Annotated in this window: 54 protein-coding genes (2 of these 54 cut by a window edge); 27 read left to right on the forward strand and 27 right to left on the reverse strand. The window is 61.5% G+C overall.

The features are described from left to right. A protein-coding gene (locus tag P3T40_RS03685; RefSeq protein ID WP_429266603.1) for a Fic family protein crosses the window boundary here: on the reverse strand, window positions 1–847 show its 5' portion. Its footprint begins 221 nt before the window's first position; only the first 847 of its 1068 coding nucleotides appear in the window; its start codon is at window positions 845–847; the stop codon falls past the left edge of the window. A gap of 162 nt (window positions 848–1009) precedes the next feature. On the opposite strand from P3T40_RS03685, the gene istA reads away from it, so the two are divergent. Together istA and istB are read left to right on the forward strand one after the other, a co-directional pair. Beyond that, complete coding sequence (istA, locus tag P3T40_RS03690) at window positions 1010–2533, forward strand: IS21 family transposase (RefSeq protein ID WP_429266604.1); 1524 nt, start codon at window positions 1010–1012, stop codon at window positions 2531–2533. 8 nt (window positions 2534–2541) lie between these two features. Then, window positions 2542–3330, forward strand: a complete 789-nt coding sequence (gene istB / locus P3T40_RS03695; protein WP_429266319.1) for an IS21-like element helper ATPase IstB — start codon at window positions 2542–2544, stop codon at window positions 3328–3330. Here the strand turns inward: istB and P3T40_RS03700 are convergent. From P3T40_RS03700 to dnaA, 4 genes are all read right to left on the reverse strand, one after another. Beyond that, window positions 3255–3524, reverse strand: coding sequence for a DUF4172 domain-containing protein (locus P3T40_RS03700; protein WP_429266320.1), 270 nt, complete (start codon window positions 3522–3524; stop codon window positions 3255–3257). The two genes, istB and P3T40_RS03700, sit on opposite strands and share 76 nt — an antisense overlap. A gap of 631 nt (window positions 3525–4155) precedes the next feature. Continuing rightward, window positions 4156–6627: a DNA topoisomerase (ATP-hydrolyzing) subunit B gene (gene gyrB, locus P3T40_RS03705; protein WP_429266321.1), complete on the reverse strand. Its 2472-nt coding sequence runs from the start codon at window positions 6625–6627 to the stop codon at window positions 4156–4158. 114 nt (window positions 6628–6741) lie between these two features. After that, the gene (dnaN, locus tag P3T40_RS03710) at window positions 6742–7845 is read right to left on the reverse strand and encodes a DNA polymerase III subunit beta (RefSeq protein WP_429266322.1); all 1104 of its coding nucleotides are present in this window, start codon (window positions 7843–7845) and stop codon (window positions 6742–6744) included. A gap of 325 nt (window positions 7846–8170) precedes the next feature. Beyond that, complete coding sequence (gene dnaA / locus P3T40_RS03715) at window positions 8171–9754, reverse strand: chromosomal replication initiator protein DnaA (RefSeq protein ID WP_429266323.1); 1584 nt, start codon at window positions 9752–9754, stop codon at window positions 8171–8173. A 384-nt stretch (window positions 9755–10138) separates the two neighbouring features. On the opposite strand from dnaA, the gene rpmH reads away from it, so the two are divergent. The 4 genes from rpmH to yidC all read left to right on the forward strand — a co-directional run bounded on the left by rpmH (window position 10139) and on the right by yidC (window position 12802). Further along, window positions 10139–10273, forward strand: a complete 135-nt coding sequence (gene rpmH / locus P3T40_RS03720) for a 50S ribosomal protein L34 (protein ID WP_004198824.1) — start codon at window positions 10139–10141, stop codon at window positions 10271–10273. A gap of 23 nt (window positions 10274–10296) precedes the next feature. Then, a complete protein-coding gene (gene rnpA / locus P3T40_RS03725; protein ID WP_074301177.1) occupies window positions 10297–10776 on the forward strand; it encodes a ribonuclease P protein component in 480 nt (159 codons plus the stop codon). A gap of 109 nt (window positions 10777–10885) precedes the next feature. After that, on the forward strand, window positions 10886–11116 hold the full coding sequence (gene yidD, locus P3T40_RS03730) for a membrane protein insertion efficiency factor YidD (protein ID WP_122152985.1): 231 nt from the start codon (window positions 10886–10888) through the stop codon (window positions 11114–11116). 30 nt (window positions 11117–11146) lie between these two features. Next, window positions 11147–12802: a membrane protein insertase YidC gene (yidC, locus tag P3T40_RS03735; protein ID WP_429266324.1), complete on the forward strand. Its 1656-nt coding sequence runs from the start codon at window positions 11147–11149 to the stop codon at window positions 12800–12802. A gap of 134 nt (window positions 12803–12936) precedes the next feature. Here yidC and P3T40_RS03740 read toward each other — a convergent pair whose 3' ends face one another. After that, the gene (locus P3T40_RS03740; RefSeq protein ID WP_429266325.1) at window positions 12937–13344 is read right to left on the reverse strand and encodes an XRE family transcriptional regulator; all 408 of its coding nucleotides are present in this window, start codon (window positions 13342–13344) and stop codon (window positions 12937–12939) included. A 352-nt stretch (window positions 13345–13696) separates the two neighbouring features. On the opposite strand from P3T40_RS03740, the gene mnmE reads away from it, so the two are divergent. Both mnmE and P3T40_RS03750 read left to right on the forward strand, forming a co-directional pair. Further along, complete coding sequence (gene mnmE / locus P3T40_RS03745; RefSeq protein ID WP_429266326.1) at window positions 13697–15097, forward strand: tRNA uridine-5-carboxymethylaminomethyl(34) synthesis GTPase MnmE; 1401 nt, start codon at window positions 13697–13699, stop codon at window positions 15095–15097. A gap of 501 nt (window positions 15098–15598) precedes the next feature. Further along, window positions 15599–16828 carry a tyrosine-type recombinase/integrase gene (locus P3T40_RS03750; protein WP_429266327.1) on the forward strand — a complete coding sequence of 410 codons (1230 nt, stop codon included), beginning with the start codon at window positions 15599–15601 and terminating at the stop codon, window positions 16826–16828. A gap of 242 nt (window positions 16829–17070) precedes the next feature. Here P3T40_RS03750 and P3T40_RS03755 read toward each other — a convergent pair whose 3' ends face one another. Then, window positions 17071–17379, reverse strand: a complete 309-nt coding sequence (locus P3T40_RS03755; RefSeq protein WP_429266328.1) for a DUF4148 domain-containing protein — start codon at window positions 17377–17379, stop codon at window positions 17071–17073. A gap of 474 nt (window positions 17380–17853) precedes the next feature. On the opposite strand from P3T40_RS03755, the gene P3T40_RS03760 reads away from it, so the two are divergent. Beyond that, window positions 17854–17979: a hypothetical protein gene (locus tag P3T40_RS03760; protein ID WP_429266329.1), complete on the forward strand. Its 126-nt coding sequence runs from the start codon at window positions 17854–17856 to the stop codon at window positions 17977–17979. Window positions 17980–18023: 44 nt separating this feature from the next. On the opposite strand, the gene P3T40_RS03765 is transcribed toward P3T40_RS03760, so the two are convergent. Continuing rightward, entirely contained in the window at window positions 18024–18182 is a 159-nt protein-coding gene (locus P3T40_RS03765; protein WP_429266330.1) for a hypothetical protein, read from the reverse strand. Between the two features lie 405 nt (window positions 18183–18587). Between P3T40_RS03765 and P3T40_RS03770 the strand changes: the two genes are divergently transcribed. Next, a complete protein-coding gene (locus P3T40_RS03770; RefSeq protein WP_429266331.1) occupies window positions 18588–18752 on the forward strand; it encodes a hypothetical protein in 165 nt (54 codons plus the stop codon). Window positions 18753–18806: 54 nt separating this feature from the next. On the opposite strand, the gene P3T40_RS03775 is transcribed toward P3T40_RS03770, so the two are convergent. Both P3T40_RS03775 and P3T40_RS03780 read right to left on the reverse strand, forming a co-directional pair. Next, the gene (locus P3T40_RS03775; protein ID WP_429266332.1) at window positions 18807–19007 is read right to left on the reverse strand and encodes a hypothetical protein; all 201 of its coding nucleotides are present in this window, start codon (window positions 19005–19007) and stop codon (window positions 18807–18809) included. Window positions 19008–19121: 114 nt separating this feature from the next. After that, window positions 19122–19481 carry an ecotin precursor gene (locus tag P3T40_RS03780; RefSeq protein WP_429266333.1) on the reverse strand — a complete coding sequence of 120 codons (360 nt, stop codon included), beginning with the start codon at window positions 19479–19481 and terminating at the stop codon, window positions 19122–19124. 261 nt (window positions 19482–19742) lie between these two features. Here P3T40_RS03780 and P3T40_RS03785 point away from each other — a divergent pair, with 261 nt between their 5' ends. After that, the gene (locus P3T40_RS03785; RefSeq protein WP_429266334.1) at window positions 19743–20174 is read left to right on the forward strand and encodes an HIT family protein; all 432 of its coding nucleotides are present in this window, start codon (window positions 19743–19745) and stop codon (window positions 20172–20174) included. 109 nt (window positions 20175–20283) lie between these two features. Here the strand turns inward: P3T40_RS03785 and P3T40_RS03790 are convergent, their stop codons facing one another. Then, window positions 20284–20448 carry a hypothetical protein gene (locus P3T40_RS03790; protein ID WP_429266613.1) on the reverse strand — a complete coding sequence of 55 codons (165 nt, stop codon included), beginning with the start codon at window positions 20446–20448 and terminating at the stop codon, window positions 20284–20286. A 318-nt stretch (window positions 20449–20766) separates the two neighbouring features. Between P3T40_RS03790 and speG the strand changes: the two genes are divergently transcribed. Beyond that, on the forward strand, window positions 20767–21309 hold the full coding sequence (gene speG / locus P3T40_RS03795) for a spermidine N1-acetyltransferase (RefSeq protein WP_429266335.1): 543 nt from the start codon (window positions 20767–20769) through the stop codon (window positions 21307–21309). 82 nt (window positions 21310–21391) lie between these two features. Here speG and P3T40_RS03800 read toward each other — a convergent pair whose 3' ends face one another. Further along, on the reverse strand, window positions 21392–22018 hold the full coding sequence (locus tag P3T40_RS03800) for a LysE family translocator (RefSeq protein WP_429266336.1): 627 nt from the start codon (window positions 22016–22018) through the stop codon (window positions 21392–21394). Between the two features lie 495 nt (window positions 22019–22513). Here P3T40_RS03800 and sap1 point away from each other — a divergent pair, with 495 nt between their 5' ends. The 3 genes from sap1 (at window position 22514) to P3T40_RS03815 (ending at window position 25018) form a co-directional block, all read left to right on the forward strand. Beyond that, window positions 22514–22855, forward strand: coding sequence for a surface attachment protein Sap1 (sap1, locus tag P3T40_RS03805; RefSeq protein WP_429266337.1), 342 nt, complete (start codon window positions 22514–22516; stop codon window positions 22853–22855). 388 nt (window positions 22856–23243) lie between these two features. Next, window positions 23244–24221, forward strand: a complete 978-nt coding sequence (locus P3T40_RS03810) for a LysR family transcriptional regulator (protein WP_429266338.1) — start codon at window positions 23244–23246, stop codon at window positions 24219–24221. A 242-nt stretch (window positions 24222–24463) separates the two neighbouring features. Beyond that, window positions 24464–25018 carry a YaeQ family protein gene (locus P3T40_RS03815; RefSeq protein ID WP_429266605.1) on the forward strand — a complete coding sequence of 185 codons (555 nt, stop codon included), beginning with the start codon at window positions 24464–24466 and terminating at the stop codon, window positions 25016–25018. A gap of 70 nt (window positions 25019–25088) precedes the next feature. Here the strand turns inward: P3T40_RS03815 and P3T40_RS03820 are convergent, their stop codons facing one another. Further along, window positions 25089–25502, reverse strand: a complete 414-nt coding sequence (locus P3T40_RS03820) for a VOC family protein (RefSeq protein ID WP_429266339.1) — start codon at window positions 25500–25502, stop codon at window positions 25089–25091. A gap of 420 nt (window positions 25503–25922) precedes the next feature. Between P3T40_RS03820 and ada the strand changes: the two genes are divergently transcribed. The 4 genes from ada (at window position 25923) to P3T40_RS03840 (ending at window position 30711) form a co-directional block, all read left to right on the forward strand. Continuing rightward, window positions 25923–27116 (forward strand): bifunctional DNA-binding transcriptional regulator/O6-methylguanine-DNA methyltransferase Ada, encoded by a 1194-nt coding sequence (ada, locus tag P3T40_RS03825; protein WP_429266340.1) that lies wholly within the window; start codon window positions 25923–25925, stop codon window positions 27114–27116. Then, the gene (locus tag P3T40_RS03830; protein ID WP_429266341.1) at window positions 27113–28042 is read left to right on the forward strand and encodes a DNA-3-methyladenine glycosylase family protein; all 930 of its coding nucleotides are present in this window, start codon (window positions 27113–27115) and stop codon (window positions 28040–28042) included. Before ada ends, P3T40_RS03830 begins: the two co-directional genes overlap by 4 nt. 245 nt (window positions 28043–28287) lie before the next feature. Next, window positions 28288–29904, forward strand: a complete 1617-nt coding sequence (gene gshA, locus P3T40_RS03835; protein ID WP_429266342.1) for a glutamate--cysteine ligase — start codon at window positions 28288–28290, stop codon at window positions 29902–29904. A 300-nt stretch (window positions 29905–30204) separates the two neighbouring features. Further along, the gene (locus P3T40_RS03840) at window positions 30205–30711 is read left to right on the forward strand and encodes a hypothetical protein (RefSeq protein ID WP_429266343.1); all 507 of its coding nucleotides are present in this window, start codon (window positions 30205–30207) and stop codon (window positions 30709–30711) included. 44 nt (window positions 30712–30755) lie between these two features. On the opposite strand, the gene P3T40_RS03845 is transcribed toward P3T40_RS03840, so the two are convergent. Both P3T40_RS03845 and P3T40_RS03850 read right to left on the reverse strand, forming a co-directional pair. Continuing rightward, window positions 30756–32318: a DHA2 family efflux MFS transporter permease subunit gene (locus tag P3T40_RS03845; protein ID WP_429266344.1), complete on the reverse strand. Its 1563-nt coding sequence runs from the start codon at window positions 32316–32318 to the stop codon at window positions 30756–30758. 138 nt (window positions 32319–32456) lie between these two features. Continuing rightward, window positions 32457–32981 carry a MarR family winged helix-turn-helix transcriptional regulator gene (locus P3T40_RS03850; RefSeq protein ID WP_429266345.1) on the reverse strand — a complete coding sequence of 175 codons (525 nt, stop codon included), beginning with the start codon at window positions 32979–32981 and terminating at the stop codon, window positions 32457–32459. Between the two features lie 284 nt (window positions 32982–33265). Between P3T40_RS03850 and P3T40_RS03855 the strand changes: the two genes are divergently transcribed. Then, window positions 33266–33655, forward strand: coding sequence for a hypothetical protein (locus tag P3T40_RS03855; RefSeq protein ID WP_429266346.1), 390 nt, complete (start codon window positions 33266–33268; stop codon window positions 33653–33655). 348 nt (window positions 33656–34003) lie between these two features. Further along, a complete protein-coding gene (locus P3T40_RS03860) occupies window positions 34004–35593 on the forward strand; it encodes an efflux transporter outer membrane subunit (protein WP_429266347.1) in 1590 nt (529 codons plus the stop codon). Between the two features lie 119 nt (window positions 35594–35712). Here the strand turns inward: P3T40_RS03860 and P3T40_RS03865 are convergent, their stop codons facing one another. The 8 genes from P3T40_RS03865 to gspG all read right to left on the reverse strand — a co-directional run bounded on the left by P3T40_RS03865 (window position 35713) and on the right by gspG (window position 42521). After that, a complete protein-coding gene (locus tag P3T40_RS03865) occupies window positions 35713–36492 on the reverse strand; it encodes a type II secretion system protein N (protein ID WP_429266348.1) in 780 nt (259 codons plus the stop codon). Window positions 36493–36514: 22 nt separating this feature from the next. Next, the gene (gene gspM, locus P3T40_RS03870; protein ID WP_429266349.1) at window positions 36515–37018 is read right to left on the reverse strand and encodes a type II secretion system protein GspM; all 504 of its coding nucleotides are present in this window, start codon (window positions 37016–37018) and stop codon (window positions 36515–36517) included. Beyond that, the gene (gene gspL, locus P3T40_RS03875; protein ID WP_429266350.1) at window positions 37015–38394 is read right to left on the reverse strand and encodes a type II secretion system protein GspL; all 1380 of its coding nucleotides are present in this window, start codon (window positions 38392–38394) and stop codon (window positions 37015–37017) included. Before gspL ends, gspM begins: the two co-directional genes overlap by 4 nt. Window positions 38395–38422: 28 nt before the next feature. Further along, a complete protein-coding gene (gene gspK, locus P3T40_RS03880; protein WP_429266606.1) occupies window positions 38423–39457 on the reverse strand; it encodes a type II secretion system minor pseudopilin GspK in 1035 nt (344 codons plus the stop codon). Window positions 39458–40361: 904 nt separating this feature from the next. Beyond that, window positions 40362–41039: a PulJ/GspJ family protein gene (locus tag P3T40_RS03885; protein WP_429266351.1), complete on the reverse strand. Its 678-nt coding sequence runs from the start codon at window positions 41037–41039 to the stop codon at window positions 40362–40364. Next, window positions 41017–41424 carry a type II secretion system minor pseudopilin GspI gene (gene gspI, locus P3T40_RS03890; RefSeq protein ID WP_429266607.1) on the reverse strand — a complete coding sequence of 136 codons (408 nt, stop codon included), beginning with the start codon at window positions 41422–41424 and terminating at the stop codon, window positions 41017–41019. Before gspI ends, P3T40_RS03885 begins: the two co-directional genes overlap by 23 nt. A 13-nt stretch (window positions 41425–41437) precedes the next feature. Further along, window positions 41438–42013 carry a GspH/FimT family pseudopilin gene (locus P3T40_RS03895; RefSeq protein WP_429266352.1) on the reverse strand — a complete coding sequence of 192 codons (576 nt, stop codon included), beginning with the start codon at window positions 42011–42013 and terminating at the stop codon, window positions 41438–41440. Window positions 42014–42056: 43 nt separating this feature from the next. Beyond that, window positions 42057–42521, reverse strand: a complete 465-nt coding sequence (gene gspG / locus P3T40_RS03900; protein WP_429266353.1) for a type II secretion system major pseudopilin GspG — start codon at window positions 42519–42521, stop codon at window positions 42057–42059. A 254-nt stretch (window positions 42522–42775) separates the two neighbouring features. On the opposite strand from gspG, the gene P3T40_RS03905 reads away from it, so the two are divergent. Beyond that, window positions 42776–43198, forward strand: a complete 423-nt coding sequence (locus P3T40_RS03905) for a type II secretion system protein N (RefSeq protein WP_429266354.1) — start codon at window positions 42776–42778, stop codon at window positions 43196–43198. A gap of 96 nt (window positions 43199–43294) precedes the next feature. On the opposite strand, the gene gspF is transcribed toward P3T40_RS03905, so the two are convergent. The 3 genes from gspF to gspD are packed head-to-tail and all read right to left on the reverse strand — an operon-like array spanning window position 43295 to window position 48424. Beyond that, window positions 43295–44512: a type II secretion system inner membrane protein GspF gene (gspF, locus tag P3T40_RS03910; protein WP_429266355.1), complete on the reverse strand. Its 1218-nt coding sequence runs from the start codon at window positions 44510–44512 to the stop codon at window positions 43295–43297. Between the two features lie 4 nt (window positions 44513–44516). Beyond that, a complete protein-coding gene (gspE, locus tag P3T40_RS03915) occupies window positions 44517–46073 on the reverse strand; it encodes a type II secretion system ATPase GspE (protein WP_429266356.1) in 1557 nt (518 codons plus the stop codon). Next, window positions 46070–48424, reverse strand: coding sequence for a type II secretion system secretin GspD (gspD, locus tag P3T40_RS03920; protein WP_429266357.1), 2355 nt, complete (start codon window positions 48422–48424; stop codon window positions 46070–46072). Before gspD ends, gspE begins: the two co-directional genes overlap by 4 nt. A gap of 519 nt (window positions 48425–48943) precedes the next feature. Here gspD and P3T40_RS03925 point away from each other — a divergent pair. Both P3T40_RS03925 and P3T40_RS03930 read left to right on the forward strand, forming a co-directional pair. Beyond that, window positions 48944–49390 carry a lytic transglycosylase domain-containing protein gene (locus tag P3T40_RS03925; protein ID WP_429266358.1) on the forward strand — a complete coding sequence of 149 codons (447 nt, stop codon included), beginning with the start codon at window positions 48944–48946 and terminating at the stop codon, window positions 49388–49390. 116 nt (window positions 49391–49506) lie between these two features. Continuing rightward, window positions 49507–50796: a GTP-binding protein gene (locus P3T40_RS03930; protein WP_429266359.1), complete on the forward strand. Its 1290-nt coding sequence runs from the start codon at window positions 49507–49509 to the stop codon at window positions 50794–50796. A 144-nt stretch (window positions 50797–50940) separates the two neighbouring features. On the opposite strand, the gene P3T40_RS03935 is transcribed toward P3T40_RS03930, so the two are convergent. Next, the gene (locus P3T40_RS03935) at window positions 50941–51219 is read right to left on the reverse strand and encodes an HU family DNA-binding protein (RefSeq protein WP_074262967.1); all 279 of its coding nucleotides are present in this window, start codon (window positions 51217–51219) and stop codon (window positions 50941–50943) included. A 425-nt stretch (window positions 51220–51644) separates the two neighbouring features. Here P3T40_RS03935 and mnmC point away from each other — a divergent pair, with 425 nt between their 5' ends. The 3 genes from mnmC to P3T40_RS03950 form a co-directional block, all read left to right on the forward strand. After that, window positions 51645–53612, forward strand: a complete 1968-nt coding sequence (mnmC, locus tag P3T40_RS03940; protein WP_429266360.1) for a bifunctional tRNA (5-methylaminomethyl-2-thiouridine)(34)-methyltransferase MnmD/FAD-dependent 5-carboxymethylaminomethyl-2-thiouridine(34) oxidoreductase MnmC — start codon at window positions 51645–51647, stop codon at window positions 53610–53612. A gap of 920 nt (window positions 53613–54532) precedes the next feature. Beyond that, window positions 54533–55735 carry a cation:proton antiporter gene (locus P3T40_RS03945; protein ID WP_429266361.1) on the forward strand — a complete coding sequence of 401 codons (1203 nt, stop codon included), beginning with the start codon at window positions 54533–54535 and terminating at the stop codon, window positions 55733–55735. A 105-nt stretch (window positions 55736–55840) separates the two neighbouring features. Then, window positions 55841–56284 carry the 5' portion of a YbdK family carboxylate-amine ligase gene (locus P3T40_RS03950; RefSeq protein ID WP_429266362.1) on the forward strand. It continues 672 nt past the right edge of the window, so 444 of the gene's 1116 nt are visible here — the first part of the coding sequence; the start codon lies at window positions 55841–55843; its stop codon lies beyond the right edge, outside the window.

Below are 56284 nucleotides of genomic sequence, written 5' to 3' on the forward strand. Positions count from 1 at the left end.
AGAAACGCGTCTTGGCGAGCACGGCGTCGAGGGTATGTTGGGCACTGTCCACTGCGCGGTGGAGCGCGTCGAGGAACCAGGCGAGCCAGGACGTCACGTCGAGCGTCCCTTTCTGCGTCTTTTCGAGGATGTCGTAGTAGGCGTTGCGCTCTCGCTGAATCTGCGCCGACAGGCTGTAGAAGCGGTGCGGACCTCCATCTGCGCGTGCGAGCAGCAAGTCGCCTAAGGCCCGGGCGATTCGGCCGTTGCCGTCGGCGAAGGGATGCAACGTCACAAACCATAGATGGGCGAGCCCTGCCTTAAGGACTGGAGGTTCTCCGGAATCGCTGTTGACCCAGTCTATAAGCCTCGCTGTCTCAGCGTCGAGGCGATCCGCGGGCGGCGCCTCGAAATGGACACGCTGGCGGCCGATAGGACCGGAAACGACCTGCATGGGGCCATTCGCATCGTCGCGCCAAGTACCGACCTGAACTCGTGACATGCCGCTGAATCCGGTTGGAAACAGTGCCGCGTGCCAGGCGAATAGCCGATCGCTCGTCACCGCGGCATCACAACGAGTGGTGGCATCGAGCACCATCTCGACCACACCCTCGACATGCCGGTCAACGGGCGCGAGTGCGCCAATATCCACGCCAAGTCTACGGGCGATGGAAGATCGTACTGATGCGACGTTGAGCCGCTCGCCTTCGATCTCGCTGGTTTTGAGGACGTCCTCGGTGAGCGCGGCGAGGCTGGCCTGATCGCGCAAGGCTAGGCCCACGTCGGCTAGGCGCCCTAGGAGTAGGCCTTGTGTGAATTTCCGGCATATAGGCGCCATTTCGTTTTCGGCGTAATGGCGCCACCGGATTTCCGGCGTAATGGAGCCAGGGCGTTTTCGGCGTAAAGGCGCCAGTAGTTTTTCGGCGTAATGGCGCCACCCAGATGACGAGCAGCGAGGGTTCGAACTTCATTGATCGGCTAGACTCCCGGCCTTTTGCCGGGAGAGGCCGTGGCCAATCGGAGGTTCGAGATGTACCAATACCGACAGATCCTGGTGCGCATGCGCCGAGGCGACTCTGACCGGGATATCGCACGATCGAAGACCATGGGGCGCAAGAAGATCGCGCAGGTGCGGGAGATTGCCGCCAGGAACGGATGGTTGGCGCGTGAAGCGGTTTTGCCCGACGAACACGTAATGGCCGCTTTCCTGGATCGCAAAGAGGCGCCGCTACCATCGAGCTGCGTCTCAACGTTGGAACCGTGGCGGGAGCAGATCACCAAGTGGCGGGCAACCGGAGTTCAATGCACGACGATCCACTCCACGCTCGTTCGCAACCACGGGTACGGCGGCAGCTATTCGTCGGTCTATCGTTTCCTTCTGCATATAGATGCATCGCACACGCCCGACGTGCCGCTGCGCCTGGAATTCAAGCCGGCCGAAGCGGCCCAGGTTGATTTCGGCGCCGGTCCGATGATGACCGACGCGCTCACCGGCGAGATCCACAAGACATGGTTCTTCGTCATGACCCTAGCCTGGTCGCGCCACCAATATGTTGAGTTTGTCCGAGACCAGACGGTAGCAACCTGGCTGGGATGTCACCGGCGCGCGTTCGAGGCATTTGGTGGTGTGCCGGCTCGGGTCATCATCGACAATTGCAAGTGTGCGATCACGCGCGCGTGCTATTACGAGCCCGAGGTGCAACGCGCGTACGGCGAGTGCGCAGAAGGATACGGTTTCAAGATTGATGCTTGTCCGCCAAGGGATCCGCAAAAAAAGGGAATCGTGGAATCGGGCGTCAAATTTGTGAAGCGAGGCTTCTTGCCCTTACGCGAGTTTCGTGGCGTGGCTGACGCCAATCGCCAGGTACACGCGTGGGTGATGAACGAAGCCGGCAACCGCATTCACGGTACGACTCGCGACATGCCGCTCAAGCGCTTCGCGGAAGTTGAACGAAGCCTGCTGATCAGCTTGCCGGACGTGCCGCCGGAGCTTGCCGTGTGGGCGAAGGCCAAGGTGCACCGCGACGCTCATGTCCAGTTCGAGCAGAGCTTTTACTCGGTCCCGTATAGGCTGGTCGGCCAGGAACTGTGGCTCAAGGCGACCGACACCATGGTGACGCTGTATCGCGGGCAGGAATCGGTCGCAGCCCACGCCCGCCTTACTCGCGCAGGCGGCCGTCGCACGGTAGACGATCATCTGCCATCCGCTGCCCAGGCGTGGCAACTGCAGGACACCCAGTGGTGTTTGGCAGCTGCTGAGCAGATCGGGCCTGCCTGCTATGCCCTGGTTCAGGCGCTCTTCGGCGACAAAGTCTTAATCAAGATGCGCTCGGTGCAAGGCGTTTTGCGGCTCAAACAGAAATACGGAGCAGTCCGCCTTGAAGCTGCCTGCTCGCGCGCCAACCACTACGGCACGCCGCACTACACGGCCGTTAAAACCATTCTGCAAAAGGGATTGGATCAGCTGACGCTGTTAAACGCCTTTGATGCGCTGGCGAGCACCTACACCGAAGGCGGCCGTTTCTGCCGCAACACACAAACCATTCTCCAATAAGGCCGGCCATGCATCCCATTCCTGAATTGACTCCACTGCTTAAGCAGTTGCGCTTGTCCGGCATCCTCGATTCGCTGGAAGCGCGAAACCGCGAGGCCATCGATCGCAAGCTCGCCTTCACCGAATTCCTTTCGCTGCTCATTCACGACGAAGTAGCCCGGCGCGATAACAAGAAGCTCAGCCTGCGCATGCGACGCGCCAACTTCCGTAGCCAGAAGACGCTCGAGGGATTCGACTTCGACCGGCTACCAGGGCTGAATCGATCCGCTATCCATGATCTCGCCACGTGCCGATTTATTGACGAGAAGGTGGCGGTCCTGATTGCCGGGCCTTGCGGAACGGGGAAAAGCCATCTTGCGCAAGCCCTCGGACACGCTGCAGCTCGGCAAGGACACGATGTGCTGTTCTCAACACAAAGCCAATTATTAGCAAGCCTGCGCAGCGCGGCAGCCGTGGGCACTTACGACCGTCGTTTCCAGTATCTCGCCAAGCTTCCACTTCTGATCATTGACGACTTTGGCCTTAAGCCACTGCGTTCGCCAGACGATGAAGACTTCCACGACCTGATCGCCGAGCGTTATGAGCGCGCAGCAACGATTTTAACGTCGAATTTGGACTTCCCAGAATGGGGGGAAGCATTCCCAGGTAACAAGATGATCGGCGTTGCAACCCTCGACCGCTTGCGTCATGGCGCTCACAAAATCGTCCTCGACGGCGAGAGCTATCGCGGACTAAAACCGGGCGTCGAAACATTCAGAACCGAGCTTGCAAAAGGAGGCAAAATCAAGCAACCTTGATCCCCGTTCGAGCCCTCGAATTGCTCGTTTCCAGTGGCGTCATTACGGCGAAAATGCCCGGCTCCATTACGCCGAAAGGTGACACCTTGGGAGCGAGAGACGTCAGCGAGCGGGCCGGCTAGACGCGACAGGTCGTAGCGCCAACTGGGCCAGTCAGGGGCTTGCCAGATGTAGGTCCAATCTCCGCTGTTCATGCGGTGATTATCCGGTGTAATCGCCGCAACGGCAGGTTATTCTCCGCAAAAACTGCGGAGAAAGCGTGGAATATTCGCCGCATGCGGGCGCGAGTCGCGGCTGCGGGAAGCCACGCAAATACCGTACGCATCGGACCCTCCCTCCTATATCATCACGTTTTATTGAGATAAGAGCGACCCGGCTCATTCATACATGGAGGCCGACAGTGCCTGTCTCGTGCCGCAAGGCCATCCAAAGTCCGATACGTTTTCGCTCTGACTGCGGCGCGGCGAACTTCCGGGTCAGTAAGGAACATGGGGCATGTCCAGTCCGTGCGGGCATAAAATTCTGACCAAGGCAAAAAATGGCCCGATGCCCGCCTAACGTGCTCCGAAATGCCCCCGGCTGTCAACGGAACCCATGATCCCGAAATGGAAACAAAAACCCCGCGCGCCTTACGGCACGCGGGGTTTGCGGAATACTATGGAAACGCTTGGAATACCTGATGGTGGGAGGAGGGGGATCGAACTCCCGATGTCCGCATCGCGAGCGCAACCTTAGGGTATTCGCGATTTCTAGCGCTTGCCAGTCTTAAAACTGTGGCGCCAGTCGCACTTACTCTGGCACTCTACGACGGCCTCGACGACAACCTCAAACATCAATATTCCCCGCCCTCAACGCATTCGACTCAATGAACGCCCTACGCGGCTCCACGTCATCCCCCATGAGCGTCGTGAAAATGCCATCAGCCGCAATAGCATCCTCAATCTGCACACGAAGCAAGCGGCGCACAGCCGGATCCATCGTAGTCTCCCAAAGCTGCCCAGGATTCATCTCGCCCAGGCCTTTATAGCGTTGCTTGGAGACGTTGCGTTCAGCATCAGCAATCAACCACTTCATAGCACTCTTGAAGTCATTGACAGCCATACTCCGCTCACCGCGCTTGATCACAGCCCCGGGCCCAATCAACCCCTTAAACGTCAGCGCCGTATTCAGCAGCTGCTGATAGTCAGCGGTCAACTGAAACTCTTCATCCAGCACAGAAACCTTCTGATTCCCATGATGCGTCCGCGACACCTTCAATGACCGAAGCTCCCGCACCTGGTCATACATAGTCGTAACCCGCACTTCAGGCTTCAGCGGATCGTCCCTGAGCTTAGCCTCGAACGCCTTAGCCGACGCCTCAGCAGCCTCTTCACTAGACAGATCGAGCACAACCCCATCCATCACAGCCTCGAGCGCCCCAGCGTCATACAACCGGCTCAACCGATCGACAACACCCTGCGCGAGCAGATACGACCGAGCGAGCTCACCCAAAGCATCCCCAGCGATCGGCGTAGCACCCTCGGCCGTCACAAGCTCCGACCCATTAAGCGCGAGCTTCAGCATATGAGCATTCAACTCAGCCGCATCCTTCAGATACCGCTCATCCTTCCCAGCCTTGATCTTGTAAAGCGGCGGCTGCGCGATATAAATAAACCCACGCTCGATCATGTCCGGCATTTGCCGATAGAAGAACGTCAGCAGCAGCGTCCGGATGTGCGCACCGTCGACGTCAGCATCGGTCATGATGATGATGCGGTGATAACGCAGCTTCTCGAGGTTGTAGTCTTCCTTGCCAATGCCACAGCCTAAAGCAGTAATCAACGTAACAATCTGCTCCGAAGAAAGCAGCTTGTCATACCTTGCCTTCTCGACATTAAGCACCTTCCCACGCAGCGGCAAGATAGCCTGAAACTTCCGATCGCGGCCCTGCTTGGCCGACCCACCTGCCGAGTCACCCTCGACGATATAGATCTCAGACTTGGCCGGATCCTTCTCCTGGCAATCCGCCAGCTTCCCAGGCAAGCCCACACCATCAAGCACACCCTTCCGCCGCGTCATCTCCCGAGCCTTCCGCGCCGCATCCCGCGCCCGCGCCGCATCCACCACCTTGCCGCAAATAATTTTCGCGTCGTTCGGCGTCTCCTGCAGAAACTCTTCAAGCGCCTTCGCCACCACTTCCTCAACCGGCGCGCGCACTTCAGAAGACACCAGCTTGTCCTTGGTCTGCGCGGAGAACTTCGGCTCCGGCACCTTCACGGACAACACGCACGACAACCCTTCGCGCATGTCATCGCCCGAGGTCTCAACCTTCGCCTTCTTGGCAATCTCGTGATCGGCAATGTACTTGTTCATCACGCGCGTCATCGCCGCACGCAAACCGGTCAAGTGCGTCCCACCATCGCGCTGCGGAATGTTGTTCGTGAAGCACAGCACATTCTCGTTGTAGCTATCGTTCCACTGCATCGCCACTTCAACGCCCACGCCGTCCTTCTCGCCGCTCACGTGGAAAATGTTCGGGTGCAGCACGGCCTTGTTCTTGTTGATGTACTCAACAAAACCCTTCACGCCGCCCACAAACGCGAAATCTTCTTCCTTGCCGGTGCGCTGATCCGTCAAACGAATCCGCACGCCGTTATTCAGGAACGACAGTTCGCGAATCCGCTTGGCCAGAATGTCGTAGTGATATTCGATGTCGCCAAAAATCGTTTGATCGGCGAGGAAGTGCACTTCGGTGCCGCGGTTTTCGGTGTCGCCGGTCACGAGGATCGGCGAGACGGCCACGCCGTCAATGTGTTCGATGATGCGGTTCTGCGGCACGCCACGGTGGAATTCCATGAAGTGCTTCTTGCCGTCGCGGCGAATGGTCAGACGCAGCCATGCCGAAAGCGCGTTCACGCACGACACGCCCACGCCGTGCAGGCCGCCCGACACCTTGTAGCTGTTCTGGTCGAACTTGCCGCCGGCGTGCAGCTCGGTCATCACGATTTCAGCGGCGCTGCGCTTCGGGTCGTGCTTGTCGTCCATCTTCAGACCGGTCGGCACACCACGGCCGTTGTCGGTGATGGAGATGGAGTTATCCGCGTGGATGATCACCTGGATATCGTTGCAGTGCCCGGCCAACGCTTCGTCGATCGAGTTGTCCAGCACTTCGAATACGAGGTGGTGCAAACCGGTGCCGTCCGATGTATCCCCGATGTACATACCCGGCCGCTTGCGCACTGCTTCCAGACCTTCGAGGATCTGAATCGAAGAGGCGCCGTAGCTGTTATCGGGTTGCGAATTGTTCGTGTCAGTCATGGATTTTTTCCGGTTCTGCGTTGCTGCTTGGTTGCTGCTCGGGACTTTTCAAAACACCATAAAAACGCCAAAGGGGCGCTGCGCCCCTTGGTGTTCTTCTTGATGTTGGACGCGTTAGATGCGCATCGGCATCACGACGTATTTGAATTCGTCGTTCTCAGGAATGGTGATCAACGCGCTGGAGCTGGCATCACCCAGGCTCACTTGCAACATGTCGACCTTCAGGTTTGCCAGCACGTCGAGCAGATACGTGACGTTAAACCCGATATCGACGCTGTCGCCGGTATACGCAATTTCCAGTTCTTCTTGCGCTTCTTCCTGGTCCGCGTTGGTGGACATGATCTTCAGCTGGCCCGGCTCGATAATGCAGCGCACGCCCTTGAATTTGTCCGAGGTCAGAATGGCCGCGCGTTGCAGCGAACGCTGCAGTTCTTCCCGGCCAATCAGGAACTGGTTCTTGTGCGACTTCGGAATCACGCGCTGGAAGTCCGGGAATTTCCCTTCCACCAACTTCGACACCAGTTCCACCTGACCGAAGGTGAACTTAACCTGGTTCGGCGCAATGTCGATCTTCAGCGTGTCGTCGATGTCTTCCAGCAGACGCTGCAGTTCCAGAATCGTCTTGCGCGGGATGATCACTTCCTGGCGCGCAAACGAACCTTCAATCTTCATGGACGAGAACGCCAGACGGTGACCGTCCGTTGCGACCGCCATCAACTGGTCGCCGTCCACCACCAGCAGCATGCCGTTCAGGTAGTAGCGAATGTCCTGCTGGGCCATCGAGAAATGGACCATGCCGAGCAGCTGGCGGAACGTCTTCTGGGGAACCACCAGGTTCGCACCGAAGTCTTTAGCTTGAGCGACCGTGGGGAATTCGTCCGCGGCCAGCGTCTGCAGCGCAAAGCGGCTCTTGCCGGATTGCACGGTGAGGCGCTTGTCGTTCAAAGTCAGCGTGACCTGGCCGTCGGGCATGGCACGCAGGATGTCCAGCAGCTTACGCGCCGCTACCGTTGTCGCAACCGAATCGCCGCCCACGCCGAAGTCGCCGTGCGTGGTGATCTGAAGCTCGAGGTCGGTGGACAGGAACGACACGTCGGGGCCGTTCTTGGTAATCAGCAAGTTGGCGAGGATCGGCAACGTATGGCGGCGTTCGACGATGCCGCTCACGGTTTGCAGCGGCCTGAGGAGGTTATCGCGTTCGGTCTTGACCAGTTGCATAGAGTTCCTTCGTTGATGTGACGGCCTGCGCGCCCACTCGGCAATTCCTGCACGCGGCCCCGGCCCCCGCCGGCGCTACGCTGCGCCAGTCACGGCGTACACCCGCCCCAAGCCGCCGGGCGGTTAAACCTGTATTGTGCCTGAAAACGGAACCGCTCCCCTAAAATGGGGGTGAGTTCCGAAATAAACAGGTCGATTTTTCCTTCTTTTTGCCCAAACTTTAGGCAATACCGCCGCGGTCGCGCGTTCAGGCCTCGCTTACCTCATACCTACCCCACGGTTACCGCGAATTTGCCTTGGGAGTTACCGCCAGATCAGCCCTGCATCAGCCCTTCAAGGTCTGCTCGAGAACGTGCAGTTCGTGGTTCAACTGCGCATCCGTGCCACGCTCGGCGGCAATCTTACGCACCGCATGCAGCACGGTGGTGTGGTCGCGCCCCCCGAACAGCTCGCCAATTTCCGGCAAACTTTTCTGCGTCAATTCCTTCGCCAGATACATCGCAATCTGACGCGGCCGCGCAATGTTAGCCGGACGCTTCTTCGAATACATGTCAGCGACCTTGATGCTGTAGAAGTCAGCAACCGTCTTCTGGATGTTTTCCACCGAAATCTGCCGGTTCTGCACCGTCAGCAGGTCTTTCAGCGCTTCTTTCGTCAGCTCGATGGAAATTTCGCGGCCGTGGAACTTCGAATACGCGAGAATCTTGCGCAGCGCACCTTCCAGTTCGCGCACGTTCGAGCGCAGGTGCTTGGCTACGAAGAACGCCACGTCCTCATTCAGGCTCACGCCTTCGGACTGCGCCTTGCGCATCAGAATCGCGACGCGCATTTCCAGCTCGGGCGGCTCGATCGCCACCGTCAGGCCGGAGTCGAAGCGCGAGATCAGCCGGTCGTCGATGCCCGAAATTTCCTTCGGGTACGTATCGCTCGTGATGATCACCTGCGCCTTGTTCGCCACCAGCGCTTCGAACGCGTAGAAGAACTCTTCCTGCGTCCGCGACTTGCCGGAGAAGAACTGAATATCGTCGATCAGCAGCAGGTCGAGCGAGTGGTAGTAGCGCTTGAAGTCGTCGAACGCCTTGCGCTGGTAAGCCTTCACCACGTCGGACACATATTGTTCCGCATGGATGTAGCGAATCCGCGCGCCGGCCTTGTCCATCAAAAGCTGATTGCCGATTGCATGAATCAGGTGGGTCTTGCCGAGACCCACGCCGCCGTACAGAAACAGCGGGTTGTACGAGATGCCGGGGTTGTCCGCCACCTGGATCGCAGCAGCGCGCGCCAGCTGGTTGGCCTTACCGGTCACGAAATTGTCGAAGGTCAGCACCGGGTTGAGCTTCGAGCGCTCGTACATTGAATCGCTCTCGGCGTTGCCCTGCTGCGCGGCGCTCTGGCCCGGCCGCCAGGTGCGGCGCGCCGCGGCGGCTTCGTTCGCGTCGAGGCTGGGCAGATCGAGATCGGCGCCGTCGTCACTATGGTGCTGTTGCGCGCCATGGCCGGCGTTCGCACCGTTCCCGGCACCATTGGCGCCGTTGGTACGCGCAGCCTGGGCCGCCTGAACCGCGCCGACCGCCGCATCCACGGCAGCCGTATTGGCGTTGCCGGCGAATTGCGACGGACGTTGCGGCGCCGGCGCAGAAGCCGCCGCGCCGCGCATGCCGGCCTTGGGGTCGAGGACAAACTGGACGTCGACAGGCGCGTGCCAAAAATCACGTGCCATATCGGAAATGCGGCCGGAAAACTGGCTCTTGACCCAGTCAAGCTTGAAGCGGTTGGGCGCGGCGATGCTCAGCGTGTTCGCCGCCGCGTCGAAGGCAACCGGGGCCAACGGTTTGATCCACGTCACGTACTGCTGGGGCGTAAGCTCACGCTCTAGCAGTGCGGAACAGTGTTGCCAGAATTCGTTCATCGAGTTGCTGTCGTTATGGTTGCACGGCGGACCGCCGACGCGCCTGTTGCAGATACACAACAAGGCCCTGAGCGGCCAGGCGGAACGGCCCCAGGCGCTTGTGCCACAAGGGTTTGCGGGGCAAGCGGGCCGGAGCGGCGTGCATGATTTTTGGGAAGTAGGACGAGATTCTACCGCCAAAACAACCAGGAAAGGGGAGTTATCCACAGGGACCGACCAAACCTCCGCCACGGGCTCAGCCTGTGGAAGACGTCGCTAAACTATTGACGACCAAAAGAAAACCGGTTTAAATAGCGGGTTCCGCGAAAACCAATTTTTTGAACCACCGGCCATTGCACTTTCCGCGATGCTCGCGCGGTTATTTCTCTGCCAAGTGAGAGCAACATGAAACGTACTTACCAACCTTCCGTTACCCGTCGCAAGCGCACCCACGGCTTCCGCGTTCGCATGAAGACCGCTGGTGGCCGCAAGGTCATCAACGCACGTCGCGCGAAGGGCCGCAAGCGCCTCGCCATCTAAGGCTGGCGAGTGGATTGCGCGCTATGTCCGATGCCCGCGGCAGCGCGGGAACGGCAGGAGCGCCGCAACAGGGCTCGGTTCCGTTGCGAGCGCAAGCCGCCTTCCCCAAAGCCGCAAGGCTGCTAAAAACGGATGAATTTTCATCCGTTTTTCGTTTGCGCCCGTGGCGCCGCACCGCACACTTCGTTGTGTACGCCCGGCCCACCGGCAATGACGCGCGCTTGGGCCTCGTGATCGGCAAGAAGTATGCGCCGCGCGCGGTCACGCGTAATCTGGTACGCCGTCTCGCGCGTGAAGCCTTCCGGCTGCGCCGCGCGGAGTTCGGCGGTTGGGACGTGCTGCTGCGTTTGCACACGCGCTTCGACAAGAAGGCTATGCCGGGCGCCTCGTCGCCGCCGTTAAAGGCGTTGTGTCGTAGCGAAATAGAGGAGCTGCTCAACAAGGCAGCGCGCGAAATTGCCCGTCGTGAGGCGCCACCCGCGGATGCGCCTGCGACCCAATGACGCTCATGGAGAGGCTCGTGCGACCGCTCATGTTGCTGATTAAGCGGTCTGGTCGCGCTGGCCTCCCCCGGTATCCCTTCTTGGGCGGCGCCGGTTGGCCGCACTAGTCATGCAAACGGTACTTTTCGCTTTATTGCGTTTCTACAAGGTTGCCGTGAGTCCCCTGCTCGGCAGCCGGTGCCGTTTTTACCCTTCCTGCTCTGATTACGCGCGCGAAGCAATCCAGTATCATGGCGCCGCGCGCGGGACTTATCTCGCCGCCAGGCGTATTTGCCGCTGTCACCCGTTTTCGGCGGGCGGCATCGATCTTGTCCCGCCTCCCACTTCTGAAAAGCGCTGACGCGCCGTTCCATCGACACTGAGACAACGCATGGATATCAAACGCACCGTCCTATGGGTCATATTTTTCATGTCAGCGGTCATGCTGTTCGACAACTGGCAACGCGACCACGGACGCCCGTCGATGTTCTTCCCGAGCGCCACGCCGACGCAAACCGCGGCCAGCGCAGCACCGGGAACGACGACGCCGGGAACCCAGCCTGCCGATTTGCCGCAGACCGACACCTCCGCTCCGGGCGCTGCGCCCGCTGCCCAAGCCCAACTGATCCCGTTCTCGACTGACGTCTACAGCGGCGAGATCGACACACGCGGCGGTACGCTGTCGAAGCTGTCGCTGATCAACAAGGGCAACGGCAAGCAGCCGGATCTCGTCATCACCCTGTTCGACCACACCGCCGATCACACGTATCTGGCGCGCACCGGTCTGCTGGGCGGCGATTTCCCGAACCACACGGACATCTACACGCCGGTTCCGAACGAGCCGCACGATCTGACGGGCGACGCCAAGTCGTTCTCGCTCAGCTTCGAGTCGCCGGTCAAGGGTGGCGTGAAGGTCGTGAAGACGTACACGTTCACGCGCGGTAGCTACGTGATCGGCGTCAATACGAAGATCGTCAACGTGGGTTCGACCCCGGTCACGCCGACCGTCTACATGGAACTGGTGCGCGATAGCCAGCCGGTGGAAACGCCGCGCTTCTCGCACACGTTCATCGGACCGGCTGTCTACACGGATCAGCACCACTTCCAGAAGATGACGTTCAGCGACATCGACAAGAACAAGGAAGACTATGCGACCCAGGCCGATAACGGCTGGATCGCGATGGTGCAGCATTACTTCGCGACGGCGTGGATTCCGCAGCAAGGCGTCAAGCGCGATATCTATGTCAACAAGATCGATCCGTCGCTGTACCGCGTTGGGGTGAAGGAAGCGGTGCCGACCATTGCGCCGGGCCAATCGGCCGACGTGTCCGCGAAGCTGTTCGCCGGTCCGGAAGAAGAGCGCATGCTGGAAGGCATCGCGCCGGGTCTGGAGCTGGTGAAGGACTATGGCTGGGTGACGATCATCGCCAAGCCGCTGTTCTGGCTGCTTGAGAAGATCCACAGCTATGTCGGCAACTGGGGCTGGTCGATCGTGCTACTCACGCTGCTGATCAAGGCCGTGTTCTTCCCGCTGTCGGCGGCCAGCTACAAGTCGATGGCTCGCATGAAGGCGATCACGCCGCGCATGCAAGCCCTGCGCGAGCGCTTCAAGGGCGACCCGCAGAAGATGAACGCGGCGCTGATGGAGCTGTACAAGACCGAGAAGGTCAATCCGTTCGGGGGCTGTCTGCCGGTCGTGATCCAGATCCCGGTGTTCATCTCGCTGTACTGGGTGCTGCTGTCGTCGGTGGAAATGCGCGGCGCGCCGTGGATTCTGTGGATTCACGATCTGTCCCAACAAGACCCGTTCTTCATCCTGCCGGTACTGATGGCTGTCTCGATGTTCCTGCAGACGCGTCTGAACCCGACGCCGCCGGACCCGGTTCAAGCCAAGATGATGATGTTCATGCCGATCGCGTTCTCGGTCATGTTCTTCTTCTTCCCGGCCGGTCTGGTGCTGTACTACGTGGTCAACAACGTGCTGTCGATCGCCCAGCAGTACTACATCACGCGGATGATGGGGCAGTCGAAGACCAAGGCGGCCTGATGAGGCGGGCGGGCGGGTTTCGAGTCACCGGCCCGCCCAAGTCTCTTCACCGCAGCAAGCTGCAAAAAAGCCGCCCGGTTTGCGCCGGGCGGCTTTTTTAATGTACAGTTGAAATCGAAGTCGATGCGCGGGATTCACTCCTTGCCGGCGTCGTACAAGCGCTCGACAAACTCCTCGAGAAAGTGACGATCCTTCGGATCCAGTGCCTCGATCTTGGAAGCGAGTTCGAGAGTTTCCGGTGCGAGCGGGTATTTCTCGCCCGGCGCCAGAGGCTTGGCTTTGATACCCACCGGCGGCGGCGGTCCATAATGAAGCCAGTGCATACCTACGCCCAGCCAATCGGCGAGTGTCTGCAATTTGTCCGGCGTGGGAATGGTTCGGCCCGTCAGCCATTTGTGCGCGGTCTGCGGCGAAACGGGCGCTTCACCCCGATGCAGCAGATTGAATTCCTTGGCGAGTTGAGTCCCGCCCTTGACGTTCTTCCGGGCAATCTGGTCCTGCAGCCTTTTGGCGAACGCTAGTTTTTCTTTGGATGTCGGCATGGGCCAAATTGTGCAATCCGGCGCCCGAACAGTGGACAACCATTTAGGCGATAATTTGGCGCATTTAAGCTACTTTTAGCCCAAAATGAGCGCCGGATAAAGCGCCGGACAATTTCATCGATCTGCGCTTTTTTCCTTTTGGAGCGGGCATCTCGCGCCTTAGGTCCGCGCTAGCAATCGTATTCATCTAAAGAGTTATCTTATCGTAATTGAGATAAATCTCTATTTGTCTGATAAAACTTTGGGGAGTCCGATTCTCCGGCCACGCGCAGAGTCACTCTGATCGCTCGCGTTACAATGCCTCGCGCCCCTATCAGGGCCTTCCGTTCTCTCAGTTCTCGCGCCCAATCCCATGCTCGCCACCGATTCCGATCCCATCGTCGCCATTGCTACTGCGCCCGGTCGAGGCGGAATCGGCGTGGTCCGGATTTCGTTCGGGCAGGCCGGCGCAGCTGCGGCCGAGCCGCTGATGCAAGCGCTCATCGGTCAGGCGCTGACGCCGCGTCACGCGAGCTACGTGCCCTTCCTCGATGCGGCCGGCAACGCGCTCGACCGCGGCATCGCGTTGTACTTTCCGGCGCCGAATTCCTACACCGGCGAGCACGTGCTCGAGCTGCAAGGCCACGGCGGCCCGATCGTGCTGCAGCTGGTTCTGCAGCGCTGCATCGACGCCGGTCGAGCGGTTGGGTTAAGGCTCGCGGAGCCCGGTGAATTCACCCGCCGCGCCTTTCTCAACGACAAGCTCGATCTCGCTCAGGCGGAGGCGGTTGCCGATCTGATCGAGGCGAGCACCGAGGCCGCCGCCCGCTCGGCGGGCCGTTCGCTGGAGGGCGCGTTTTCGCGCGATATCCACGCCATGGTCGAAGAGGTCATCACCTTGCGGATGCTGGTCGAAGCCACGCTCGACTTCCCCGAGGAAGAAATCGACTTCCTCGAAGCCGCCGATGCGCACGGCAAGCTCGCACGGATCCGCCAGCAGCTCGCTCACGTGCTCAACGAGGCGCGTCAGGGTGCGCTGCTGCGCGAGGGGCTGTCGGTGGTGCTGGCGGGGCAGCCGAACGTCGGCAAGTCGTCGCTGCTGAATGCGCTCGCGGGTGCCGAGCTGGCCATCGTCACGCCGATCGCCGGCACGACGCGCGACAAGGTCGCGCAGACCATCCAGATCGAAGGCATTCCGCTGCATGTGATCGATACCGCCGGCCTGCGCGAAACCGAGGACGAGGTGGAAAAGATCGGCATCGAGCGCACGTGGAACGAGATCGAACGCGCGGACGTGGTGCTGCATCTGCTCGACGCCCGCACTGGAATGAACCTCGAGGACGACGCGATTGCCGCGCGTTTCCCAGCCGGCGTGCCGGTGCTGCGCGTGATGAACAAGACCGATTTGACGGATATCGCGCCTGCCGTGCGTGCGTTGGATGTGGCGGAAGATGTCGATCTGCGCGAAGTGCGGCTGTCTGCGAAAAAAGGCGATGGCATCGCGCTGCTGCGTGCCGAATTGCTGCGCATCGCCGGATGGCAAGCCGGTGCGGAAAGCGTATATCTCGCGCGCGAGCGGCATTTGATTGCTCTGCGCGCAGCGCAGGAACATCTTGCGACCGCCGCACAACATGCGGATCAGAATGCCCAGGCGCTCGATCTGTTCGCGGAAGAATTGCGGCTTGCCCAGGAGCAACTGAACTCGATCACGGGTGAGTTCACCTCGGACGATCTTTTGGGCGTGATTTTTAGTCGTTTCTGTATTGGTAAGTGATTGAGTACGATGGGCTTGCACTTCGGATCGATAAAATCCCTTGATTTACGGCGTCAAACCTTGAGTAGTCGCTGTTGATTCGACAATTGGTGAGACGGCGAGATTTGGTACACAGAACGGGAATTTCACGATCTGGCAGATCCTGTGTACCAAAGATTCCAGCATTCCTCGATCACCGGGGGCGGCGCAGCTTCCCGCACGCGATTCAGAAAGCGGAGACCGTTTTTCACGATTGCGTGATGCAAATCGATCGCAAACCCCTGCTAAGCCGTTTCCGAGAGATTCCCGACTGTTAAATATTTGGGAGTGATTTTTAGTGTTTTCTGTCTAGCTAGGCAACTGGGCACAATGCATCCACGGACCAGATAGACAATATGCCTTTTTCCATGACACCAAACGGCAGACGGCCGCTATACTTCGAGTCCTGATCAAACCGCATTGTTGGTACACAGAGTGGCATTTCCACCATTCATAATGCTCTGTGTACCAATAACCCCCAGCATGCCCAAAACCGTCCCTCCACTCAGCGAAGCACAAATCCGCGCGATGGAGCCCCGCGCAACCCGCTACTCCGTAGCCGACGGCAACGGTCTGGTGCTGGAGGTCATGCCGACCGGCAACAAGGTTTGGCGCTTTCGCTATACCCTCGACGGCAAACGGCAACCGCTCACCACCATCGGCGACTACAAACGTATTTCGCTGCGCGTCGCGCGCGAGCGGGCACGGAAATACGCCGAGATGGTCGAGGCCGGCGTATCGCCGGCGGCGACCGCACGGCGCGATCGCGGCGCCGAAAAACGCGTCGACCTTCTGCGCGACGCTGCTGAGCTCTACATGACGACGGCGATGGCGAGCAAGTCCGAGGAATATCAACGGACGACGCGGCGCGCACTCGACAAGGACGTGCTACAGGCAGTCGGTAACAAGCCGATCGTCGCAGTGACCTCGGAAGATATCGTCGCGATCTGCGAGCGGATCAAGAAGCGCGGCTCCCCGAAAATGGCGCTGCACACGCGCAACGTCATCAAGCGACTGTACGAATTCCTGATCGCACGGCAGCTCGCCACCAGCAACCCAGCGGTGGTGGTACCGGCGCGCTTCATCGCGACGCAGGACAGCCGTACCCGCGTGCTCACACCCGGCGAAATTGGCGCCACGCTGCGTGCGATTAGCGCATCGAGCATCCGTCGACCGCTCAAGCTCGCCTTGCATCTGCTCGTGCTGACGATGGTCCGCAAGTCCGAGCTGATTGAAGCGACATGGGCCGAATTCGACCTCAAGGCGGCGCTGTGGAAAATCCCTGCAACGCGGATGAAAAGCGGCCGTGAACATTGGGTGTATTTGCCGCAGCAGGCGCTCGCGATGCTGCGAGAGCTGCGCGAGGCGAGGAGTAGCCGGACCTATGTGTTTCCGACAGTCAGGGGCGAGGATCGTCCCATCGCGAAGAGCACGCTGAATCAGGCGGTCAAAGCGCTTGGGCTCGAAGTCGAGCACTTCGTCCTGCACGACTTTCGTCGTACCGCCGCAACCCATCTGCTGGAAATGGGGCAAACGGCCGAGGCAATTGAAATGGCCCTGGCGCGCGCCAGCAGAGAAATCACCAGCGCAACTGAGCAAGCGGGCTATGCCGACGAGCAGCGCGGCGTATTGCAGCGATGGGCGGATTTTGTCGAAGCGCAGATTGAAGCGGTCCCGCGGGGCGTAACCAGTAAGGCCAAGTCGGCGTCGTAGCGTTTGAAAACGCGACGCGACGCGTCGCGTCTCTTCGCACGATCTTGAGCGCATCACCGCTGAGTGCGCCATGCCTTTTTGGTACACAGACCTTTCGCGTATTCCCAGCAACCCTTTCCAACCAAGCAAACAAGACATTTTTACTAGGTTACGGAATGGACTGATATCGCGCTAGACGTCACTCCGGGTGCTCGACCGAAATACACTTCCCGCATCCCGCCCGAGCACCCCGACAAAACAGCTTACGGACGGTTGTACATCGCATTCCAGTCCGCAGCCGACACCCGGCGCCCACCCGACTGCGACACACCGCTTGCGACGCCACCGTAACCGCTCGTCGCACCATTCTGCGCGGCCACACGCGCTTCTGCGGCCTGCACGGCAACCGGGTAATGGGTTTCATCGTCGCCCGGGCGATAGCCGGCCTTTTCGATCTGGACGAGATCGGAGCGTACCTGTGCACGCGTGACAGGCGCATTCGATTGGGCGAACGACAGGGCCGGAGCGGCCAAAGCGGCAGCAACGACAACAGCTTGGATGAGCGATTTCATGATGGCTTACCTCGAGATTCTGTTCTTGTCCTGCTACGAACACCCTTGTTCGTAACCAGTAATCACAGTCTAGGTAAGTAGGCGTTTAAGATTAAGTATCCGGTTTGGGAAGGATTCTTATCAAATTAGGGGTAAACCCTAGGCTCTTGATGGTGCCCATAATCGCGCGTCAGCCACCCGCACGTCGCTTTGTCAGTGTCAGGGTGCGATATGGAAAACCAATGCAGTCGAAATCCGACAAATCTCAGACCAATGCCGCGCACAGGCCGCCACCTGATCAGGTATGGCTTAGAGTCTGTCCCGTGCGTGCCCCCCCGCGCACGAAGTACCATTTGCGGGCCGCCTATCTGGCGGCCTTTTTGTTTGCTGTTCGTTGACACTCACAACAGCACCGACTTCGACGGCCTACGGCTCTCTCATCGCTTTCTGGACGCCTAAACTGCAAGCAAGGTTACATGCTTCTGGGAGGCGGCGATGACCGAGTCAATGCTAGCCATTTCGATGGCGGCCATCCTGATCGTCTTCGGTACTGCGATTCGGGCGACCCATCTCAACCGCGATCGGCTCATCAGGTGGTTCGAGAAGCACAACATCCGGTGATGCGGTTAGCTCCGCTGCTCGGCACGCTTACGCCGACAAAGCCGTCACCGCCTCGGTCGAGTGAAATCGTGCAGACGGTGCCCATGCATCGCACGAATCATGCGTTGCCGAAGATGCTCGCGCCGGTAGTGCCCGACGACCAGCAACGTTGCGATCAGCAGCACTGAGAAACCCATTGCGACGCCCACCATTGTCTCGTCCATGGCTGCTCCTCGTCGGGTATGCCCTGAGATTCATCTTAGATTGCTGCCGACGCTTTTAACAGGCTAACGTCCAATTACCAGGAACAAGATCCTGCTCCATAAGGAGAGGCCTAGTCCTCGCTCGTCACCGCACGAAAGAAAGCCCGCAACGAGGCGGGCTAAGGGTTCAGCGTATCACTCACACGCGCTATCCGGGGACCGGCGTCGCGCAGAAGCATCCTCCCGCAGTCCAGCAAATGGGAATGTGCGAAGGCAGACCAAGAATCCGCTTAACTTTGGCGGCTCAATGCTGGAGGCCGGTCACGCAAGCGCGAATGCCTCCCTACTTTAAGCAACCGCCTTCGCTCAGCTATCGCCTAAAATACATATTCTGTGATGGCGGTCGCGACCTCGACGGAGGATCTCATGACTGAATCGATAATGGCTTATTTGCTGGGGCCGTTCGTAATGGCGGTGGTGGGAGTGGCGCTGTGGGCCGTCTCTCACTACCATCGTGACGGCGATCGTGGAGGGCGTCGTGAGCGCTGGCTCGATACGCATCACGTGGACTGGATGCGCCACCGGCACTGACGGAAGCGCAAAGCGGACGCCTGAGCGCCCCGCTATGCGACTACGGTACGCGGCTTATTGGCCGCCGAGTATGCGCAAAATATCGCGCGCGAAGTCTTGGTCCGCGGTCTCCCAGTCCGGCGAGCCGACCGCATAATCGACCGGATTCCTCTTGCCCTGAGCCTTGCGAATTGCCGCGATGCTCAGTGCGAGGGCTCGTGCCTCGAGATACTGCGGATGGTCCGGCCCGAAGGGGATGAAATATTCGTCGTTCATTGCCAGGATGTCGGCCTGTTCCGCGCAAACTTTAGTGACCGAAGCGTGACATCCGGGCATACCCCATAGAGTGACCCTACTAGCGCGGACGCCTCCGCGGCTCGTCATTGTCATTCACCAACCCGGTTGCGGCGGCGGTGCATAGCCGTACGGGCCAGCCGGCGCCGGGCCGCAAGCAACATAGCCCCCTTGATACTGGTCATAGCAATATCCCGGCGGCGGCCCTGCATACACAGGTGCCTGTTGATACGCGGGCGCATAAGCCGGCACATAAGCCGGCGCCTGATACATGGGCGCGTAGGCCGGTGCCTGATACACGACAGGCGGCACCGGGTTCAACGCCGAACCAACCACCGCACCAATCACCGCCCCGCCGAGCAACGCGCCGACGACGGCCGCGCCGTCATGAGCTGAAGCCTGACCCGCGACGGCAAGGCCGCCGACCATCAACACTGCTGCCGCAATTTTTCGCATTTTATTTTTCCGCCATCGGGTCATGTAAGTACATGCGGCGGATTGTGAGCGCGAAGCGCGGAAACAGATGCTGCAAGTGGTAACCAGGTATTACCGGCGTAAGCGGCCGCGAACGGGTACGCGGAACACGGCGCGTCTGCCGTGCCCGGCGGCTTGCGCCTCGCGAGGACTCGCCTCATGATGCGGCAGTGAAAAAAACCTGTTTGCGCTGATACAAACGCCACAAAGATCGACAAACAAGAACCGATTTCAAGGAGCGCCATGAAGTACGACGAGAGCAACCCCTTCGCAAGAATTTTGCGCGGCGAACTACCGTGTATCAAAGTCGCTGAGACGGACGCCACGCTGGCCTTCATGGATCTGATGCCGCAGGCGGACGGGCATGTGCTGGTGGTACCGAAAGAGTCCGCCGCGGAGATCTTCGAACTCTCCGATGCGGCGACGGTGGCGTGCATGCGGATGACGCAGAAAATCGCCGTCGCGCTACGCGCGGCACTTCAGCCGGATGGCATGTTTATCGGTCAGTTCAACGGTGCCGCAGCGGGTCAGACCGTCGCGCATGTGCATTTCCACGTCATTCCGCGTTGGGAAGGCGAGCCGCTACGCATGCACGCGCGCGAGATGGCCGAACAGACAACGCTCGAAGCGCTCGCACGACGCATCCGTGCCCAACTTGATGAGCAGGTGGGTTAAGCAGGTAGGCACACCGAAACGTGCGCCTGACGGCGCACATCAACCTGAACGGCAGTGGCGAGCGGCCCGCGAGAGTCGCCACACTTCCTCGCCGTTATGCCGAAGGGCCTCAATGACGATGCAGCAGACTGCGCAGCGGATGATGCCAATCGATATGCCGCGGGTGGTCCTTTTGCGCGCGCTGGAGATGTTCCTGCCACAGTTCATCGGAGAACAGGAATGCAACTATCAGCAGCGGCACGACCAGAAACGCGCCTAGTATCACGTGCTCCATCACAGCACCTCCTTTCGCCCAATCCGTAATTGCATTGTATCCGCACTCCGTGTGCCCGGTGTGTGGGCGCGCGCTCACACTTATCCGGCCCCATCTGCGACAACGCGACGCCCTGCCCTTGCAAAACCCTTGCCACGTCTCGTCCGGCGGGCGTTACGCCACCGCCTCGCACACCCTCACTAAGAACTCCTAACGCTGCGCCGGGACTAACCCTAACTCGCCGGACATCATTGGCCACTTAGCGGCACCTGCCGCTTTTGACACAACACGGGTCATTCCGGCGCAATCTAAAAACCAACAGTTCTCAAGGGGAATCTCATGACGATTGAACGCGATACCAGGCTCACCTTAAGGCCGCTGGAGCGTCACGACCTGCGCTTCGTGCATGAAGTGAACAACGACGCAAAAATCATGCGTTATTGGTTTGAAGAACCCTATGAAACGTTCTCGGAGTTGTCGCAGCTCTACGACCAGCACGTGCACGATCAGCGCGAACGTCGTTTTGTCGCGGTCGATAACGACGGCGAAACCGTGGGCCTGGCCGAGTTGATCGAGCTCGACTACATTCACCGGCGCGGCGAGTTCCAGATCATCATCGCCCCTCAGGCGCAGGGCCGCGGCTATGCGACCGTCGCAACACGGCTCGCGATCGATTACGCATTTTCGGTGCTCAATCTGCGCAAGATTTACCTGATCGTCGACACGTCGAACGCCGCCGCGATTCACGTGTACGAGAAGTGCGGCTTCAGGCACGAAGCGGAATTGATCGAGGAGTTCTTCGGCAACGGCAAGTATCACAACGCCTTGCGCATGTGCATGTTCCAGCAAGAGTTCTTCGCCACCTACAAGCGTGGCGACTGACGCACGACCGCCGGGTCGCGGGCGTCCACGCCATGCGCAGCCACGTCTGTCTAAAAACCTCCGCGAAACTGTCGGCGCGCGATCAGGCTGACGCCTTCTTCCAGGTTGCGGCGAAGATGCCCGCACCGATCAGCAAGGTTCCACCGGTCCGATTGATGACGCGCTGCACGCGCGGGCTCCGTATTGCACGCCGCGCAGCCGAGGCAAGCATGGCGTAGCAAAATGCGTTCAAGGTGCCGAGCAGCACGAACGTCGCCTCGAAAACGACGATCTGCGATGCGGCCGCAACGTGCGGATCGATGAACTGCGGCACGAACGCCACGAAGAAGATGATGCTTTTCGGGTTGAGCGCAGTCACCGCGAAGGCGTGCGCGAAGATCCGGCTGGTACGCGTCTCTGCCGTATCAGGCGTATCCGGCGCCTGCGCGCGCGCGCGCCATAGGTTGATGCCAAGATAGATCAGATAGGCCGCGCCGACCCATTTAAGCGTCGTAAACAGCGCAGCCGATGCCGCGAGGATCACGCCTAACCCGAGCATCGACGCCGTCATCGAGGTGAGGTCGCCAAGCGCCACGCCGGCGGTCGTAACCAGCGCAAAGCGGCGGCCGTGGCCCAGCGCGTACGAGATAACCAGCAACACGGTCGGGCCAGGAATCGCAACCAGAATCGCCGAAGCGATCGCAAAGGGAAGCCAATGGGCAAGCGTCATGAGGAATTCTCCAAAAGTTGTCCGATTTATCCACGAACTTCAGGCGACTGCAAGCACCTTGTAGTGCAACGCGGCGGCCTCGTCGCAACCCTCCGTTTAAGACCTGGCACCGTTTTTATTCTGCAACTAACCCCATATGTGTTGCGTTTTCAATTATCTGCAGAATGACTTTGTGTGCACTGCATCAAACAGCTTTCATTTCATATTAATTCGCTTAATTAGCTGTACTCGTTTACTCGCATGTATGCCGCTAAGCTTTGACAGTTAAAGCGCAACGCCCTGTCGGACTTTAAGGAATCCGTCATATGTCGGCTCTTTTACGTCGTGCGCCGGCCTTTAGAGCCCCTAATCGCAGGTGCGACAATTCGCCACTGTTGCGAGCGCACACAAGATGTGCTTGTCGTCGGCATAACTTCTTCTAAAGTGCAAGATGCGGGTATGACCTTGAAGTTAAATACATAGCTAACCTGAGTAATAACCCGCACGGAGGCAAATATGCAAAAGCAAGTCGCTCTTCTTTTCGCCGTGGCGGGATTGCTCGCCGCATCGGTGGTGCAGGCTCAAGACAGTGTCATCAAGCCCGCGCAAACCATCCAGTTCAAGCCGAACGCTTATGGGTGTTTGTCGAAGGATAAACTCGACGCCGCCGATCAGCATGCGCAGGCTGGCGAACAGCAGCAGATGCAGGAATTCTTCTCGGGCTATCAGTGCCTCTCGACGCCTGAGAATTCGAGTTTCCGCGTCGTGCGCGTGGTCGGACATGACGTCGAATTCGTCAATGCCGGCAATAGCGACACGCAAGGCCTTTGGGCTAACGACCGGTTCATCAAGCAGTAGCCAGGCAACGGCGAGGTTTTAAAACGTCGTCTGATTGGCGCCCGCACCGGGCTTATTAAAGAGGTCCGGTGATGAATGCGCGTGGTTAAAAACCTACGTGGACAGTCGAGGTAAATGAAAGCGGCTGGGCAAATGCCCAGCCGCTTTATTTTTATTCGATTCTTTAAGCGAAACTGCAGGTACGGACTGCTTCACCGTCTTCCTCATCTGCAGGAAAAATCCCTCCTCGATGCAAACTGCACCGGGCGCTGCCATGCGCCCGCGCTTCCATTCGGCCGTCGAGATAACACTTCAACGCGTTTTCCTCTATTCCGAATATCAATTTCGGTATGGCATCATCGAATCATTTATACACAGACGGCGTCGAGCCGCGATATCGGGACACCCCATGACACGCAGCTACTCGAACTGGTTCGTGCGCGCGCGGCTCAAGACGCGCCAGTTGCTGTTGCTGGCGGCGATGGAGGAGGAAGGCAACGTCCGGCGCGCCGCGGATTCGCTCGGCATCACCCAGCCCGCCGCGTCACGCCTCCTGAAAGAGCTTGAAGACATGCTGGGAGTGAGTCTGTTCGACCGCACCCCGCACGGCATGCGCGCGACCCTCTACGGCGAAGTGATGATTCGTCACGCGCGCATGGTGCTGTCAAACCTCAGTCACGCGCATGATGAAATATCGGCGCTGCGGGCAGGCTTGACCGGCCAGGTGCGCATCGGCGTGATCGCCGCGGCGGCCGCGACCATGGTCCCCCGTGCCATTGCCAGCGTGAAGGAACGTTACCCGCAATTGCAGATCTGGCTGCAGGTCGAGACGTCCGACGTGATGTTGGCGCAGGTCGCGGAAGGCGAACTCGATATCATGATTGGGCGCGTGCTCGAGCGGAAGGATCCGTTGAAGACCGAAGTCCGCTACGAACCACTCGCCGACGAACCGTTATGCGTGGTCGCCCGGACCGGTCATCCTCTCGAAAATGAGACAGGTTTGACGCTCGCCGATGTGGTGGGCGCAAGCTGGGTGCTGCATCCGCCGGGCAGTGTGCTGCGCCACCGTTTTGATCTGATGTTTTCGCAGATTGGACTCAATCCGCCGCAAAATGTCGTCAATACGAACAATTTTCTGGCCATTTCAAGCCTTTTGCTCCATAGCGACATGCTCGCCGTCCTCCCGGACGAAGTCGCGCGGCAGTACCACCAGTACGGCATGTTGAAGCAAATGCCGGTCACTCTACCGTGCAGAATGGATACATTCGGTATCATCACGCGCCAGTCGCAATTGCTGTCGCCGGCGGCGTCGGTAGTGCTGGAAGCCTTGCGCTTAGCGGCTGTCGACGTGTATGGTGCGGCCTTCGACCCAGCGATGGCACGTTAAATGCTCGTACGTGGCTGCAGAAAGCAGCCAAGGTAGGGAAATCCATCGCGCAAGATCCGATCTCGCCACCTCACGCTGCAGTCCGGCCGGCGTCGTCTCGCTGCCATTTTTCTTTGGTAGCGTCACGCCGCCCCCGCAGTCCAGTGCAGGAGCGAGCAATGTACAAACAACATGGTAAGCGGCAGCGAGCTGCCGACGATTCCTTCTCTGTCCGGTCCGCAGGCGCGGGCCCCTGGATTGGCATGGCTCTCAAATCGACGATTTACAAGGCAGAACTGCAGATTGCGGACATGGACCGGCACTACTACGCCGACCATGCGCTGACGATCGCGCGCCATCCGTCGGAAACCGACGAACGCATGATGGTGCGCGTGGCGGCGTTCGCACTGTTCGCTCAGGAACGACTGGAGTTCTGCAAAGGTTTGTCAGATACCGACGAACCTGATCTCTGGCAAAAGGATCTGACCGGCGCGATCGAAACCTGGATCGAAGTCGGCCAGCCGGACGAACGGCGCATCGCAAAGGCGAGTGGCCGCTCCAACGAGGTCGTGGTGATCGCCTACGGCGGCCGCACCTCGGAGATCTGGTGGCAGGGGATTCGCAACAAGGTAGACCGGCTACGCAACGTCACAGTCTGGACGCTCGGCGAAGATGTCGGCGCCGCGCTTGGCAAGCTGGCGGAACGGACCATGCGCCTGCAATGCACGGTGCAGGACGGCGCAGCCTGGCTGGGCAGTGCCGACGCAGACCCGGTACCGATTGAATGGACCGTGCTGAAGGCGCCCGCGAACGCCTAGTGAGGGAAGGGCGAAACTACCGCGACATCCCCCGCGCCGCTGCTGCCGGTAATTCCAGCAGGCAAGGCATTCACACGGCCCCTTCCGGTGGCCCCTTCAGTTCGACCATATTGCCCTCGGGGTCGAACAGATACAGCGATGGCCCAAAACCATCCGCGCCGTAACGCACACCCAGTTCGCCGATGCGCACGCCGCGCTCCTGCAGATGCGCCTTGAGCGCCTCGCCGTCGAAGCCTTCGACGCGCAAACACAGATGGTCCATATTTCGACCTTCGCCGGGCGTGCCGTTCTCCGGCCGGTCGATTTTTGCGCCCACCTTCAGCAAATCGATCAGTGAACGACCCGCGCGCAGCTGGATCAGCCCAATGTCGCGCTGCTCTTTTTCGACGCTGCAGCCGAGCACGTCGCAATAGAAGCGGGTAATGGATTCGAGATCGGCAACCCGAATGACAACATGGTCGATCTCGCGAATATGGATCTTCATGGAAGGCGCCCCTTGGACGGTTCTCTACCGGTCAATGGCAGTGTAGAAGAAAGGCAGGGCATCCGGAGGGCCCAAAGCGAGGCGGGCGGCGGAAGAAATACGGGGCCAGATTGACGGACGCCAGGCAAAAAAAAGCCCGCTCTCAGGGAGCAGGCTGAATCCATATCAGGAGGAGACATGGAGGAGACAGGAACTACTATACACACGGGGTTGGTGCGACGCAATAACTTTTTAAGGGAAAACCCGATAGGGTGGCGTTTTGTCGCAGCCCGGCCTGAACTGACCCTAAACTGGCCCCCAACTGGCCCCTAAGCCCCCGTCGCCGCAAGGGCCACGCAATGACAGAGCAAGAACCGGAGCGTAGTGTGTCGGCATGCAAACTACATTGGTGACCATCGAAACCGTCTTTTCGGGGACATCATGAACCGTACCGTGACACCTGCCTGGTCTACAGACGCCGAACGCTGGGAAGCCTTGACCCAGCGCGACCCGCACGCCGATGGCGCATTTTTCTACGGCGTCAAAACCACCGGCGTGTTCTGCCGTCCATCGTGCGCATCGCGCCAGCCGCGTCGTGAAAACGTCGATTTCTTCGCTACGACAGACGCCGCCCGCGCCGCGGGCTATCGCGATTGCAAACGCTGCCAGCCCGGCGGCCTGCCGCGCGAACTCGAGATCGTGAATCGCGCCTGCGCTGCGCTCGACGCCGACCCGCAAGAGCGGCTCACGCTCGCGCAATTGAGCGACGCCGTGCACGTCAGCCCGTTTCACCTGCAGCGGCTGTTCAAACGCGTGGTGGGCGTGTCGCCGCGCCAGTATCAGGCGGCCCAGCGCGGAGCGGCGCTGCGCGAGGCGCTCCACCGCGGCACGGATGTAACGCGCGCCACCGTCGACGCCGGCTTCGGCTCGCCGTCGCGTATGTACGAAACCGCGCCGACCGAACTGGGCATGGCGCCGTCGGCCTATCGGCGCAAGGGCGCGGGGCTGACCGTGCATTACGCCAGCGCGCCGACCTCGCTCGGCTTCGTGCTGGTGGCGGCCACCGCCAAGGGCATCTGCAAGATCGGCTTCGGTGACGACGCTAGCGCGCTCGCCACTGAGTTGCGCGGCGAGTTCGCCAACGCCCAGCTGGTCGAGGATGCCGCCCGGCTCGCACCGTTCATCGCGCAAGTGGACGCCTACCTGCACGGCACCCGTCAGCGTTTCGACCTGCCGCTCGATATCGACGCAACGGCGTTCCGCCAGCGCGTCTGGGACGCACTGCGTCGCATTCCCTACGGCGAGACGCGAAGCTATTCGGACATCGCCGAAGCCGTCGGTTCGCCGCGTGCGGTGCGCGCCGTCGCGAGCGCCTGCGCGACGAACCCGGTCGCGCTGGCGATTCCGTGTCATCGCGTCGTACACAAGGGCGGGGCGCTCGCCGGCTATCGCTGGGGACTGCCGCGCAAGGCCGCGCTACTCGATGCCGAAGCCCACCATACGGGCGTAAACGCGGGCGTCGTGAATACCGCACCGGTGGTTAAGGCCGACGGCGCAGCAGTCGCCGCCGGAGCCGGCAAACGTAAAGCGAAGCCGTCAATCACACCCACCCCCAATCTGGATCACGCCGCTTGAGCACCGCCACCGACCTCGCCATCCTTGAACTGCCGTTCAAAGCCCCGTTCGACTGGCCGCGCATCCTGCGTTTCTTCGCCGGACGCGCCACGCCCGGCGTCGAAGCGGTCGAGGATGGCGCGTACCGCCGCGTCATCGACTGGGCCGGCGACAGCGGTACGCTGACGGTCCGCCCGCACCCGCGCAAGCGCTGCATCGTCGCCAGCATCGAAGGCCCCGCCGGCCGGCACGCCGAGGCGCTCGCCGCGCCGATCGCGCGGATGTTCGACCTGCACGTGGATCCGAAGGCCATCGCCGCGCATTTCGCCGCCGATCCCTGGCTGGCGCCGCTGATCGACGCAGCACCGGGCCTGCGTGTACCGGGGGCCTGGTCAGCCTTCGAGCTGGTGGTGCGGGCGATTGTCGGCCAGCAGGTCAGCGTGAAAGCGGCCACCACGATCATCGGCCGACTGGTGCAGCGCGCTGGCCAACGCATCGAGGACCACCCGCACGAACGCACCGCCTGGCGCTTTCCGACCCCGGCCGCCCTGGCCGCCGCGGACATGGCGCAGATCGGCATGCCGGGCAAGCGCGTAGCGGCACTACAAGGCATGGCGGCAGCGGTCGCGAGTGGCGCGGTGCCGCTCGACAGCCATGCCGCTGCCGACACCGTCGACACCGACGCCTTGCGTGCCGCGCTACTGGCGCTGCCGGGCATCGGCCCGTGGACCGTCGAATACGTGGCAATGCGCGCATGGCGCGACGCCGACGCCTGGCCCGCCTGGGATCTGGTGCTGATGCAGTCGATCGCCGCCCGCGACCCAACACTGTTGCGGCCGACCCAACAGCGCTCGCGTACTGACGCGTGGCGTCCATGGCGTGCATATGCGGCCATGCACTTGTGGAACGAAGTGGCGGACCGCGCGGGCACGGCTCGCGGCGGCTAGCACAAAGGCGCTAGCGGGGAGAGCACGGATCGTGCGTGAAGCGCTGGCGGCGTAGAGTAGGCGTGGCCTGCAACATCCCGAAGCATCTCGATAAAAGCCGGCCGGGAGGCGGCCGAGGTAGCCTCAAGCAGGGGTTGTGGGTAGATGTTAAAGTGCCCGCTACTGAAAATTCCGCCGGATGTTGTCGACCGCACATAGCTTCACTTGAGCGGCACATGGCGGCCGACAACGTCCGACTCGCATCAATGCCAAACACAACACCTTCCCACACGGCCGACCTGCTTTCGCACCGCCTGTCCGTGCTCGCCTCCGGTCCGCAGCGCGACGTGCTTATGACCGGCCTGCGCGGCATCGAGAGGGAAAGCCTGCGCGTCACGCCCGACGGCCAACTCGCGTTAACACCGCATCCGCACTCGCTGGGCTCGGCGCTCACGCACCCGTCGCTGACCACCGACTATTCGGAGGCGCTGATCGAACTGATCACGCCGGCGGAACACGACGCCGCCATCACGCTCGAGAAGCTCGATGAGCTACATCGTTTCGTCTATGCAGAGCTCGACGGCGAGATCCTGTGGAACAACTCCATGCCGGGTCTGTTGCCCGACATCGACGACGGGATTCCGATCGCGCAATACGGCTCGTCGAACATCGGCAAGCTGAAGTACGTGTACCGAGTGGGCCTCGCGCTGCGTTACGGTCGCACGATGCAAACCATCGCCGGCATCCACTACAACTATTCGCTGAACGAAGAAGTGTGGCGCTTGCTGCATGCGGACCAGCAATCCACGGCGAGCGCGGTGGACTACCAGTCCGAGCGCTATCTGGCGCTGATCCGCAATTTTCGCCGCACCAACTGGCTGTTGATGTACCTGTTCGGCGCATCGCCGGCGCTGGATCGCCGTTTCCTGCGCGGGCGCAAACATACGCTGGAAACCTTCGACGCCGACACGCTGTATCGCCCATACGCGACCAGCTTGCGGATGAGCGATCTCGGCTATTCGAACACCACCGGGCAGGCCGCGCTGCACGCGGATTACGACACGCTGCACGGCTACCTCGATGCGCTGGCCAAAGCGGTCAGCCAGCCCTATCCGCCGTACGAGAAAATCGGCACGCAACGCGACGGCGAGTGGGTGCAGATCAACACCAACGTGCTGCAGATCGAAAACGAGTTCTACTCGACGATTCGCCCCAAGCGCATCACTTATCCGGGCGAGCGTCCGCTGCATGCGCTGGCCGCGCGCGGCGTGCAATACGTCGAAGTGCGCTGCATGGATATCGATCCTTTTGAGCCGACCGGCATTGCGCTGGAAACCGCGCGCTTTCTCGATGCGTACCTGCTGGTCTGCGCTCTGGAAGACAGTCCGTCGCTGCCGCCGGAGGCGTATTGCGAGGCGAACCAGAACTTCGGGCGCGTCACCCAGGAAGGGCGCAAGCCCGGCCTCGAACTCACGCGAGACGGTCAACCGATCGCGATGCGCGAGTGGGCCGATGAACTGTTCGCAAAGATCGAGATTGCTGCGAAAGCGCTCGACGCACTGCGCGGCGACGACGCGCATGTGCGCTCGCTCGCCGCACAACGCGCGAAGCTTGCCGACCCATCGCTGACGCCTTCGGCACGCGTGCTGCAGACCATGCGCGACAAGCAGCAGAGTTTTCTCGCTTTCGGACTCGAACAGAGCGAAGCGCACGCCGCGTACTTCCGCGCGTGGCCGCTCGACGCTGACGCTACAAAAGAGTTCGCTGATCTCGCTGCGCAATCGCTCGAACAGCAGGCGAAACTCGAGCGCGAAGAGGTCGGTTCGTTCGACGCATTCGTCGCCGCTTACCGCGCTTATACGTTGAATCGCTTTAGCGTGTAGACGGCGCAGCGTCAATGCGAGCGTCGTGGCGAAAGTCACCGAGCAGAGAAGGGCGGCCAGTCAGGCTGCCCTTTTTGCTTCTGGCGGCGCTTGTTCAAACGAGCCGGTAACGGCTACGTATCCGACCAGCGCGAGGTCTGCCGTTTCGGCAAGAAGTGCCCAACAAGTGTCCGTCGCCAGGCTTTCGGCGAGGCGTATGAAACGTCACCGCATTGCCGTGGTCCAACCCTTACACCGAATGACCTTCCGCGCGCCGGTTGCGCGCGTCCGGTCGTCTCCACGCAGGGAGGATGCAAGGCGATGAAGAAAGCTCTGTTGGCAACATTGTGTGTGCTGGCTGCGGGTTGCTCGACGCGTGGGCAGGTAAATCCCGACGTCATGCAGATCGCCACCACGCCGCTGACGTGTTCGAACGCAACCGAATGCAGTCTCTGGTGGCAACGCGCCCAGACCTGGGTGGCAAACAATTCGACCTACAAGATCGAGGCCGCCAACGATTCGCTGATCCAGACCGCGGGCCCGCTTGGCGGCAAACGCGCGCTGGCCTATCAGATCACGAAGACGCCGAACAACGACGGCACTGCCACGATCGGCTTCGCGGCGCATTGCGACAGTTCGCTTGGTTGCAAACCGAATCCGTGGGAAGCCGGCGCCGATTTCAAGGAGTTCGTGCGCAGCGGCGTGGCCGGTAGCCCAGCGCCGCAAAACAACGGTGCAACCGCGCCGGCCACGGCAACGCCGCCGTCGCTCGAGGCCGCTCCGGCGCAATCAGTGGGTACGCCGGGTGACGTGCCTGTGAGTCAATAAGCGAAAAATAAGCGAAAGCGCCGCCGTGCGGCAGGCGGCGCCTCTCAATGCCCCATTGAAGGTCCCGCGCCCTTGCGCGGTTTCGTGATCCAGACCAGCGCGGCCAGCACGATAAAGCTCGCGCACGAGATCCGGAAGAAATCGTTGGTGGCCATCATGTACGCCTGCTGCGTGACGATCTGGTTCAACTGCGCCGTCAGGCTTTGGCCGGCAAACCCGAGACCCGTGAGGGAATCGCTATAGGCGGTGGTGTTGGGCGCATAGGTGCTGACCGATTCCGTCAGCACCGCGTGATGGTAGATCGTGTCGTTTTCCCAGTAGGTCGTGCTGATCGCGGTACCGATCGCGCCCGACAAGGTACGGAAGAAGTTCGACAGACCCGAGGCGCTCGCGAGCCGCTCGTCGGACACGCTGGACAGCGTGATGGTGGTCATCGGCACGAAGAAGCACGCCACGCCGATCCCCTGCACGATACGTGGCCAGATCACGTGATTGAACGGCACGTCGAGCGTGAAGGTCGAGTTCCAGAACGACACGAACGCAAACACGATGAACGCGAAGCTCGCCACCATCCGCAGATTGAGCCGGTGCATGTTGCGCCCGATCATCGGCGAGAGCACCAGCGCGAGCAGTCCGACAGGCGCGGTCGCCAGCCCGGCGAGCCCGGCCGTATAGCCCATCACCGTCTGCAGCCAGAGCGGGAAGATCACCACCGAGCCGAAGAAGGCCATGAAGCCGAACGAGATGATCAGCACGCCGAGCGCGAAGTTGCGATCCTTGAAGAGAGTCAGGTCGATCACCGGCTCCTTCTCGGTCATCTCCCAGACCAGCAGGAACGCAATCGAGATCACGGCAATGATCGCCAGCGCGACGATGAACTTCGAGTTGAACCAGTCGCGGTCCTTGCCGAGGTCGAGCATCATCTGCAGGCACGATACGCCGGTCACCAGCAGCGCGAGACCGATCGCGTCGATACGTTGCTGCGTCGTTTTCGTTTCGCGGCCGCGCAACAGCACGAACGCGCACGCCGCGGAAAACAGGCCGATCGGCACGTTGATGTAGAAGATCCACGGCCACGTGTAGTTGTCGGTGATCCAGCCGCCCATCACCGGCCCGAAGATCGGCGCGACGATCACCGTCATCGCCCATAGGCCGAGTGCAAGACCGCGCTTTTCGGGCGGATATGAGCGCATCAGGATGGTCTGCGAGAGCGGCACCATCGGCCCGGACACAAGCCCCTGCAGCAACCGGAACGCAATCAGCGACTCGAAATTCTGCGCGAAGCCGCAGAGGGCGGACGCGATCGTGAAGAGCAGTACGGACAGCGTGAACAGACGCACCTCGCCGACGCGGCGCGCGAGCCAGCCTGTCAACGGCACCGCAATCGCCGAGGCGACCGAATACGACGAGATCACCCACGTACCCTGGCTGGTGGCGACACCGAGGCTGCCGGAAATGGTCGGCACGGCGACGTTTGCAATCGACGTATCCAGCACTTCCATGAACGTGCCGAGCGCGAGTCCAACGGTGAGTAACGCCAGCGTGCCGCCGGCTAATGGGGCTGGTTCAGCGGCGGGTGCGGCAACTGCAGGAGCCGTAGCGGCCATGATCGAATCTCCTCAGTCGGCAGAAACTTGACCCAGCATGCATATCTCGCCATTCGGCGGGATGTCTTACATGTCCCGTCATCTTCTGCCCAGACAGATATTTCTTTAAACGTCGACGCGTTGGCAGGCGTCTCGTGGCTACGACTTGCCGCCTTCCGGCGACGCTGAGTTTTCTTCTGCTGCGCAGGGTTGGAACCCGCAATCCAGCCCGTTGCCCGAGCCGTTCGCGATCACGCGGCCCAACAGGCTCGTCAGCGTCGCGACATCCGCAGGCGTGAAACCCTGCAGCTGCTCGTTGAGCACCGCCGCGCCCAGACGGGGCAACTGCTGGGCGACTTCGCGCCCATGCGGCGTCAGTTCCAGTTTGACCATACGGCGGTCGGCATCGCTACGCGTACGGACGATAAAGCCTTTCTTTTCAAGACGATCGAGCATGCGCGTCATCGAGCCGCTGTCATACGACATGGCGCGGGACAGCTCATACGGCGTATGCGCCCGGTTGCACGACAACGTCAGGATCACGCCAATCTGCTGCGCCGTAAGGCCCAACGGCTTGACCGCACGGTCCATCCGCTCGACCAGCACATTGCGCGCTTTCGACAGGTAATAGCCAAGACTCGATTCGAGATGAATCTCGTCGGCGTTATAGGGACCGTCAGTCATCGAAATTCGCTTGGAACGTCCGCATTTGGCACCGCATCGCGTTTGAAACATTGAGCAGAGGGGATTTTAGCTGCCTAAGCAGACAAGTCAACGTTAGCGGCCCCTGGTGACGCTCGCGAAAAAACAACACAGCAGCAGATGCGGCGTCGCAGCATCTTGAAATTTAATTGCATAGGCAATATTATGATAGACAACGAGTCACGCGCGATCCGCGCCACCCGAGACCATGTTCTGACCGCTTTGCCGCGCACCCAACCTAGGTGGTGCGTAGAGGATTCCCCGTCATGCTGTACCTGAAAAACACCTTGGGCGGCCTAAGCCGCTCCCTTCACGATTCCGCACTGCAAACCTTCCAGGGGCCGTATCGCTGGTTGAAACTGGCGCTGTACGTGGTCATGTTTGTGCTGCCGGGGGGATCGCTAGGGGTGATGTTCTTTGCGTGGCTCGATCACCGCCGCAATGGCCGTGCTACGAAGGCGGCAACGGCCGCCGCCGTTGCACCGGTGGCGCTTCCGGGCAGCGCGAGCGCAACAAAGTCCGCCGCGAAACCCGTTGCACCGGGTACGGCACTGGCCGTTGCCACGGCCTGCCAGCCGCGCGCCGAAGCGCCGGCTTGCCGGGCAGCAGCCGGCAAACAGGCCCGTCAAACGACTGCGGCCGAACTGCGCTGTTAAGGCGAGGGCGCGCCTCCCGGCCGCTCGCTTAGGTTTTCTCCCGCAGTTTTTTTTGTCCCATAGGGACCCTGCCGCCGCTCACTCGAGCGTCGCCAGCGCGCCGCCGTAACCGCACGTAACCGTCACCGCCGCGCAAGTTACACACCCACGGCGCGCCCTGCATTAACCTTTCGGTTTTCTGCCCCATCGGCATCGCGTGCGCTACCATTCCGGATCGTCGCGACGTCCCGTCTCCGATTGCCCTATCGGCGGTCAAAGGGGCGGTGGCCCGCCGATCTTCCCAAGCCCCGCGAACACCATGGACGTTCGGGAAAACTTGCCTCGGCCGAATCGACAGGAATCCATAGCATGCAGTTTGACCGAAGCTCGCACGCGCGGGCCGTTGCGCCGCGCGCCCTCACCCTCGCTGTAGCCGCAGCGCTCGGCGCCCTGCTGGCCGGCTGCGCGGTCGGCCCGGACTATAAGACGCCCACGACCCAGGTGCCAGCCTCCTATAAGGAAGCTGCACCGGGCTGGAAGGTCGCACAGCCAGCCGATCAGCACGACCGCGGCCAGTGGTGGACCATCTACGACGACGCGCAGCTCAACGCGCTCGAAGACAAGCTGAACACCTCGAACCAGACCGTCGCACAATATGCCGCCGCTTACCGGCAGGCCCGCGCGCTGGTCGGCGAGGCGCGTGCCGCATACTTCCCGGTGATCAGCGGCTCGGCGGGCATGACCCGGTCGGGCAACGGTGCATCGGCAACCGCGAGCAGCATGTCGGGCGCACGCGCCAACGTCAATAACAGCTACAACGTGTCACTCGACGCAAGCTGGGAGCCTGACCTGTGGGGCAAGGTCAGCCGCACGGTCAGTGCGCAGGAGGCCAGCCAGCAAGGCGCTGCGGCCACCCTCGCCAACGCCCGGCTGTCCGCGCAAGGCACGCTCGCCCAAACCTACTTCTCGCTGCGCTCGCTCGATGCGATGCAGAAGCTGCTCGACGACACGGTGCTTGCCTACGAGAAGTCGCTCAAGCTCACGCAGAACCAGTATGCGCAAGGCGTGGCCGCCCGATCCGACGTGATTCAGGCGCAGGCGCAATTGCAATCGGCGCAGGCCGCCGCCATCGATAACGGCATCGCCCGCGCCCAGGACGAGCACGCAATTGCCGTGCTGGTCGGCGAGCCCGCCTCGACGTTCTCGATTCCGCCGTCGCCGCTCACCGCGACGCCGCCCGCCGTGCCGGCGCAGATGCCGTCCGCGCTGCTCGAGCGCCGCCCCGACATCGCAGCGGCCGAGCGTGCCGCCAAGGCGGCCAATGAGCAGATCGGCGTCGCCATCGCGGCCTTCTTCCCAACGCTGACGCTGTCGGCGGGCGGCGGCTACCAGAGTTCCGTGCTGTCGCAATTGCTCACGACGCCGGCGCGCTTCTGGACCCTCGGCCCGCAACTGGCCGGCACGATCTTCGACGGCGGCTTGCGCGCGGCGCAGACCGCGGCGGCCCGCGCAACCTACGATCAGGACGTGGCGGTCTACCGTCAAACAGTGCTGGCGGCATTTCAGGACGTCGAGGACAACCTCGCGTCGCAGCGCATTCTCGAGCAGGAAATCGGCGTGCAACAGCAGGCCGTCGCTTCGGCCCAACAGGCGCTGGATATCGTCACGAACCAGTACAAGTCGGGCACGGTCGCCTACCTGAGTGTGCTGACTGCGCAGACCACCGCGTTCACGGCCGAGCAGAAGCTCGCCAGTCTGGCAGGCGAGCGGATGGTGTCGTCCGCGGGTCTGGTGAAGGCGCTAGGCGGCGGCTGGGATGTCTCGCAGATGGCGCGTGAAACCGGCACCGTGGCCGCGCCAGCGCCTGCGGCATCGGGTACGCCTACGGGGATGGCGCCGGCCGCAGCCGACGCGCAAAAAGCCGCGGCCGTCGGCCAGCCGCACGCTCAAAGCGATTGAGCATCCGACCCGCCAGCGGAACGGAACGAACCGCAGGCAAAGAAAAGGACAAAGGGGCATGGCCGCGACGCGGTCATGCCCCTTTGTCGTTGAATCGCCCTACGACCCGCGTGGCGCAGTTAGCGCACGAAGGTAAGTGCCACGGTGTCCGGCCCTGTCGGCCGTCCAAGCAGATTCAGCAGGCCGGCGAGGTTGTCGCGCGCTTCCGGTGCCGCGCTCGCCGTTCCGTTGAACGACGTCGAGCCCGCGCCCAAGACGCCGTGACCGTCCAGCTTCAACGCCCCTTTCAGCGTCGAGAGGTCGATCGTGGAATCGGCGCCCTGCGCCTGAATCACTACCCGGTAAGACCCCAGCGGCTTGACGAGCGAGACCCGCGAACTTGCATCGTTGAACGTAATCGTCAGTTGTCCGAATGCTTCGTCACCGAAGCTGCGCCAGTCGCTCCACGCGAGCCGCACGTCGCCTTGCAGATCGAGCGTGTTGAACGGCGCACCCAGACCTGAGAGCAACGACGCCGGCACCGCGATCGCGCCCTGCGACAGGATCGCGCCACGCCGGGTGGCGTCGACGGTGATCGGGTCAGGCATCGCTTCGCTTTGCAGCATCGTCATCCGTATGCGGCCGGTGAAGAGCGGCCAGAAGGCGGTATGCCAAACGATGCGCCCCGGCAGCAACGTCGCAGCACTGATGTCCGATCCGGCCGCCAGCATCAGCGTGGCCGAGCCATGCCACAGCGAGCCTGTGGGATCCACAAGGTTGACGTGGCCGGCGCTTGCCTTCGTGAACTGCGGCGTGATCCACGCCGCGGGTAACAGCACCAGCAACACGGTACCACTCGATAACACCGCGACCAGCAGCCACGGCAGGGCAGCGCGCAGGCGCCGCGTCCAGAAATTCATGCGAGATCCTGTGGCTGCACCGTCATTTAGCGGTCGACGGCTGCAGCGAAGCCGTCAGGTCGACCTGTCCATCGTCTTTAAGCGCCGTCACATGCGCTTCGGCGACCTGCACCTTGAACTGATGCCGCGCATCGTCGACCCACGTGGTCCACACGGGGAACGACGCGTTCTTCAACTGGATCTGCACCGCATTGCCGAGCAACTGAACCTGAACAGGCACGATGCCGTGGTCTGTGAGCGACGCGGTGAGCGCATCCTTGAGCGCGCCGCCCGTGGGCGCCACACCCTGGGCCGCCGCCGACAGACGGCGCGCCTCATCGGCCTGCGCGTTCATCTGCGCGAGCTGACGCTGCATGGCCGGCAACGTATCACGCAGATGCGCGCGGCCGTCCTGGGCCGGGGCCCACAGGATCGACCACGCAATCACCACACCCAATACAGCGCCGCCCCATAGCAGCAGAGTTTTCTCGCGCTCGGTGCGCCCGTCCCAGAATCCGGCCCATGCTTCAGCAAGTTCAGTTTTCATTGTCCGCTCCTGATGGTCCACTTGCCGGTATTGCTATCGATCCCGCCGCTCAGCCCGTTGACCGACAGACGTTGCGAGAGGCCGGAGTCGACCTTGATCTCAGGCTTGAACGTGACGTCGAGACGGCGGTCGTGATAGTCGAGCGCCGCGATACCGTTGACCGGCACCGGGCCCAGCGAGCGTGCGAGTCCGGATGCCAGCGAGAGGAAATCGTCCGGCGACAATTCACCCGCGGCCACGCGCAACTGCTGCGTCTGGCGCGACATCTGATCGGGCGCGTCGAGCACGACGGTGGTCTTCGGGAACGTGTTGAGCAACAACTCGGTCATCTGAGTGTTGATCGCATCGCGCTGGTGGGCGAGCATCATCCACTGCACATTCGCGCCAATGATGGCGACCACCAGTGCACCCACGGCCAGCAGCGCGGGCAGACGCAGACGCCGCAACGTTGCGCGATCGAGGCGCCACGGCTGGGCGGCAAATTCGAACTGACACAGGTCGAAACGGCACTCCAGCGCCCGGCGCGCCAGTTGTTCGAACGGCAACGGCCGCGTGCCCGTCACCTGGGCAGCGAGCTTCGCCTGCGCGCTCAAACCCATGCCGGGCTCGTTGCCCGGCACCTCGGTGAGCAGATAGAGCGAGACCGGGGCGTCGCCCGCGAGCGCCGCGAGGGTCGCATTCACCGCCGTCGCGGGCACGGCGAGGCCTTCACCCTGGCTGCCGCGCGCAATCGCGAGTTCCACCCGGGTAGTGCTGGAGTCCGGCGCGATCTCGGCGAGCAGCGCGGGGGCAGTGGACACCACGGTGCCCAGCACGGCTGCGACGACCGGCGCCGGCGGCGCGATCGGCAGGCCGGCTGCCAGTTTCGCCGCCACGGCAGGCTGTAGCTCGGCGGACGCCAGTTCGACGTCCTCGAGGGGGGTAGCCACCACGGGAGCCGGCGGTAGACAACGCGTCACCGGCACTGCGCGGACACTGCGATGACCGGCCGCAGCGAAGGCTTCGCAAATAAAGCGGAACCAGCCGCGATCGACGATCGCGAGCAGGCGCCGGCCTTTGCTGAGCGGCTGCGGATCGAGCGCGATATGGCAGGTCTGCGGATCCTGAATCAGTTGATCCTCGACGATGTTCGGCAAGGCCTGACGTAGGCGCGGGCCTTTCAGCGGAGGCAGCGTCGCGGGCATCATCAGGAGGTCGCGCGCGGCGACCATCAGGACCGTCGACGACGCGCGCGGCAGCAGCGCGAGTGCCGAGCGACCGGCGCGCTGCGTGCGGCCCGACTTGTCGAGCAGCACAAACGGCAACTCCGGCAGTTGCCATTCCTGCGATGGCACCGCCGGGTCACGCGGCGGCAATAGGACGATCAGCGTGCTCAAAGGCCACTCTCTCCGGGAAAAGCGTTATTCATGGTTGATCTTGTATGCGCACGACGCGGGTGGTGTGTGTCAGCGGATCGCGATAGACGAGGGTCGTGCGGTCCACTTGCGCGCGTTCATGAATGACGCGGCCGTGGATAAAAAAGTAACTGGTCGTGACATCGAGGAGGCTGGGGTCGATCGCCACTTGCGTCACACCAGCACCCTGCAAGGCCAACTGTACATCGCCAACGTTATGAAAGAACACTGTCTGGCGACGCGCGACGAACGCCTGGGCATTCGACAGGCTCATGCCGGGCACGACGGCGGCGATCACTTCGGCGGTTGCGGTGTTCATGTTGACTGCCGTATTGGTAGGCAGATAGGTCACGAACGGCCGCAGCCGGGTGATCATCTCGGGGGTGAAGCCGGGCACGTCGAGGAGCGAATCGACGCTGGTCATCTGCAGCGGCGCGACGCCGGTGTTGTCGTCGTCTTCGATGCCGGGTTTATTGGTGAAGGTGTTGCCGCCCGTTGCACCGCCTTCGGGGGTAACGGAACCGCCGGCCGTGGTGGTTTGGCTCTGGAAACGCGTGGCGGAATGACCGAGGCCATTGCGGAGTTGCACAGCGGTGCTCTGCGCCAGCTGGCCGCTGAGGCCAAGCTCGACGAGCAGGCGCTGGAATGCCGCGATCTGTTCCACGTTCAATTGCAGGATGCCCGGCACGGGGCTTGAAACCAGGTTACGCAGGTTGAATTTGCTTTCTGCGTCTTCTATTGAGCCTGATAGATACGTAGCTGCGCCTTCTGACGCTCTTACTTCGCCTATTTGGCCGAGGAAATCGGATAGGCGCGTTTTGGCGATGGGGACGCCCCAAACCCCCCCCAGGTAGGTGATGCCTGCCGAGGTGTCGCCTTCAGATCTTAGGATTAGGCGAGTCCAGTCTAAGGCGCCTCGCGAGATCCATTGGGCTTGGGATAGGAGGCGTTGGTTTTCGATCCTTCGGATTTGCACTTGCTGGCGCCACAGGATGCCGGATACCAGGATTGCTGATAGGGCTACAACCAGTAACGCGCTGATTATGGCTACGCCGGTTTGCTTTTTTGGTGTGGCTACGGCGGTTGGCTGTTTTTCTGCGGCGTTGGCCTTTCCTTGCTTTCTTGTCGGTCTATTAGCTTCGCCCCTGTGCGGGGCAGCACTTACTTTCTTTGCCGCCGCAAAGAAAGTAAGCAAAGAAAGCGGGCTCACACCGCCAGCCCGTAGGTGTCCACCACGCAAACCATCGCGGAGCGGTCCGAAGACAAGACCCGCCCTCGCATTTCCCCCGTTCGTGACAAAGCACTCATTCATCCCGTCCACGCACTGCGTGCGTGACGGTTCGGCATAACCTTCGGTGGGGTACTTGGATCCTAGGGTATGAACAATACCGGCGGCTTGCCGCGCGACTAATGCACTGGCCAAACCTGTCGATGCCGTCCGAATGGCTGGCGGCATCGAAAAACTCACGCCAGCTCGCTGCATACGTGGGAGCAGCGCAGAGCCTGCCTTCGCTTGCTGTGGCTGTTGTGCCCGTCGGCGGGGCGCGAAGCGCGACGCTGGAGCGGATGAATGCTTTGTCACCGGGTGAAGGTGGGGCGAGGGCGCATCTCGTCTCGCACCACTACCGGTTACATACAGAGGTGGACACCTACGGGCTGGCGGTTGCAGCCCGCTTTCTTTGCTTACTTTCTTTGCGGCGGCAGAGAAAGTAAGTGCCGCCCCGCACAGGGGCGAAGCTAATAGACCGATAACAAAGCAAGGAAAGGCCAACACCGTACGAACACAACCAAAGACAAACCTAATCAGACCGATAACAATACAAAGAAAGGCCAACACCCCAAGAACAACAACCAAAAACCAAGGCGCCGCAGGCAAACGCCCCCCCGCCTGCGCAGCAGAAAAGAAAAGAGACAACCCCGGCGGTAGCAACAAAAAAAACCCCACGCCATCACTCTCCGACGAGAAAAACCCTCGTAACAGGCCGCGCCAACGAAGTAGCTCCAATCACAACCTCAAGCCCCGTAACAGACCGCGGCAGCGGCGCCCCGCCCAGCTGGGGAACCTTCAAGTTGTTATCAGCCTCCGTAATCGCCGCCTGCACATCCTTCATCTGCGTGGTCCAACCCACCTTGGGCACAAAAAGCCGCGCAGAAATAGAACCTACACCACCCATCAAAGGCACCGCACTCCATCCCTCTCCCTCGCCACCCCGCAACGCCCCCTGCAACTCGCCCACATTGCCCAGCGGCGGCGAGGCATACCGGGTCACCCGCCCATCGGCCACCCGGTATCGCACCACCTGCAAGCGCGGCGCCGTCTCCGGCAAGTCGAGCTCGCGCACAATCTGCAGCGCATTGCTGCTCACCGATACCGCCGCTTGCCCAGACTCGTCATCCGTCGCCGCGTGGCGCGCATCAATGCGCATCTGGTCGAACAACTGCGCAAACACCCGCTCGTCTTCCATCGCGTTCGTAATCGCCTGCCGTCCGCGGATGATCTGGTCCAGACCTCGCCACGACAACACCGCGATCACCGCCAGAATCGCTATCGCGACCAGCAACTCAATCAGCGTAAAACCACGCGACGGCCGTTGGCCGCGGCGCTCAGAGCGAACGATTCGTTTCATTCGCCACCACCGTCACCATCTGGGCAAGATTGCCGGTGCGGCCCGGTGTCGTCACCAACACTTCGACGCGACGGAACACCGGGTTCGGCGTCGCCGTTACGCGCTCCGTACAAAGCATCTGCAAATTCCCCTGCGAACAGTCGAAACTGCTCGATCCGACCTCCGGCCAGCTATGTGCAAGCTTCAACTGCGCCAGCGTATTGTCGGCACTCCAACCCGCCAGCAGCCGCTGATGCAGCTCGACCTCGCTGCTCGCCAGATTGCCCACTGCCCGCATCGACGCAGCCAGCGCCACCGCGATAATCGCCAGTGCCACCAGCACTTCGATCATCGTGAAGCCGCGCTGCGAACGCCCGCGTACCGGCGCGCACTGACCATCCCTCATCCGGCCGCCCATCTCAATGCACCTCATAGCGGCCATTACCCATCCCAACGATCCGCACCGAGCCCCCGGCCGAAAACAGTGTGACTTCCACCGGCGCATCGATGCTCTCAGTGCCGAACACCACCCGCGACGGATGCACGTCCGAACCCGGATAGTCGATCGTCACGCTCGTCACGCCGCCTTCCCAGCGACGCGGCCCAAGCAGGTCGTCGCGCAGCGGACGCCAGCCGTCATCGGTATGCATGTCGAAGCGAAAACCGCCCTCGTACGGCTGCCACGCGATAGGCCGCGCCCGCACCTGCGCTTCATCACCAGCCGATTCGAACAGGAGCGCCAAACGTTGTGCCTCTTCATTGAGGTCCGTGCGCGGATTGCGCGTCAGCGCCAACGATGCCACCGACACCAGAATCCCGGCGATCACCAGCACCACCAGCATCTCCAGCAACGTGAAACCCGCCTGTCGTCCGGCACGCCGGCCGCCGTCGTGCGTCAGCGCGACGGGTTGCCGGCACTCGCGGCACTCCTCGGCGCGCGGCACCATCGCCGCACGGGCAGTGGCCACATGAGACGTGCAATCGGACGGAGCCATGGTGCTGGTGTTAAGCGAGAGTGCGCGTAAAAAACTCAACAGATCATTCCCACGAGCCTATGTCGGCGTCGTTGCCTTCGCCGCCCGGTTTGCCGTCGGCGCCGTAGCTGAATATATCGATCTCACCGTGCACGCCCGGGTTCAGGTACTGATACGCATTGCCCCACGGATCGTTCGGCAGACGCTCGAGATACCCGCCGTCCTTCCAGTTGTTCGGCACCGGATCCGTGGTGGGCTTTTCAACCAGCGCGCGCAATCCCTGGTCCTGGGTCGGATAGCGGCCGTTGTCGAGGCGGTACAGCTTCATGGCCTGCATGATCGTGCCGATGTCCTGCTTCGCAGCGACACGCCGCGCCTCATCAGGACGGCTCATGATCTTCGGTACGATCAGCGCGGCCAGAATGCCGAGAATCGCGATCACCACCATGATTTCGATCAGCGTAAAGCCGCGTTGGCGACGATTACCCGGACCCGCGATTTCTGTGCGGCGAGTGGTCCACATTTGCATAGCTTGCTACCTCTTTTCAGGAAGATTTTTCGACTGGCGGGCGTCGCGCGGGCTCTAGCCAGTGCGCGATTTAACACACCCGGTTTGTCATTTTAATGTCATGCACTTGAAGGGTTGCGAGAAAACGCCGGGCCGCCCCAAGTTTCCGCTCCGCAGGAAGTCCCTTGGGGGATCGCCCCCCTCGGGGGAACCTGGCGCGAAGCGTCAGGTTAGGGGCATTTTCCCCCAACGCAAATTTCACAATACTCCGTACAATGTTGCGCATGAACGCCATCCAAATCCGCCTTCTGTCGCTCGCGCTGTTCGCCGTGTTCTGCGCGACGCTTACCTACTGGGTCGTCTCGCTCACCGCGCTACGCGGCGAACCGTTGCCGGCAGCGGCTGTACGCGCACCGGTCTCGGTCGAACAGGCCGCCACGCTGTTCGGCGGCCAGCTCCAGCGCACCGCCAACCAGGACGTGCACCTGTTCGGCATTCTCTCGCTCCAGGAAGGCGGCGCGGCCATCATCAGCGCCGGCGGCGAACCACCGCGGGCCGTGTCGCTCGGCAGCGCCATCATGCAAGGCGCCAAGCTCTACGAAATACGCCCCCGTTCGATCATCGTCGACCGCAACGGCGTCCATACCGAAGTGTTCCTGCCCACCAACCCGGCTGGCCCCACCATCTACGTGCGCTGAACAGGACCGCTGCGGTCGTTATCTCCACAGCCATCATTGAGTGCGCGCCCTTTGTGCTCGCGCGCCTCAAGACTCAAGGGCACGCTCAACCGCGCATCATTGCACCAGGTTGTTCAGCTCGATGATCGGCAGCATCACCGCAAGCACGATCACCAGCACCACACCGCCCATCGCCAGAATCAGCAACGGCTCCAGCAAGCTCGTCAGGAACATGGTGCGCCGTTCCAGTTCATTGGCTTCGCCTTCCGCCGCGCGATCGAGCATCGTCGTCACGTCGCCGGTCGCTTCGCCCGAACGGATCAGGTGGACCAGTACTGGCGGAAACGTCTTGGTATTGCCCAACGCGCGCGATAACGACGTGCCTTCGCGCACGCGCACGATCGCATCGTCGATGTTGTCGCGCATCGCCCGGTTACTCAGCGTTTCGCTGGCCGCCTGCAGTGCGCGCAGAATCGGCACGCCGGCTGCCGTCAGAATGCCGAGCGTGCTGGCAAAGCGCACCGTGTTATAGCCGCGCACCAGCTTGCCGAGCAGCGGGGCGGTCAACAGCCACCGGTCGAAGGCGAGACGTGGCCCAGGCTGCGCCAGAATCGACCGCACGATATACGCCAACACCACGACCGCAAGCAGCACCGCCCACCACCATTGCCGCACGAACCCGGACAGCGCCATCATCACGATGGTGAGGACCGGCAACTGCTGCTTGGTACTCGCGAACACGTTGACGACCTGCGGCACCACATAGCTCAGCAGGAACGTGACAATGCCGAACGCGATGATCGTGACGATGGTCGGGTACGTGAACGCCAGCACGATTTTCTGCTTGAGCGCGTTGCGCTGTTCGATGTAGTCCGCAAGGCGCGACAGCACGAGACCCAGCTTGCCGGTGTGTTCGCCCGCGGCCACCAGCGCCCGGTAGATCTCCGGAAAATCTTTCGGATGTTGCTGCAGCGCATTGGCGAGCGAATGGCCGCCCAGCACCTCGGCGCGAATCGACGCCATCAGTTCGCGGATGTAGTCGCGCTCCGACTGTTCGGTCAGCACCGAAAGCGCTTCGTCAAGCGGCAGGCCGGCAATCAAAAGGCTCGCCAACTGCCGCGTGAGAATGGCCTGCTCGCGTTGCGACAGCCGCCGCCCCAGCGAGAGCCTCTGATTGCGCTCGCCGCGCGTGCGGCTCGAGGCCGGTTCGACGACGAGCGGGGTCAGCCCCTGGCCGCGCAGATGCGTGCGCGCGCCGCGCGCGCTGTCGGCGTCGAGCACGCCTTTTTGCGCCTTGCCGGTCGCATCGATTGCTTCGAAACGAAATGCCGGCATGAGCTTATGCTCCGCCCGTTACGCGGATCACTTCTTCGAGCGAAGTCAGCCCCGAGTCGAGCCAGCGGTCGGCATCTTCACGCAGCGTGCGCATGCCCTCGGCACGGCCCGCGGTGAGAATTTCCGAATCCGCCGCATTGCGGTGAACCAACGTGCGGATCGCGTCGTCGATCAGCAGCAACTCGTACACGCCACGCCGTCCTGCGTAACCGGATTGGCCGCATTTGTCGCAACCGACCGGATGCCATCGGACGCGGCCATCTGCGTCGGTCCGTTCTTCGCGACACACCGGACATAATCTGCGGACCAGCCGCTGCGCCAGCACGCCCAGCAACGACGAAGCCAGCAGATAAGGTTCGACGCCCATATCCGTCAGACGAGTCACCGCGGATGCCGCATCGTTCGTGTGCAGCGTCGCCAGCACCAGGTGACCCGTCAGCGATGCCTGCACGGCGATCTGCGCCGTCTCGAGGTCGCGGATTTCACCGATCATGATGATGTCCGGGTCCTGCCGCAGAATCGAGCGCAGCGCCCGTGCGAAGGTCATGCCGATACGCTCGTTGACCTGCGTCTGGCCGATCCCCGACAGATCGTATTCGATCGGGTCTTCGACGGTCATGATGTTGGTTGTCGCGGTTTCGAGGCGCGACATCGCAGCGTACAGCGTGGTGGTCTTGCCCGAACCGGTCGGCCCGGTCACCAGCACGATGCCGTGCGGGCGTCCGATCAGCTTGTCGAATTTGACGAGCGTGTCCGAGCCCATGCCGAGCGCTTCGAGATTCAGGCGCGAGGCGTCCTTCTCGAGCAGACGCAGCACCGCACGCTCGCCGTGCCCCGTCGGCAATGTCGACACCCGCACGTCCACCGGCCGGCCGCCCACCCGTAGCGTGATCCGGCCGTCTTGCGGCAGACGCTTTTCGGCGATATCGAGCTGCGCCATGATCTTGATCCGCGAGATCAGTGCGCCGTGCAGCGCCTTTTTCGGCCGCACCACATCACGCAGCGTGCCGTCGACGCGAAAACGCACCACCGACGCATTCTCGAACGGCTCGATGTGAATATCCGAAGCCTGTTCACGCGCCGCCTGGGTGAGCAGCGCGTTGATCATACGGATGATCGGCGCGTCGTCTTCCGATTCAAGCAGATCCTCGACCTCGGGGATCTCCTGCATCAAGCGCGACAGATCGACTTCGCCTTCCACTTCACCGACCACTTGCGCCGCGCTGCCATCCTGGCGCGCATACGCCTGATTGATCGCCAGCGCGAGTTCGTCAGCCGGCAAACGCACCACCGAAAGCGCGCCGAAATTGCGCGCCACTTCGGCGAGCGCGGCATCGCTCGTGCGCTCGCTGATCCAGACTTCCAGTCCATCAGCGTGCTGATGCGCCACCAGAATCTGGCCGCTACGCGCAAAGCCGTAGGGCACAAGGCGGGCAGCGATCGCCGACGGCGCGCTGCGCTCGGCATGCTCCACTGCAACCGCGGACGGAATTGCCGTGGCGCCGGCGCGGGTCGCTGCCGACGACGCAGAACCTGACGGCGGCGTGGACGGCGTGCTCACGGCTGCGCTCCTGGTGAAGTGGTGGCAGGCGCGACGGTGACCGGATTGGTCTGGACGGCTGCGCCATTTGGCACCGGGTTGGACTGGGCAGGCGCTCCGTTCATCACCGGATTGGTCTGCACAGCACCACCATTCGTCACCGGTACGGGAGTAGAGGCTGGCGGCATCGCCTGCTGGCGACGCATCTGATCGAGATTGAACAGGTTCATCGCGGGAGCGCCGCCCTCGGCCGGGCCGATCGGCATCGGCGGAACCACCGGATCGTCCTTGTCCTTGATCAGGTTGTTGTCCGACTTGTACGCGCCCTGTACGCCCTGGATGTAGTCGTAGCGGTTCGACGTCACGGCCTGCGCGGTATCGCGATCGTTGATGATCACGGGGCGCAGGAACACCATCAGGTTGGTCTTGTTGCGGCTCTTCTGTTCAGAGCGGAACAACTGACCGATCCATGGAATATCGCCCAGCAGCGGCACTTTGCTGTTGCTGACCTGGTAGTTGTCCTGCATCAGGCCGCCAAGCACGATGATCTCGCCATTGTCGGCGAGCACGGTCGACTGGATTGAACGCTTGGTGAACTCCGGGCCGGCCGGGTTGGTCGCCGCGTTGGTCGTGCCGGTCACGATCGCCGAGTCTTCCGTGTAGAGCTGCAGCTTAAGAATGCCGCCGTCGGTGATCTGCGGCTTGACATGCAGCGTCAGGCCAACGTCGACGCGGTCGTAAGTATTGAACGCCGAACTCGTGGTACCGCTCGTGAGGTTCGAATACGAACCCGTCTGGATAGGTACGTTCGTGCCGACGACGATCTTGGCTTCCTCGTTGTCGAGCGTGATGAGGTTAGGCGTCGACAGCACGTTCGCGTCGGCGGTCTGCGACAGCGCCTGCAGCAACGCGCCCAGTCCCTGCACACCGAAAATGTTGTGCACCCAGCCGACGTTAAGCCCCTGCTGGAGATTCTGGCCGACGAGTGCCGCAGGCAGACCGCCGGCGACCCCGGCCGCAGTCAGATTGATGATGCTGTTGGCGCCGCCGGTTGCCAGGTTGGTGCCGGCCAGGACCGCACCGGTGCCAACCTGCCACTGAATGCCAAGATTGGCGTTGGTGTTCGAGTTCAGCTCGACGATCAGCGCCTCGATATAGACCTGCGCGCGCCGCGCATCGAGTTGGTCGATCACCGCCCGCAGGTTGCGGTACACAGGCTCGGCCGCCGTGATGATCAGCGAGTTGGTCGCCGCGTCCGCCTGGATCATGCCGCCCGGCTGCTGATTGTCTTCGCTCTTGTCCTTGTCGCTGCCGATCGTATCGCCGGAACCGCCGTTAGCGCCGGAGCCTCCCGCGCCGCCCAGCGGCGACGACGTTGAGCCGCTGCCGAGTCCGCCCGAGGGCAGCGGCGGCGTACCCGACGCGCCCGTCGAATTGCTGCCATACGAGCCGCCGCCGTTCTGGTTGAACGAATTCGCGCTGTTCGAACTGGCCGACGAGCCCGTGTCACCGCCCTTGCCGAGCATCCCGCGCAAGGTCTTCGCGAGCGTCGTCGCATCCGCGTTGCGCAGCGGCACCACGTGCATGTTGCCGGGTATGGCGGTGGGCGCGTCGAGTTCCTTCGCCAGTTGCTTCGCCGCCGCGAGGCGGGCGCCGTTCGTCGCACGAATCAACAGCGAGTTGGTGCGCGGGTCGGCGGTAATCGACACCTTCAGCGTCGCATCGGTACTGCCGATCGCGCCGGGGTCGAGCATCTTGGTCAACTGCGGAGCGATATCGAGCGCATTCGCGTTCTTCAGCGGCACCACCACCACCGACTGTCCCGCGGCCGTATCCACACCCGCAATGATCTGCGCAATACGCCGCACATTGTCGGCGTAGTCGGTCACGACAATCGTGTTGTTGGCCGGGTAGGCCGCCACGGTGTTGTTCGGCGAGATCAGCGGACGCAGCACCGGCAGCAGGTTATTCGCCGACTCGTTCTTGAGCTGGAACACCTGCGTGATTACCTGGTCGCCGCGCGCCACCGGCGTGTTGCCGACATAGGTCGGCACGCCCTGCAGCTTCGCATCGGCCTCCGGCACCACTTTCAGCACGCCGTGATCCTGCACGAGTGCGAAGCCCTGCATCCGCAGCGCAGACTGCAAGGTCTTGAGCGCCTGGTCTTCGGGCACCGGGTTTTCGGAGACGAGGTTCAACTGACCCTTGACGCGCGGGTCGACAATGATCGTTTTGCCGGTCGCGGCGCCAATCGCCTTGGCCACCTGATCGATGTCGGCGTTGACGAAGTTGAGTGTCACCTGAGCGTGTGCGGTCTGCGCAGTGATCAGTCCAGCCACCAGCAGCGCCGTTGCGACGCGACGCAATGCCATACGATTTCTTCTCATGGAATTTGATGTCGATGCCGACCGCCGAAGCGATCGGCTGTCATGCGCAGCAAACATAGGTATGTACCAGCAGCGATCCCCCAAGTCTGCTCACGCCCCCGCGGGCGCAGGCAACCCCCACTACCGTCCGGCCTATGTCCGAAAAAAATGAACAGTAACAGCTTTTCATGTCGGATTTGTCACAAAACAACGGCTCCGGTGCGATTACTCTAAATAGCCTCGCAGACTGTCAAAATTTTGAAAGCTTTGGTAAGGACTCGTGGGCCGGTCGGCGACATTCGTTGTTCGCACGCTTATGTCGGACAGTCAAACTTGACGCTCAAGTGCCTGCCGGTATCATACGGCGGTTGAACCTGCCGAACGCAGTTTGCCTGGGCGGGTTTTCCCCGATGTCCGCCACAGGCTCGGTGTTGGCGGTCTGAGGCGGTTGACAGGCGCATCCTGACCCCGAGCCGAATACCTTACCGGATCTTTCTTTCATCATTTGTTCAGTCATCTTGAGCGATGAAACAGGCCCTTCTGACAGTTGCCGCGATACTCAGTACGCTGCTCGCCGCAGGGCCGGCGCACGCCGACTGTTTCGATGAAGCGGCTCGGTATCAGAAGGTTAACCCGCTGATTTTGCGGGCCATTGCCTGGCAGGAATCGCACAACCGGCCAGACGCGCTGCATAAGAATGCGAATGGGTCGACCGACTACGGCGTGATGCAGATCAACTCGATTCATCTGCCCACGCTGGCTCAATACGGCATCTCCTCCAACACTTTGATGGAGCCGTGCAAGAACGTCTATATCGCGGCCTGGCATCTGCGTCAGCAGATGAATAAGTATGGCAACACCTGGCAGGCGGTCGGCGCCTATCATTCGGAGACGCCCGCGTTGCGCGACCAGTATGCGCAGCAAATCGTCGGCATTCTGCGGAAATGGAACCTCATCAGTACCTCACGGTGAGCCCATTTGCGCGTCCAGCGCGGCTTTGATGCACAATGCGGCTTCGTGCTGCCGCCGCCCCAGCGTTTCGCTACGCGCCCGGTACGCCTCCTAATTCTCTCCGTTTCCGTACTGCGATGAACCAGCCGACCCTGCCCGTCACCGTGCTCTCCGGTTTTCTGGGCGCCGGCAAGACCACGCTCCTGAACCACATTCTGGCCAACCGCGCAGGCCTGCGCGTCGCCGTGATCGTCAACGACCTGGCCGCTGTGAATATCGATGCGACCCTCGTACGCGATGCCGCGGCGCTGTCCCATATGGAAGAGCAGCTGGTCGAAATGTCGAACGGCTGCATCTGCTGCACGCTGCGCGATGATCTCTTGACCGAAATCCGCCGCCTTGCGGGCGAGCAGCGCTTCGACGCCATCCTGATCGAATCGACCGGTATTGCGGAACCCATGCCGATCGCCGAAACCTTCACCTTCGTAGACGATGACGGCACGTCGCTCTCCGATGTGGCGCGGCTCGACACGATGGTGACGGTGGTCGATGCATTCAACTTCCTGCGCGATTACGGCTCGGCCGACGCGCTCGCCGAACGCGGCATTGCAGCAAGCGTTGAGGACGACCGCACGCTGGTCGAATTGCTGATCGAACAGATTGAGTTCTGCGACGTACTCGTCGTGAACAAAGCAGATCTCGTCAGCGCCGACGATCTCGTGCGTTTGCAACGCATCCTCGCCCGCATCAATCCGCGTGCTGTGCAGCTCGTGAGCCGCTTTGGTGTCGTGCCGCTCGATGAAGTGCTCCACACGAACCGCTTCGACTTCGACGAAGCGTCGAGTGCGCCAGGCTGGCTCGCGTCGCTTCATCAAGAACACGACCATGATCACAGCGGCGAGGCGGACGAATTCGGCATTGGCAATTTCGTTTATCGCGCGCGCCGCCCGTTTCATCCGGAACGCCTGTGGACACTGCTGCACGAAGAGTGGAAGGGCGTGCTGCGCAGCAAGGGCTTCTTCTGGCTTGCGACGCGCAATGACATTGCCGGTTCGCTCTCGCAGGCGGGCGGTGCTTGCCGCCATGGTCCGGCAGGGATGTGGTGGGCCGCGCAGGATCGCAGCGAATGGCCCGATGGCGACGACGAACTCGCCGCAGAAATCGCCGCAGACTGGCACGGCGACCCGAACGATTTCAGCATTGGTGACCGTCGTCAGGAACTGGTGATGATCGGAGTCGGTATCGAGCCGGCCGTGTGGCGTGCGAAGTTCGATGCATGCCTGTTAAATGATGCTGAATATGAGCTGGGGCCGCAGGGCTGGTTGCAATTTAACGATCCGTTCCCGGCATGGGACTTCGACGCCGAAGACGATCATGACCACGACCACGATCATGGCAGCGGCGAAATCGTCCATCACCATCACTGATCGCACGCTATCAGTTGCGTTGATTGCGCGCGTCGTGGCGTCGCGCTTGCTGCGCACGTAATGCAAGACCCGGCAAAACGCGGCAAAGCACGGGCGAAAAAAAACCCGCCTGAGGCGGGTTTCAACAACGCAGCACCGATGTGCTTAGCGCTTGTTGACTGCGTCCTTGAACGCTTTGCCAGCCGTGAACTTGACGGTCTTGGCGGCCGGGATCTTGATGGTTTCGCCAGTCTTCGGGTTGCGGCCCGTACGTGCTGCGCGCTTGCCCGAGCCAAAGCTACCAAAACCGATCAACTGGACCGCGTCACCTTTCGACACAGCCTTCTTGATCACTTCAAGCAACGTGTCCAGCGTTTCGCCGGTTTGAGCCTTGCTGGCGCCCGTCTGACCTGCGACGGCGTCGATCAGTTCCTGTTTGTTCATTAAGGTTCCTTTCTGGTTTAGGTTGACACGAACAGCGCGAACGCGCCGATTATACGTGCGCGGGCCGCGCCGTCGAGCAGCTACGGCTCCGGAGCACTCCGGACAAACACGTTGGACAGGTTTCTGCCCGACGGCCGTGCTGCCGCTTCCCTCCGCGGCGCTTGCTATGATAGCGCAGCGCAAACCCAATCTGGACAAGGGTTTCGAAGAATTACACGGTGGTTTGGCCCGCCCAGTCAGGAAATTACCATTTTTGTCATTCCTGGAATCGAAACGCCCGTCTAACCAGGGCTTTACATGAGACTGGCGTTGGTTTTTGCCAACGTTCCAGGCGTCATTTGAGCGCGTGGCGGCCCGTTGCGCGATGGCCGATGCGCCCCGGCCCGCAACGCTTGACCCGTTCGTCCATCGATTTTTTGCCCCGCATGACCGATCCGCTGATCCCCGCCACCCTGGCGTTTCGCGACAACGGCACGCCGTTTTCGCCACGTCACGACGACATCTATCACAGCGCCGTGGGCGGTCTCGCCCAGGCGCAATACGTCTTCCTGCAAGGCAATGGCCTGCCCGGCCGATGGCAGGGCAGACGCCTTTTCACCGTGCTCGAGACCGGCTTCGGAATGGGTATCAACTTCCTGATGACCTGGGCTGCATGGCGCGCCGACCCCGCACGTTGTGAGCGGCTGCATTTCGTTTCGACGGAAAAACACCCGTTTATAAAGGCCGATTTGCTGAGCGCGTATGCCGCGACGGTTGCGGACGCATCCATTTCCGGCCTCGGCCAGACACTCGCCGACGCGTGGCCGATGCTCGTCCCTGGTACCCACCGGCTCGAATTCGAAGGCGGGCGCGTCACGCTGACACTCGTATTCGGCGATGCCACGGAAACCCTGCCGACACTCTGGCTGCGCGCCGATGCGTTCTATCTGGACGGTTTTGCACCGGCGAAAAATCCGGAGTTGTGGACGCCGGCTATCTTCAAGGGACTCGCGCGCCTCGCCGGCGAAGACGCTACGTTTTCGACCTACACCAGCTCCGGCGACGTGAAACGTGCCCTCACGCAAACGGGCTTCGAATACCGCAAGGTCGAAGGCTTCGGCTGGAAACGCGCCATGCTCGCGGGCCGCTTCGCACCGCGCTGGCGGGTGCGCCGGCACGAGCCGCCGGCGCCGCTCGCGGTGCGTGAACGACACGCGGTCGTGATTGGCACGGGGCTCGCCGGTTGCGCCGTGATCGAGCGGCTTGCGGCGCGCGGTTGGCGCGTGACTTCGCTCGAACGGCATGCTGCACTCGCCCGCGACGCGTCGGGTAATCCGGCAGGTGTGTTTCACCCGTTACTTTCGCGTGACGACGGCGTGGCTTCGCGCATCACACGTACCGGCTTTCTGTATGCGTTGCAACGTTGGAAAGCGCTCGAACAGGCGGGACATTGTCCCGTACGCGGCTCGGAAGGACTCCTACAACTCGCGGAAAACGACGAGGAAGCCAGCATGATGGCCGCTGCGCTGGCCGGGTTCGCTTATCCACAGGAGTACGTGACGCTACTCAGGCGTGCTGAAGCAGAGAGGATTGCGAAATTTCCGCTGACGCAGGGCGGCTGGCTGTTTCCACACGGCGGCTGGATCGATCCGGCCACGCTCTGCGCGGCACAATGCGCGGCGGCCGGCGAGCGGCTCGAACGGCGCTTCGGCGTCGAAGCCGCGCGCGTCGAACGCATGGGCGATGAATGGTGTGTGTTAGACGCCGACGGAGGGATGCTCGCACGCGCGAGCGTCGTGATCTTTGCGAATGCGCATGACGCCGCGCGCGTCGCCGGTTTGCAGTACGCACCGACCCGCAGCGTACGCGGTCAACTGACGTTCCTGCCCGCCGGTAGCGTGCCGTCGCTCGCGCTGCCGGTGATCGGCGACGGTTATGCCGTGCCACTTCCCGACGGCGTCACGTTAACCGGCGCGACCTTCGACATCGACGACCCCGAGCGTGGGGTGCAAACCGCCGGGCACATCGAAAACCTGCAACGCCTCGCTCAGATGTTGCCCACGTTCGCCAGCAACGTCGACACGCAGCGTGCCGACTCGCTCCCGGGACGCGTCGCGTTTCGCTGCGTGACGAGCGATCGTCTGCCGATGATCGGCGCACTCGCCGACGAAGCCGCAGCAATCCACGCGAGGGAACGTTTACGCGGCGCGTGGCCGCTCGATCTGCCGCGCACGGATGGCTTGTATGGAGCCTTCGCATACGGCTCGCGCGGTCTCGTATGGGCCGGCTTGGGCGCAGAGCTGATCGCCTCGCAAATCGAGGGCGAACCGTTGCCGATCGGGCGCGACCTCGCCGAGGATCTCGACCCTGCCCGTTTCCTGTTACGTGCGTTGCGCCAAGGCACGGCCCGCTGACCCTCGTTGCACGCTCGCGCCGACCCCGAAACAGGCGGAAAGTTATCCACGGCTTGCTGTGGATAACCTCGCTAATTGCGAGTGCAACTCGTGTGGACGGGATGTGGACGTAAACGGGGTAACTTTGTCGCGCGTCGAAAACGCAAAAAGTTACCCACCACAACCCGTCGCAGCCGCACACACTGTGCATCCGGTTGTGCGTTCGGTAAGGCACTGACGCAGCTAGGTAAACCAGAGTTATCCACAGAAATGGGCGACACTTGTTAACTGCTACTACGTATACATACGAGTAAACCAATAAACAGAAAGACCATCGCGCGCCAACGCCGATCGACGACGCAAAAGTCCTGATCGAGCTGATCTTCGAGGTTCAGTAAAAATCAAAAAGGAAACCGGCTATGAGTCCGCAAGCACAGAATGACCAAGCTTCCATCCGGTCGATTTTTCTTGTTCTTCGGCGAAACCGGTTCATTTTTACCGCTTCACCCCCTCATTCGAGCGTTTCCGATCGACCCGGAAAACCTATGGCACAATCGCCGTTCTTTCCGCGTCATGCCTTGCGTCTAACGGCAGACGCACCAATGGAACGGTGCCGGTCCATCAGACTCTGAATCAAGTCGACGTCGTTCGTTCACCCGTGCCGGGACCCATCGCTGGGGCAATCTGCGCTGCTGCAGCGCACCGGGTTCGCCGCTTGCAGGTGTGCAGGGCCGGCGCGTTCTGATTTCACCCGATCGTTGACTATTCGCAACGCTGGTCGGCACAAAGCAAACGCAGCAATCAAGACATCGCGCGTTGATGGGCTTGCCGGTGTTTCCGCCGGTTCGTGTCGCCTGCCGTTGCGGATAGCAACTATGTTGCATGGGACTGAAGTAAGCGCCAAAGCGCTAACTCCAGTCGACAAAGGAGATCCCACCACGATGAAGTCGGCGTTTTCATTCTTCCCAGGCTGGCCGCTTTCACCCGATGCCATTTTTTGGGCAGGGCTTGCGCTGCTCGCCGCCGGTTTGTGCGGCGAACTTTGCTATCGCGCGTGGCGGCTGCCACGCATTTCCGGTTACGCGGTGATCGGTCTCGTGGCCGGCGCTGCCGGCTTCGGTGTGATCGACACGGTTTCGGCGAAAGCAGCGCGGCCATTGCTCGATGTCGCACTCGGCCTGTTGCTGTTCGAACTCGGCAGCCGGCTCGATTTGCGCTGGATCCGCCGTAATCCCTGGCTGATTCTGTCGAGCGTCGCTGAATCAACCCTGACGTTTGTGCTGGTCTTGCCGGTGCTGTTATTCCTGCATGTTCCGACCATCGTCGCACTGGTACTCTCCGCCATCGCAATGGCCACGTCGCCGGCGATGGTGATCCAGCTGAAAACGGAATTGCGTGCAGAAGGCCAGGTCACCCAACGGCTGATGACGCTGACTGCGCTCAACAGCATGTATGCGGTTGTCATCGAAAAACTCGTGTCGGGCTGGCTGCATCAGGAAGCCTACGGCAATGTGTTCGCCACCATTCTGCAGCCGCTTTATCTGCTCGTCGGATCGCTAATTCTTGCGTTTGCGCTCGCGCGCACCTGCATCTTTTTCTATCGACGCATGAACATGCAGGACGAGCATTCGTTCGTCGCGCTCTTCGGCCTCGTGCTGCTCGCCATCGCAATCGCGCATCTATTCAAGCTTTCGACGATTCTCAGTCTGCTCGCCGCGGGCATCATCGTTAAAAACATGGAGGCGCGGCCGCAACTGTGGCCGCAGCATTTCGGCACGGCCGGCTGGCTGCTCACCGTAATTCTGTTCGTGCTCACGCTCACTTCGTTCGAATGGAAGGACATCGGCATCGGCGGATTGGCCGCGCTTGGACTGATCATTGCGCGGCTTGTCGGCAAGCTTGTCGGCGTGCTCGCTTTCGCGAAGCCGAGCGGATTGGATTGGAAGCAGGGTGTCGCGCTCGGTCTCTCGCTTTCGCCGATGTCGGCGCTCGCCTATCTGCTGGTCGACGATACGTACACCCTATATCCGAATCTGGATCCTAGTCTGCGCGCGATCATGATGTGCTCGATCGTCGTCTTGCAGATTGTCGGACCCTGGCTGGTTTATCGCTCGCTCGCGCTGGTAGGCGAGCGCCGCGAATAATTGCGGATAGCGAAATAAAACGCTATCCCACTCCGCGCACACATTCGACATTGAAAACGGTGGGGCAGATAAAGCCTGTCCCGCCGACTTGAATCAGGGGACGCCATGTCACTCGAACGCTTCGTCGATTCGCAACCGTTCACCTTCGGTATTGAACTCGAGATGCAGATCGTCAACACCCATGACTATGATCTGACCAAAGCCGGCACCGATCTGCTGCGGCTCATCAAGGATGAAAAAATCCCCGGCAACATTACGCCGGAGATTACGGAAAGCATGATCGAACTGTCGACCGGCATCTGCACATCGCATGAGCAGGCGCTGGCCGATCTGCGCACGATTCGCGACACGCTGGTTTCCGCGGCAGACCACTTGAACGTGGGCTTGTGCGGCGGCGGCACGCACGCGTTTCAGCAATGGAGCGACCGGCAGATTGTCGATACGCCGCGCTTTCAGTACCTCTCGGAACTGTACGGCTATCTCGCCAAGCAGTTCACGGTGTTCGGCCAGCACGTGCACATTGGTTGTCCGGATTCCAACAGTGCGCTG

Source organism: Paraburkholderia sp. EB58, assembly GCF_050436665.1.
In the GTDB taxonomy this organism is placed as follows: domain Bacteria; phylum Pseudomonadota; class Gammaproteobacteria; order Burkholderiales; family Burkholderiaceae; genus Paraburkholderia.

What these genes read in the sequence shown, in the direction of transcription:
- mnmE (WP_429266326.1), top strand. Translation starts at nt 13,697, where the DNA reads ATGCTCGCCACCGATTCCGATCCCATCGTCGCCATTGCTACTGCGCCC.
- P3T40_RS03765 (WP_429266330.1), bottom strand. Translation starts at nt 18,182, where the DNA reads ATGGACGAGACAATGGTGGGCGTCGCAATGGGTTTCTCAGTGCTGCTG.
- gshA (WP_429266342.1), top strand. Translation starts at nt 28,288, where the DNA reads ATGCCAAACACAACACCTTCCCACACGGCCGACCTGCTTTCGCACCGC.
- P3T40_RS03790 (WP_429266613.1), bottom strand. Translation starts at nt 20,448, where the DNA reads ATGGAGCACGTGATACTAGGCGCGTTTCTGGTCGTGCCGCTGCTGATA.
- P3T40_RS03925 (WP_429266358.1), top strand. Translation starts at nt 48,944, where the DNA reads ATGAAACAGGCCCTTCTGACAGTTGCCGCGATACTCAGTACGCTGCTC.
- P3T40_RS03850 (WP_429266345.1), bottom strand. Translation starts at nt 32,981, where the DNA reads ATGACTGACGGTCCCTATAACGCCGACGAGATTCATCTCGAATCGAGT.
- yidD (WP_122152985.1), top strand. Translation starts at nt 10,886, where the DNA reads ATGCAAACGGTACTTTTCGCTTTATTGCGTTTCTACAAGGTTGCCGTG.
- rpmH (WP_004198824.1), top strand. Translation starts at nt 10,139, where the DNA reads ATGAAACGTACTTACCAACCTTCCGTTACCCGTCGCAAGCGCACCCAC.
- P3T40_RS03770 (WP_429266331.1), top strand. Translation starts at nt 18,588, where the DNA reads ATGACTGAATCGATAATGGCTTATTTGCTGGGGCCGTTCGTAATGGCG.
- P3T40_RS03785 (WP_429266334.1), top strand. Translation starts at nt 19,743, where the DNA reads ATGAAGTACGACGAGAGCAACCCCTTCGCAAGAATTTTGCGCGGCGAA.
- sap1 (WP_429266337.1), top strand. Translation starts at nt 22,514, where the DNA reads ATGCAAAAGCAAGTCGCTCTTCTTTTCGCCGTGGCGGGATTGCTCGCC.
- P3T40_RS03810 (WP_429266338.1), top strand. Translation starts at nt 23,244, where the DNA reads ATGACACGCAGCTACTCGAACTGGTTCGTGCGCGCGCGGCTCAAGACG.
- dnaN (WP_429266322.1), bottom strand. Translation starts at nt 7,845, where the DNA reads ATGCAACTGGTCAAGACCGAACGCGATAACCTCCTCAGGCCGCTGCAA.
- P3T40_RS03760 (WP_429266329.1), top strand. Translation starts at nt 17,854, where the DNA reads ATGACCGAGTCAATGCTAGCCATTTCGATGGCGGCCATCCTGATCGTC.
- P3T40_RS03755 (WP_429266328.1), bottom strand. Translation starts at nt 17,379, where the DNA reads ATGAAATCGCTCATCCAAGCTGTTGTCGTTGCTGCCGCTTTGGCCGCT.
- ada (WP_429266340.1), top strand. Translation starts at nt 25,923, where the DNA reads ATGAACCGTACCGTGACACCTGCCTGGTCTACAGACGCCGAACGCTGG.
- P3T40_RS03930 (WP_429266359.1), top strand. Translation starts at nt 49,507, where the DNA reads ATGAACCAGCCGACCCTGCCCGTCACCGTGCTCTCCGGTTTTCTGGGC.
- P3T40_RS03855 (WP_429266346.1), top strand. Translation starts at nt 33,266, where the DNA reads ATGCTGTACCTGAAAAACACCTTGGGCGGCCTAAGCCGCTCCCTTCAC.
- P3T40_RS03750 (WP_429266327.1), top strand. Translation starts at nt 15,599, where the DNA reads ATGCCCAAAACCGTCCCTCCACTCAGCGAAGCACAAATCCGCGCGATG.
- P3T40_RS03800 (WP_429266336.1), bottom strand. Translation starts at nt 22,018, where the DNA reads ATGACGCTTGCCCATTGGCTTCCCTTTGCGATCGCTTCGGCGATTCTG.
- gspF (WP_429266355.1), bottom strand. Translation starts at nt 44,512, where the DNA reads ATGCCGGCATTTCGTTTCGAAGCAATCGATGCGACCGGCAAGGCGCAA.
- P3T40_RS03845 (WP_429266344.1), bottom strand. Translation starts at nt 32,318, where the DNA reads ATGGCCGCTACGGCTCCTGCAGTTGCCGCACCCGCCGCTGAACCAGCC.
- P3T40_RS03700 (WP_429266320.1), bottom strand. Translation starts at nt 3,524, where the DNA reads ATGAACAGCGGAGATTGGACCTACATCTGGCAAGCCCCTGACTGGCCC.
- P3T40_RS03860 (WP_429266347.1), top strand. Translation starts at nt 34,004, where the DNA reads ATGCAGTTTGACCGAAGCTCGCACGCGCGGGCCGTTGCGCCGCGCGCC.
- istB (WP_429266319.1), top strand. Translation starts at nt 2,542, where the DNA reads ATGCATCCCATTCCTGAATTGACTCCACTGCTTAAGCAGTTGCGCTTG.
- P3T40_RS03840 (WP_429266343.1), top strand. Translation starts at nt 30,205, where the DNA reads ATGAAGAAAGCTCTGTTGGCAACATTGTGTGTGCTGGCTGCGGGTTGC.
- speG (WP_429266335.1), top strand. Translation starts at nt 20,767, where the DNA reads ATGACGATTGAACGCGATACCAGGCTCACCTTAAGGCCGCTGGAGCGT.
- P3T40_RS03865 (WP_429266348.1), bottom strand. Translation starts at nt 36,492, where the DNA reads ATGAATTTCTGGACGCGGCGCCTGCGCGCTGCCCTGCCGTGGCTGCTG.
- gspM (WP_429266349.1), bottom strand. Translation starts at nt 37,018, where the DNA reads ATGAAAACTGAACTTGCTGAAGCATGGGCCGGATTCTGGGACGGGCGC.
- P3T40_RS03885 (WP_429266351.1), bottom strand. Translation starts at nt 41,039, where the DNA reads ATGAAACGAATCGTTCGCTCTGAGCGCCGCGGCCAACGGCCGTCGCGT.
- P3T40_RS03905 (WP_429266354.1), top strand. Translation starts at nt 42,776, where the DNA reads ATGTTGCGCATGAACGCCATCCAAATCCGCCTTCTGTCGCTCGCGCTG.
- P3T40_RS03780 (WP_429266333.1), bottom strand. Translation starts at nt 19,481, where the DNA reads ATGCGAAAAATTGCGGCAGCAGTGTTGATGGTCGGCGGCCTTGCCGTC.
- gyrB (WP_429266321.1), bottom strand. Translation starts at nt 6,627, where the DNA reads ATGACTGACACGAACAATTCGCAACCCGATAACAGCTACGGCGCCTCT.
- P3T40_RS03740 (WP_429266325.1), bottom strand. Translation starts at nt 13,344, where the DNA reads ATGCCGACATCCAAAGAAAAACTAGCGTTCGCCAAAAGGCTGCAGGAC.
- gspI (WP_429266607.1), bottom strand. Translation starts at nt 41,424, where the DNA reads ATGAGGGATGGTCAGTGCGCGCCGGTACGCGGGCGTTCGCAGCGCGGC.
- istA (WP_429266604.1), top strand. Translation starts at nt 1,010, where the DNA reads ATGTACCAATACCGACAGATCCTGGTGCGCATGCGCCGAGGCGACTCT.
- gspG (WP_429266353.1), bottom strand. Translation starts at nt 42,521, where the DNA reads ATGCAAATGTGGACCACTCGCCGCACAGAAATCGCGGGTCCGGGTAAT.
- P3T40_RS03775 (WP_429266332.1), bottom strand. Translation starts at nt 19,007, where the DNA reads ATGAACGACGAATATTTCATCCCCTTCGGGCCGGACCATCCGCAGTAT.
- gspD (WP_429266357.1), bottom strand. Translation starts at nt 48,424, where the DNA reads ATGGCATTGCGTCGCGTCGCAACGGCGCTGCTGGTGGCTGGACTGATC.
- P3T40_RS03895 (WP_429266352.1), bottom strand. Translation starts at nt 42,013, where the DNA reads ATGGCTCCGTCCGATTGCACGTCTCATGTGGCCACTGCCCGTGCGGCG.
- rnpA (WP_074301177.1), top strand. Translation starts at nt 10,297, where the DNA reads ATGTCCGATGCCCGCGGCAGCGCGGGAACGGCAGGAGCGCCGCAACAG.
- P3T40_RS03935 (WP_074262967.1), bottom strand. Translation starts at nt 51,219, where the DNA reads ATGAACAAACAGGAACTGATCGACGCCGTCGCAGGTCAGACGGGCGCC.
- P3T40_RS03820 (WP_429266339.1), bottom strand. Translation starts at nt 25,502, where the DNA reads ATGAAGATCCATATTCGCGAGATCGACCATGTTGTCATTCGGGTTGCC.
- P3T40_RS03815 (WP_429266605.1), top strand. Translation starts at nt 24,464, where the DNA reads ATGGCTCTCAAATCGACGATTTACAAGGCAGAACTGCAGATTGCGGAC.
- dnaA (WP_429266323.1), bottom strand. Translation starts at nt 9,754, where the DNA reads ATGAACGAATTCTGGCAACACTGTTCCGCACTGCTAGAGCGTGAGCTT.
- mnmC (WP_429266360.1), top strand. Translation starts at nt 51,645, where the DNA reads ATGACCGATCCGCTGATCCCCGCCACCCTGGCGTTTCGCGACAACGGC.
- yidC (WP_429266324.1), top strand. Translation starts at nt 11,147, where the DNA reads ATGGATATCAAACGCACCGTCCTATGGGTCATATTTTTCATGTCAGCG.
- P3T40_RS03945 (WP_429266361.1), top strand. Translation starts at nt 54,533, where the DNA reads ATGAAGTCGGCGTTTTCATTCTTCCCAGGCTGGCCGCTTTCACCCGAT.